The organism is Geofilum rhodophaeum, assembly GCF_002210225.1.
GTDB classification, from domain to species: domain Bacteria; phylum Bacteroidota; class Bacteroidia; order Bacteroidales; family Marinilabiliaceae; genus Geofilum; species Geofilum rhodophaeum.
Genome location: NZ_MWUJ01000018.1, coordinates 1 through 57,671, shown reverse-complemented (window position 1 = coordinate 57,671; position 57,671 = coordinate 1). Strand labels below are relative to the sequence as shown.

General features: G+C 45.0%; 53 protein-coding genes and 1 pseudogene (1 of these 54 running past the window's edge). 28 read left to right on the top strand and 26 right to left on the bottom strand.

Annotated features, from left to right (window positions below; all coding sequences use genetic code 11):
- Positions 1-402: the 5' portion of a plasmid pRiA4b ORF-3 family protein gene (locus B4W65_RS14185; RefSeq protein WP_088655827.1), read on the bottom strand. The gene continues 150 nt to the left of window position 1, outside the view; the window shows 402 of its 552 coding nt (coding positions 1-402); its start codon is at positions 400-402; its stop codon lies off the left edge, out of view.
- A gap of 583 nt (positions 403-985) precedes the next feature.
- On the opposite strand from B4W65_RS14185, the gene B4W65_RS14175 reads away from it, so the two are divergent.
- Both B4W65_RS14175 and B4W65_RS14170 read left to right on the top strand, forming a co-directional pair.
- Entirely contained in the window at positions 986-1,183 is a 198-nt protein-coding gene (locus B4W65_RS14175) for a hypothetical protein (RefSeq protein WP_088655825.1), read from the top strand.
- A gap of 160 nt (positions 1,184-1,343) precedes the next feature.
- Complete coding sequence (locus B4W65_RS14170; protein ID WP_088655824.1) at positions 1,344-2,249, top strand: SMP-30/gluconolactonase/LRE family protein; 906 nt, start codon at positions 1,344-1,346, stop codon at positions 2,247-2,249.
- Between the two features lie 92 nt (positions 2,250-2,341).
- Here the strand turns inward: B4W65_RS14170 and B4W65_RS14165 are convergent, their stop codons facing one another.
- Positions 2,342-3,292 (bottom strand): hypothetical protein, encoded by a 951-nt coding sequence (locus tag B4W65_RS14165; RefSeq protein WP_088655823.1) that lies wholly within the window; start codon positions 3,290-3,292, stop codon positions 2,342-2,344.
- Between the two features lie 269 nt (positions 3,293-3,561).
- Here B4W65_RS14165 and B4W65_RS14160 point away from each other — a divergent pair, with 269 nt between their 5' ends.
- From B4W65_RS14160 to B4W65_RS14065, 20 genes are all read left to right on the top strand, one after another.
- Positions 3,562-4,017 (top strand): DUF6884 domain-containing protein, encoded by a 456-nt coding sequence (locus B4W65_RS14160; RefSeq protein WP_088655822.1) that lies wholly within the window; start codon positions 3,562-3,564, stop codon positions 4,015-4,017.
- Entirely contained in the window at positions 4,014-4,652 is a 639-nt protein-coding gene (locus B4W65_RS14155; protein WP_088655821.1) for a hypothetical protein, read from the top strand. The genes B4W65_RS14160 and B4W65_RS14155 overlap by 4 nt, the downstream gene beginning before the upstream one ends.
- 107 nt (positions 4,653-4,759) lie before the next feature.
- Positions 4,760-6,121, top strand: a complete 1,362-nt coding sequence (locus B4W65_RS14150) for an exonuclease domain-containing protein (protein WP_088655820.1) — start codon at positions 4,760-4,762, stop codon at positions 6,119-6,121.
- Between the two features lie 574 nt (positions 6,122-6,695).
- Entirely contained in the window at positions 6,696-7,058 is a 363-nt protein-coding gene (locus B4W65_RS14145) for an EamA family transporter (RefSeq protein WP_088655819.1), read from the top strand.
- Positions 7,055-7,987 carry a glycosyltransferase family 2 protein gene (locus tag B4W65_RS14140; protein WP_088655818.1) on the top strand — a complete coding sequence of 311 codons (933 nt, stop codon included), beginning with the start codon at positions 7,055-7,057 and terminating at the stop codon, positions 7,985-7,987. The genes B4W65_RS14145 and B4W65_RS14140 overlap by 4 nt, the downstream gene beginning before the upstream one ends.
- Positions 7,984-8,697 (top strand): GNAT family N-acetyltransferase, encoded by a 714-nt coding sequence (locus B4W65_RS14135; RefSeq protein WP_088655817.1) that lies wholly within the window; start codon positions 7,984-7,986, stop codon positions 8,695-8,697. Before B4W65_RS14140 ends, B4W65_RS14135 begins: the two co-directional genes overlap by 4 nt.
- A 17-nt stretch (positions 8,698-8,714) precedes the next feature.
- Complete coding sequence (gene rffA, locus B4W65_RS14130; RefSeq protein ID WP_088655816.1) at positions 8,715-9,854, top strand: dTDP-4-amino-4,6-dideoxygalactose transaminase; 1,140 nt, start codon at positions 8,715-8,717, stop codon at positions 9,852-9,854.
- A 12-nt stretch (positions 9,855-9,866) separates the two neighbouring features.
- A complete protein-coding gene (locus tag B4W65_RS14125) occupies positions 9,867-11,645 on the top strand; it encodes an ABC transporter ATP-binding protein (RefSeq protein WP_088655815.1) in 1,779 nt (592 codons plus the stop codon).
- A 108-nt stretch (positions 11,646-11,753) separates the two neighbouring features.
- On the top strand, positions 11,754-12,869 hold the full coding sequence (locus B4W65_RS14120) for a hypothetical protein (protein ID WP_088655814.1): 1,116 nt from the start codon (positions 11,754-11,756) through the stop codon (positions 12,867-12,869).
- A 10-nt stretch (positions 12,870-12,879) separates the two neighbouring features.
- On the top strand, positions 12,880-14,760 hold the full coding sequence (locus B4W65_RS14115) for a hypothetical protein (RefSeq protein ID WP_088655813.1): 1,881 nt from the start codon (positions 12,880-12,882) through the stop codon (positions 14,758-14,760).
- A complete protein-coding gene (locus B4W65_RS14110) occupies positions 14,753-15,730 on the top strand; it encodes an O-fucosyltransferase family protein (RefSeq protein ID WP_088655812.1) in 978 nt (325 codons plus the stop codon). The genes B4W65_RS14115 and B4W65_RS14110 overlap by 8 nt, the downstream gene beginning before the upstream one ends.
- Positions 15,702-16,940 (top strand): glycosyltransferase, encoded by a 1,239-nt coding sequence (locus B4W65_RS14105; RefSeq protein WP_240509584.1) that lies wholly within the window; start codon positions 15,702-15,704, stop codon positions 16,938-16,940. Before B4W65_RS14110 ends, B4W65_RS14105 begins: the two co-directional genes overlap by 29 nt.
- Positions 16,925-17,551 (top strand): CatB-related O-acetyltransferase, encoded by a 627-nt coding sequence (locus B4W65_RS17675; protein ID WP_088655810.1) that lies wholly within the window; start codon positions 16,925-16,927, stop codon positions 17,549-17,551. Before B4W65_RS14105 ends, B4W65_RS17675 begins: the two co-directional genes overlap by 16 nt.
- A 16-nt stretch (positions 17,552-17,567) precedes the next feature.
- Complete coding sequence (locus B4W65_RS14095; protein WP_088655809.1) at positions 17,568-18,140, top strand: CatB-related O-acetyltransferase; 573 nt, start codon at positions 17,568-17,570, stop codon at positions 18,138-18,140.
- 89 nt (positions 18,141-18,229) lie between these two features.
- A complete protein-coding gene (locus B4W65_RS14090) occupies positions 18,230-19,054 on the top strand; it encodes a hypothetical protein (RefSeq protein WP_146697796.1) in 825 nt (274 codons plus the stop codon).
- 27 nt (positions 19,055-19,081) lie between these two features.
- On the top strand, positions 19,082-20,038 hold the full coding sequence (locus tag B4W65_RS14085; protein WP_088655807.1) for a glycosyltransferase family 2 protein: 957 nt from the start codon (positions 19,082-19,084) through the stop codon (positions 20,036-20,038).
- 21 nt (positions 20,039-20,059) lie between these two features.
- Entirely contained in the window at positions 20,060-21,067 is a 1,008-nt protein-coding gene (locus B4W65_RS14080) for a glycosyltransferase family 2 protein (RefSeq protein ID WP_088655806.1), read from the top strand.
- Between the two features lie 14 nt (positions 21,068-21,081).
- Complete coding sequence (locus B4W65_RS14075; protein WP_088655805.1) at positions 21,082-22,245, top strand: glycosyltransferase family 4 protein; 1,164 nt, start codon at positions 21,082-21,084, stop codon at positions 22,243-22,245.
- Positions 22,242-23,567, top strand: coding sequence for an O-antigen ligase family protein (locus tag B4W65_RS14070; RefSeq protein WP_240509583.1), 1,326 nt, complete (start codon positions 22,242-22,244; stop codon positions 23,565-23,567). The genes B4W65_RS14075 and B4W65_RS14070 overlap by 4 nt, the downstream gene beginning before the upstream one ends.
- A complete protein-coding gene (locus tag B4W65_RS14065) occupies positions 23,564-24,610 on the top strand; it encodes a glycosyltransferase family 4 protein (protein WP_088655804.1) in 1,047 nt (348 codons plus the stop codon). Before B4W65_RS14070 ends, B4W65_RS14065 begins: the two co-directional genes overlap by 4 nt.
- A 6-nt stretch (positions 24,611-24,616) precedes the next feature.
- Here the strand turns inward: B4W65_RS14065 and asnB are convergent, their stop codons facing one another.
- The 15 genes from asnB to B4W65_RS13985 form a co-directional block, all read right to left on the bottom strand.
- Positions 24,617-26,467, bottom strand: coding sequence for an asparagine synthase (glutamine-hydrolyzing) (gene asnB, locus B4W65_RS14060; RefSeq protein ID WP_088655803.1), 1,851 nt, complete (start codon positions 26,465-26,467; stop codon positions 24,617-24,619).
- A gap of 3 nt (positions 26,468-26,470) precedes the next feature.
- The gene (locus B4W65_RS14055; RefSeq protein ID WP_088655802.1) at positions 26,471-27,643 is read right to left on the bottom strand and encodes a glycosyltransferase family 4 protein; all 1,173 of its coding nucleotides are present in this window, start codon (positions 27,641-27,643) and stop codon (positions 26,471-26,473) included.
- Between the two features lie 114 nt (positions 27,644-27,757).
- Positions 27,758-28,234, bottom strand: coding sequence for a protein-export chaperone SecB (locus tag B4W65_RS14050; RefSeq protein WP_088655801.1), 477 nt, complete (start codon positions 28,232-28,234; stop codon positions 27,758-27,760).
- 18 nt (positions 28,235-28,252) lie between these two features.
- Positions 28,253-28,693 (bottom strand): helix-turn-helix domain-containing protein, encoded by a 441-nt coding sequence (locus tag B4W65_RS14045; protein WP_088655800.1) that lies wholly within the window; start codon positions 28,691-28,693, stop codon positions 28,253-28,255.
- A gap of 11 nt (positions 28,694-28,704) precedes the next feature.
- On the bottom strand, positions 28,705-28,902 hold the full coding sequence (locus B4W65_RS14040; protein ID WP_088655799.1) for a hypothetical protein: 198 nt from the start codon (positions 28,900-28,902) through the stop codon (positions 28,705-28,707).
- A 198-nt stretch (positions 28,903-29,100) separates the two neighbouring features.
- Positions 29,101-29,796 carry a hypothetical protein gene (locus B4W65_RS14035; RefSeq protein WP_088655798.1) on the bottom strand — a complete coding sequence of 232 codons (696 nt, stop codon included), beginning with the start codon at positions 29,794-29,796 and terminating at the stop codon, positions 29,101-29,103.
- 16 nt (positions 29,797-29,812) lie between these two features.
- Positions 29,813-30,445, bottom strand: coding sequence for an NADPH-dependent FMN reductase family protein (locus B4W65_RS14030; RefSeq protein WP_146697795.1), 633 nt, complete (start codon positions 30,443-30,445; stop codon positions 29,813-29,815).
- 400 nt (positions 30,446-30,845) lie between these two features.
- Complete coding sequence (locus tag B4W65_RS14025; protein WP_088655796.1) at positions 30,846-31,145, bottom strand: helix-turn-helix domain-containing protein; 300 nt, start codon at positions 31,143-31,145, stop codon at positions 30,846-30,848.
- A complete protein-coding gene (locus B4W65_RS14020) occupies positions 31,132-31,491 on the bottom strand; it encodes a type II toxin-antitoxin system RelE/ParE family toxin (RefSeq protein WP_088655841.1) in 360 nt (119 codons plus the stop codon). Before B4W65_RS14020 ends, B4W65_RS14025 begins: the two co-directional genes overlap by 14 nt.
- Before the next feature lie 120 nt (positions 31,492-31,611).
- On the bottom strand, positions 31,612-32,691 hold the full coding sequence (locus B4W65_RS14015; RefSeq protein WP_146697794.1) for a hypothetical protein: 1,080 nt from the start codon (positions 32,689-32,691) through the stop codon (positions 31,612-31,614).
- Between the two features lie 2 nt (positions 32,692-32,693).
- A complete protein-coding gene (locus B4W65_RS14010) occupies positions 32,694-35,978 on the bottom strand; it encodes a toxin VasX (protein WP_088655794.1) in 3,285 nt (1,094 codons plus the stop codon).
- Positions 35,971-36,759 carry a PAAR domain-containing protein gene (locus B4W65_RS14005; protein ID WP_088655793.1) on the bottom strand — a complete coding sequence of 263 codons (789 nt, stop codon included), beginning with the start codon at positions 36,757-36,759 and terminating at the stop codon, positions 35,971-35,973. The genes B4W65_RS14010 and B4W65_RS14005 overlap by 8 nt, the downstream gene beginning before the upstream one ends.
- Before the next feature lie 188 nt (positions 36,760-36,947).
- The gene (locus B4W65_RS14000) at positions 36,948-37,298 is read right to left on the bottom strand and encodes a helix-turn-helix domain-containing protein (RefSeq protein WP_088655792.1); all 351 of its coding nucleotides are present in this window, start codon (positions 37,296-37,298) and stop codon (positions 36,948-36,950) included.
- Positions 37,299-37,300: 2 nt separating this feature from the next.
- Positions 37,301-37,600, bottom strand: coding sequence for a type II toxin-antitoxin system HigB family toxin (locus B4W65_RS13995; RefSeq protein WP_088655840.1), 300 nt, complete (start codon positions 37,598-37,600; stop codon positions 37,301-37,303).
- 1,347 nt (positions 37,601-38,947) lie between these two features.
- Positions 38,948-39,565 (bottom strand): porin family protein, encoded by a 618-nt coding sequence (locus B4W65_RS13985; protein ID WP_088655790.1) that lies wholly within the window; start codon positions 39,563-39,565, stop codon positions 38,948-38,950.
- Between the two features lie 443 nt (positions 39,566-40,008).
- Here B4W65_RS13985 and B4W65_RS13980 point away from each other — a divergent pair, with 443 nt between their 5' ends.
- The 6 genes from B4W65_RS13980 to B4W65_RS13955 all read left to right on the top strand — a co-directional run bounded on the left by B4W65_RS13980 (position 40,009) and on the right by B4W65_RS13955 (position 49,257).
- Complete coding sequence (locus tag B4W65_RS13980) at positions 40,009-41,586, top strand: PKD domain-containing protein (protein WP_088655789.1); 1,578 nt, start codon at positions 40,009-40,011, stop codon at positions 41,584-41,586.
- Positions 41,587-42,558: 972 nt separating this feature from the next.
- Positions 42,559-43,119, top strand: a complete 561-nt coding sequence (locus tag B4W65_RS13975; protein ID WP_205741289.1) for a glutathione peroxidase — start codon at positions 42,559-42,561, stop codon at positions 43,117-43,119.
- A 211-nt stretch (positions 43,120-43,330) separates the two neighbouring features.
- Positions 43,331-46,144, top strand: coding sequence for an RICIN domain-containing protein (locus B4W65_RS13970; protein ID WP_088655788.1), 2,814 nt, complete (start codon positions 43,331-43,333; stop codon positions 46,142-46,144).
- An 876-nt stretch (positions 46,145-47,020) separates the two neighbouring features.
- Positions 47,021-48,229 carry an ATP-binding protein gene (locus tag B4W65_RS13960; protein WP_088655838.1) on the top strand — a complete coding sequence of 403 codons (1,209 nt, stop codon included), beginning with the start codon at positions 47,021-47,023 and terminating at the stop codon, positions 48,227-48,229.
- Between the two features lie 263 nt (positions 48,230-48,492).
- Positions 48,493-48,642, top strand: coding sequence for a hypothetical protein (locus B4W65_RS17400; RefSeq protein ID WP_169713480.1), 150 nt, complete (start codon positions 48,493-48,495; stop codon positions 48,640-48,642).
- A 9-nt stretch (positions 48,643-48,651) separates the two neighbouring features.
- Entirely contained in the window at positions 48,652-49,257 is a 606-nt protein-coding gene (locus B4W65_RS13955) for a GNAT family N-acetyltransferase (RefSeq protein ID WP_088655786.1), read from the top strand.
- Positions 49,258-49,677: 420 nt separating this feature from the next.
- On the opposite strand, the gene B4W65_RS13950 is transcribed toward B4W65_RS13955, so the two are convergent.
- The 9 genes and pseudogenes from B4W65_RS13950 to B4W65_RS13905 form a co-directional block, all read right to left on the bottom strand.
- Positions 49,678-50,793, bottom strand: a complete 1,116-nt coding sequence (locus B4W65_RS13950; protein WP_146697793.1) for a nucleotidyltransferase domain-containing protein — start codon at positions 50,791-50,793, stop codon at positions 49,678-49,680.
- A gap of 1 nt (position 50,794) precedes the next feature.
- The gene (locus tag B4W65_RS13945) at positions 50,795-52,006 is read right to left on the bottom strand and encodes a sodium ion-translocating decarboxylase subunit beta (RefSeq protein ID WP_088655784.1); all 1,212 of its coding nucleotides are present in this window, start codon (positions 52,004-52,006) and stop codon (positions 50,795-50,797) included.
- An 11-nt stretch (positions 52,007-52,017) separates the two neighbouring features.
- Positions 52,018-53,898, bottom strand: a complete 1,881-nt coding sequence (locus B4W65_RS13940; protein ID WP_088655783.1) for a biotin/lipoyl-containing protein — start codon at positions 53,896-53,898, stop codon at positions 52,018-52,020.
- A gap of 207 nt (positions 53,899-54,105) precedes the next feature.
- Entirely contained in the window at positions 54,106-54,366 is a 261-nt protein-coding gene (locus B4W65_RS13935; protein ID WP_088655782.1) for an OadG family transporter subunit, read from the bottom strand.
- Between the two features lie 445 nt (positions 54,367-54,811).
- Positions 54,812-55,174: a hypothetical protein gene (locus tag B4W65_RS13930; RefSeq protein WP_088655781.1), complete on the bottom strand. Its 363-nt coding sequence runs from the start codon at positions 55,172-55,174 to the stop codon at positions 54,812-54,814.
- A gap of 59 nt (positions 55,175-55,233) precedes the next feature.
- A complete protein-coding gene (locus tag B4W65_RS13925) occupies positions 55,234-55,716 on the bottom strand; it encodes a DUF3368 domain-containing protein (protein ID WP_088655780.1) in 483 nt (160 codons plus the stop codon).
- Positions 55,709-56,071: a UPF0175 family protein gene (locus B4W65_RS13920; protein WP_240509582.1), complete on the bottom strand. Its 363-nt coding sequence runs from the start codon at positions 56,069-56,071 to the stop codon at positions 55,709-55,711. Before B4W65_RS13920 ends, B4W65_RS13925 begins: the two co-directional genes overlap by 8 nt.
- Positions 56,072-56,821: 750 nt before the next feature.
- The gene (locus B4W65_RS13910) at positions 56,822-57,220 is read right to left on the bottom strand and encodes a helix-turn-helix domain-containing protein (RefSeq protein ID WP_088655836.1); all 399 of its coding nucleotides are present in this window, start codon (positions 57,218-57,220) and stop codon (positions 56,822-56,824) included.
- Between the two features lie 11 nt (positions 57,221-57,231).
- Positions 57,232-57,369, bottom strand: a pseudogene (locus B4W65_RS13905) (type II toxin-antitoxin system HicA family toxin); the annotation flags it as partial.
- Positions 57,370-57,671 lie beyond the last annotated feature (302 nt).

Here is a 57,671-nt window from a genome sequence, read left to right as displayed (position 1 = left end):
GCCACAATCTTCCGGCGGACAACTCATCCGGCCCGCAACACAAACAGGATACTGCAGCTTGTCATCAAACGGCAGAATCTTCTCCAAAACAACCGTATGCTCCCAATTATCACCGAAATCGTAATCATACTGCAACTTATCCTTTTCCTTTTTCAGAAAAGCATTCAGTTTAAGACCAGTATAGTCCTCCACCCCAAAATCATCCAAATCATCCTCCATTGGTGATCCGTACAACAACCCCTTAATATAAAACTGATGCAAGTGCGTATCGGTCCACCCCATCGACATCTGAATAATCCTATGAAAATCAGACAATAAAACATCCGACGGCACCAAAACCCGCCGCCACACCCTTGGCTTTACACCTTTCAAAGAAATCTGAATCTGAAACACCTTTTTCATAAAATTGAATTTTAGATTTCTACAAATATATAACAACTACTAACCATTGCCCTACTGTTGGCAGTAGGAAGCTTAAACGCACAAACACCCAACAACAAACAAATCCCTGAAGAGCTGCTACCCAGTCCTTCAGGGATTTTTAGTATCCCAAATACAGTCACCCCCATCATCACACCATCACAATCCCATGCAAATTCATTACATTTGAAGGAGCAAGCAGGCCCCAACAACAAAGCAGTCGCCCAGGCTCCTTCTTTAAAAATCCCCCCTCAGCAATTTGTAAGCCAGCGGTCCTTAGCCCTACCCCATCGAAGAATTGCGAATGGCAACCATTTTAGATAAATTTGGTGCAACAAAACGCAAGGCCATGTATTTAGAAAATTTCCAATATCAGAACATACTGATACACAATCGGCATCAACCCAAACCCGAATTGCTGGGGTATTCAAGCATAGAGATGCATAATATTCTATATCACCCCTTTGAACCCCACAAAACCACGTACTAAGAAAAGTAGAAACCGACAAACAAAGATGCAGCACAGCCTTCCATCGCAAAACATCTCGCTAAAAAAACAGGTCCATTGGCAAAACAAAAACATGGAAGAACTTATACCCAAAGAATTTTTGAAATACATCGTTCGCAACGGCTGCATTGGGTCAAATATCATATCGATGAAAAAACAAATAAAAAGATAGAAATATTCAGTACCGAAGAGCGCATAAACGGCAAAAAGAAAATGAAAAAGAAGATGAAAAGCAAACTCAAAGATATATTATAAACGCAGAGGACGGTGCATATCCAGATGCATCGTCCTCCGAAACTCCTTCTCCCTAAATAAGGAAAGATGAGCATCACAAAGATACACTAAACTGTATGCAAAACAATACTTTTGGTCCATTTTAACATTCGACTGTCAACCAACACCAAACAACCATACCATGAAAACACACATCTTCATCACCCTCCTAACCAGCCTCCTACTCACAAGCGCATGCGTACAATCCCCAAAAGACCAGCGCGTAGTAGCCGAAGGCGCACAGCCCATACTCCTCAGCAATGCCTTCACCTTTACCGAAGGCCCGGCAACCGACAAGCAAGGCAACGTCTATTTTACCGATCAACCCAACAACCAAATCATTAAATGGACCCAGGAAGACAACTCCTTCTCCGTGTTTACAGACAGCTCACATCGCTCCAACGGCATGTACTTCGACAGAGAAGGCAAGCTCATTAGTTGCGCTGATTTAAACAATCAGCTCATCTCCATCAACCCAAACGGCGAGCTAAGCATTTTAGCCGAAGGATACAACGGCCTACCCCTTAACGGACCCAACGATTTATGGATCGACAACAAAGGCGGCATCTACATCACCGACCCCTATTACCAACGCCCCTGGTGGAACCACCAACAAATGCCACAAGATGCCCAATGCGTTTACTATTTAAACCCCCAAGGCACACAACTCACACGCGTTGCCGACAAACTCCAGACCCCCAACGGAATAATTGGCACCCCCGACAACACCCTCCTCTACGTCTCAGATATAGCAGACGGCAAAACCTATTCGTATCAAATCCAGGCAGACGGCAGCCTCAGCAACCGAAAACTCCTGTTCGAAAAAGGTTCAGACGGCATGACCCTGGACCAGCGCGGCAACATCTACATCACCAATGCCGATGGCGTAAGCGTATTTAACAAAGAAGGACAACAAATTGATCAAATCCCCATCCCCGAAGACTGGACCGCAAACGTCACATTCGGTGGAAAAGAACGCAACAAACTGTTCATCACCGCCTCCAAATCAGTGTACCTCGTTGACATGAAAGTAAAAGGCGCCTACTAACACCGCAGCTCCTCAATTAGTGCAATTCGTGCAATTAGTGTAATTCGTGGACCAATTCGTGGACCCAATTCGCTCTAGTAAACCCCAGTCTGCTAGTCTTTCAAGATTGCCACTTCAAGCCTGGATAACCAAACAATCTGCGCCTCAGAACCTAAGCACTCTGCTACAACAGCTTGAATCTGCTGCTTTAAGGCCGGCAGATCCGACGCCATAATTTCGACCGAAGCAAATTTTGTGAGACGTGATGCGTCTGAAGTAGCCCCTGAATAAAAAAACTCATTCAAATAATGTAATGCGCTTTCGGTAACCCAAGGAGCAGCTCTGTAACCACCATGAATAAATAGATGAGTCCAATTATAAATTAATTCAATTATCTCAAAATCAAAACCTCGCGCATTAAAATAAGCCGAGTTCCTTCTAAGAAACTTAAAATAAAGCTTGGCAGCAGTTTGATGAGGCCTTCCTGAAATTGCTATAAAATCAATGCCAAGAATACGCTTAATTTTGTACTCAATACTTTGGCGAATAATAAATGGTGTTGCAGAGGATAAAGTTTGCTGCTCTTCCTGATTGCCTCCCGGTTTTCCATGGTAAAAAACATTACGGGCCAGACTATAATAGAAATTTGAAGTATGCGTATTGGTACTCCCAACTAACCAGTTGTAATTTTGCTCTTTGTCAAAAAAAACAACAAACGGCTTTAAATCACAGATAAAGTCAATAAGCACACGCTTTAAAACACTAGATATTGCTTGCTGCTGGACAATTGCTATAAGCCTAATTAAACTATCCTTCGCAGCAAAAACATTTGCCCTATAATAATCATCTATACCCCTTCCGCAGGGAGCGGTATTGAAAATAAATTGATGAATACGCTTAGGCTTAGGAGTCCTTTTGTAGATACTTTTAGAAAGACTTACCAAGTATTGACAAAAATCTTCAATAGAGCGGATTACCGCCAAGTTATCCAAATCACCATTAGATTTTAAAGCTTGATAAGCTAAATAGGCTTCGTTATTTTTTTCTGGTATGCTTTTGACCATAAGAGAAATTTTTCAGACTGCCTGATTCAGGGCCATAACGCTCGGATATTGAAACAGCTTAATCAAAGGTAGCTAAAAACCAGCGGCCGAATCCACTTCCATAGTGAAACAATTTTCCACACTTAAGAAAGATTCAAGAATTGATGTACATCCTTCGACATTTCATCCACTCTAAAGGCCCCCTAATGGAAAACCACCATATTACATATTGACATTCAGAAATATACATCCGAAACTTTGTGTGACGTTTCATCAAAGAATTGCCTCTTATGAAAAAAATTGTGTTAATCTCCTGCGTTTCGAGCAAGCTTAATCACAAAGCAAAAGCTAAGGACCTATACCTGGGCCCACTTTTCACCAGCAGCCTGGCATACGCCAGAAAATTACAACCAGACAAAATATACATTTTATCTGCCCTGCATCACGTAGTTGACCTCGAGCAAGAAATTGAGCCCTACGATGTAACTTTAAGTTATGTCTCTCCGCAAAAACGAGCTGAAAAACCTGGGCTTAAAGTTCTAAACAAACAAGAAGCAGCCCATTGGGGTCAAACAGTACTCCAGCAGCTCTCGCAAAAGACTGATTTGCAAAATGACGAATTCACAATTTTGGCTGGCAAATCCTATATAAACCCAATTAAACACAGTATAAAGCACTCAAAAGAACCACTTGAGGGACTAAAACAAGGTGAAAGAGTGAAATACCTAAAAACCCTTCTGTCATGAGCAGCATCACATTCCAACTCCACCAAATACTCAACCAACAAAGGCGTTTCAAGTACCCATTTGAAGAGCAGGAGCACTTAATTCCATCAAATGGGATTTATTGCATTTTTGAAAAAGGAGAGCGTTATGGAGATAATGACCGTATTGTCAGGGTTGGCTCTCATACAGGCAACAATAAATTACTCACCCGGCTTAAGGAGCATTTTATTAAAACAAACAAAGACCGAAGCATCTTCCGAAAAAATATAGGAAGAGCCCTACTCCATAAAGCAAACGACCCCTATTTAAGCATATGGGAAAAAGATTTCACACCCAAAGCAGTCAGAACGGAGCACCACCACCTCCTCGATCCGGTATATCAGGAAAATATTGAGCAAAAAGTCAGCTCCTACATTCAAGAAAACCTAAGCTTTGCTGTTGTGCCAATCTTAGAGCGGGAAGATCGGCTATATTGGGAAGCCAAATTGATTGCAACCCTGGCACAATCAAGCGAAACAAGCCCCTCCGCTAATTGGCTTGGGCATGATTCGCCTAAGGAGAAGATTAGGAACTCTGGCCTGTGGCAAGAACATCACCTCAACGACACTCCGATGGATCAAAAAGATTTTCTGCAATTTCTGGAAATCCTCTCCTGACCATCACCCCAGCCAGCACACCAATCAAGTAAATGTAACCCTCCACACAAACACCACGTATCCTTGGGTTAAGCAATACACCAACAACCACTTAAACCCAAAGGAGCATGAATTTTATTGCAGTTGATTTCGAAACCGCCAATTTCAAGCGACAAAGCATTTGTGCGGTAGGCCTCGCTGTTGTTGAAGACGCTAAAGTTGTAAAAACCATTCACAAGCTGATTAAACCAAGCCCCGATTATTATGAGTCCATCAACAGCTCAATTCACAGAATAACGGCAGAAGACACCAAGAACGCACCAACTTTTAAGGAGCTTTGGTCAGACCTAAGACCCTATTTTGAAAAGCAAAATATCGTAGCCCACAACGCAGCATTCGACTTCAGCGCCTTACGCTACGCGCTCGACGCTTATCAAATCGATTACCCCGAACTGGACTACTACTGCACCATGCTCCTGAGCAAAAAAGCCCTCCCCGGTTTAATCAACTACCAACTCCCTACACTTTGTAAGCATCTCGAGATAAACGACCTGAATCATCACAACGCCGAAAGCGACGCCTTGGCCTGTGCCAAGTTGATGATTGAACTTTTTAAAAAGCACAACACACAATCATTCAAAGAACTCGAAAAACAACTTAAATTCAACAAAGGCAAAATCTACCCCAACGACTATTTGCCTTTCTCCTGTTGCATCAAAAAGAAAGACCCACAAACCCTTTTCAAAGAACCAAAAACAGGCTACGAGCCCGACACCGAGCACCCCTTTTACAACAAAAGAGTGGCGTTTACCGGAGCTCTCAGCAATCTCTCACGAGAAGACGCGCAACGGATAGTCACCGACATCGGTGGCATAACCAAACCAATTAACGTAAGTCGCAAAACCAACTATTTGGTAGTAGGTTGCCTCGAATACACCAAATTTGGCGAAGGATTTAAGAGCAGCAAACTAAGACTGACCGAGGAACTTATTGCAGAAGGCCACGATCTCGAAATAATATCCGAGGTCGATTTCTTCAAAATGATTCATTTCGACACAGCCTCCTTTGAAATAACAATTTCTCAAATAGAAGCGGACAGTAAAGAATTGCTCAGAAGGAATAAATACAACGACTTCTCAAACAAAAACATATACTTCACCCCTGACCTCAAGTCCGAAAAAACAACTGTCTTTCAGGCTGCAGGCTACTGCGGAGGTTACGGACACGATTACGACACAGATGAAATAGAAGCCAGCGATTACTTCGTTATAGCAGACCAAATCGTGGAAGAGCTGAAAAACGGCATCAAAGTACAAGCCATACTCGACTTTGAACAAATTAGAAACAAAGCACGCAACAAAAGCGACCTTAAAGCAGTCAAGCTACTTTCCGAAACCACTTTTCACGAATACATTAACCGCCGCCAACAACACAACAATGGCGAAATACAAATGGCCATCCACCCCTGGGAAATCAAACAAAACAACTAAGACATGAACGAAACTACGGCAACGAACTCCAGTACCCCAAAGCTCCTAAAGATTTCAACAAATACGGGCTGATGCTTTACCGTTCTGTTAAAATCCCATCCGATTTCCCATTAAAAGACTTTCTTAACATTATCGAAAAGGACTTTCTGCTAATGATGCAAGCATGGCAATAAGATCCCCCTCAGACATAAACTGAAAAGAAAGTACCATCACCGCCTCCAAATCCGTCTACCTGGTTAACGTGAAAGTGAAGGGCGCCTACTAACACCACTAATCTTCGATTCGGGAAATTCGGGAAATTCGTGGACCAATTCGTGGACCCAATTCCCCACTCTCCCAATTCGTGAAAATTCGTGTAATTCGTGCCCCAATCCCTGTAACTTCGCCCCCCAATTCTTCGTTATTACCCCTAATTGCACTATTTTTGCAAAGCCTTGGTGAGTAACAGCTGTGACTCACGGGCCGGAGGCATACCCAGCCCCAAGCAGCGCCAAACCGTAAAACAAACACAACCAACCCCTTTCGCTTGTTGCGAGAGGTAAATATTTTAAACAAAAACAACTTCAAACACCCAATGGGGTATATCTACATCGCAGGCTGCATCCTGTTTACCGTTTACGGGCAATTGGTTTTAAAGTGGCGCATGAACCTAAAGGGACAACTGCCCGAAGCACTCAACGAAAAAGCACTATTTATGGTGAAGCTTTTTCTGGATCCGTGGCTTGTCAGCGGCTTTGCCGCCGCCTTTATAGCCAGCTTATTCTGGATGGCAGCCATGACCAAATTTGAAATATCCTTTGCCTATCCTTTCATGAGCGCTTCCTTCATCCTCGTCTTTTTACTCAGTATGTTTCTTTTTGGAGAAACCTTCACCTGGGGCAAAGTAATAGGCTTATTGCTCATTACAGCTGGCATCTTTGTAACGGTAAAACTATGAGCAACACCTGCATTTCCATCGTAGTACCTCTATACCGCTGCGACAAAGCAGTAGAGGAGTTAACGGACAGGATCTCCACTACCCTTGGAGCACAAAAACTCAGTTTCGAAATAATTTATGTAAATGATGCCAGTCCATCGGCCGACTGGGAGGCAGTTACCCAAATAGCCCAGGAAAACACGCGTGTAAAGGGACTCAGCCTTTCCAGAAACTTTGGACAACACTATGCCATAACAGCCGGGCTCAATTATGCAAGCGGCAATTGGGTGGTAGTAATGGACGGCGACCTACAAGACCAACCCGAAGACATACCCTTACTCTACAATAAAGCACAAGAAGGGTTCGACATTGTATTGGCAAGAAGAGTAGAAAGACAACACTCTTTTCTGAAAAGGATAGGGTCAAAATGGTTTTATAAAACCCTCGCCTACTTAACAGACACCGAGCAGAATGCCGAAATCGCCAACTTCGGCATCTATCGAAAAAATGTAATCGCAGCCATTTTATCCATGAAGGATAAAACACGCTACTTCCCCACTATGGTCCGTTGGGTTGGATTTAAAAGAACCGAAATTGGGGTAAACCATGCCGCCCGCAAAGAAGGAAAAAGCAGCTACAACCTTAAAGCCTTGCTAAATTTAGCACTAAACACCATTCTTTCCTTTTCCGACAAGCCACTACGACTAACCGTAAAGGCAGGCATTTTCATCTCATCTGCCGCTTTCATTTTCGCTGCCGTGACCTTTATTCGTGCTTTAACAGGACATATCGTGGTAAGTGGTTACAGCAGCATGATAATATCCATCTGGTTACTTTCGGGTGTAATAATAACACTCATCGGAATGCTAGGGCTATACATTGGAAAGATCTTCGACCAGGTTAAAGACAGACCCACCTACCTGGTGGCAGAAAAAATTAATTTTGAATGAATTCATTGCCAGCAATTGAATATCTGGATTGGGACAGTCGCTTTTTCAACCAGAAAATAGGCAAAATCACCCAAGCCCAAATCAACGTAAAAGATGCAGACTTTATAATAGCCAAGAAACAAAAAGAAGGATACAGCTTGATTTATATTAGCACAAAAAGCATAACTCATGAGGCCCATAAACTAATTGAGGAGCATCAAGGGATACTGGCCGACCACAAAGTCACCTACCAAAAGAACCTAAATGTAGCCCAGCCAAAAGAGACAGACAAAAACATCCAACCCTACAACGGACACTTATCCGATGAATTGCTCCAGCTGGCATTGTTGAGCGGACACAGCAGTAGGTTCAAGAAAGACCCTCGATTAAATCAAAAGTTCGACGAACTTTATCAAAACTGGATTCAAAAATCAATAGATCGCAGCCTAGCCGACATAACCGCTGTTTATAAGCAGAACGACGAAATACAGGGCTTCATAACCATAAAGAAGCAAAACGATTATACGCAAATAGGCCTGATTGCTGTTGCCCCAAAAGCCCAGGGGAATAACATCGGCGCTAAACTCCTAGCATTTGCAGAAAAGTGGACCCAAGTCAACGGCTATAAGCAGCTGAAAGTAGTAACGCAAGAAGACAATCTGCAAGCTTGTCGGTTTTACTCCAAGACAGGGTTTATTCCTGAAACGACAGAACTCATCTACCACTTGTAATACGAGTTAATCTACCCATGATCCCCTTCAACAAGCCCCATATCACCGGAAAAGAAGTGCACCACATTTATGGTGCAGTAGCTACCGGACACATCAGCGGCAACGGCAAATACACGAAACTTTGTCAAAACTATTTCGAAGAACGATGGGGCTTCAAAAAGACCCTCCTGACCACCAGCTGTACCGATGCACTGGAAATGTGTGCCCTCCTGGTCGACATACAACCCGGCGATGAAGTAATACTGCCCTCTTACACCTTTGTAAGTACAGCACTCGCCTTTGTGCGCCAGGGAGCAGTTCTGCGCTTTGTCGATAGTCGAAAAGACCACCCCGGGATGGACGAAGAACAGATTGAGGCACTCATCACGCCAAAAACCAAAGCCATTGTACCCGTCCATTATGCCGGCGTGGCCTGCGATATGGACAAAATCATGCAGCTTGCCGACAAATACAATCTCTTTGTAATTGAAGATGCCGCACAAGCCATAGACAGCTATTTCAAATCACCCAAAGAGCCCCCGCAAAAACCCAGAGCACTTGGATCCATTGGACACTTGGGATGTTTTTCGTTCCATGAAACCAAAAACATTCAATGCGGCGAAGGAGGCCTCTTGGCCATTAACGATCCGCGCTTTATAAAACGAGCCGAAATTCTTTGGGAAAAAGGCACCAACAGAGCCGAATTCTTCAGAGGAGAAGTCAACAAATACGGATGGGTAGATACCGGCAGCAGCTTCCTACCCGGAGAAATTACCGCCGCCTTTCTTTGGGCACAATTAGAAGAACTGGACCCGATACAGAACCAACGGAAGGCCATCTGGAATCAATACCAGGCCTCATTGCAAACCTGGGCAGCCAAAACAGGTGTAATCCTCCCCTACACACCCGATTATGCCACCCAAAATGCCCACATGTTTTACCTCGTCTGCCCCAGCCCCAAGTTCCGTTCCCAGTTAATCGAGCACCTCAAAAAAAATAACATACACGCAGTATTTCACTACCTGAGTTTACACAGCAGTCCCTATTACAAACCGAAATACACCGGCAACCAATTGCCTCAATCGGACTACTACTCCGATTGTTTGGTGCGTCTCCCCTTGTATTTTGACCTTACCGAGGCTGAAGATATTTGCGTTCGCATAACAGAATTCAGTTAAGAAAGATTTTCAATGAACCAAACCATCAAGCATATTATCAAGAACAACATAATCACAGGAACCCTGCTCAAGCTTAGGCGCGTGTTGCCACCCGCCTATCGCAAAAAATCCTTTAAAATGATTGTGCTGCTCTTTCTTAACTCCATGTTTGAGTTGGTCGGACTAGCAGCCTTTCTCCCACTATTTTCAGTCATTCTGCAACCCGGTGTTATTCAATCGCACCACACCATCAGCAAAATATACAACTTTGTAGGATTCACCTCTGAAAACCAGTTTGTACTAACGCTTGCAGGACTAATTGTCGTAGCCATAGTATTCAAAAACATAGCCAGCATCTACATCGTTCGTTCCCAGGCACGATTTTCATTATCATTATATCAATATTTCTCTAACAGATTACACCAACTGTATTACAGCAAAGGGTTTCCTTTTTTTAAGAAAACCAACTCTAATGTTATCCTAAGAAACATCAGCGCAGTCCCCAGTCAATTTGCCAACCAAATTGTGCTACCCACCTTTAACCTGCTCAACGAACTCTTAATCCTGGTTCTAATTCTCACAGGTCTTTTTCTATACGACCCCAAAGCCATACTCTTACTCACCATCACCATCCTACCGGTTTTCTTCCTGTTTTACAACTGGGTAAAGGGGCGTGCACTTAAACTCGAAAAAGAAGTCAACTCGATAGCCCCAGAATTAACCAAAAGTATTTTTCAGAGCGTACACGGCTTCCCCGATGTAGAAATCACCAACACCCAACCAGTCTTTCGCAAACGCATTTCTGATTTCATTGGCCGCCTGGTTGAATTAAACATCCGCCGAACCGTTTACAATGCTGCACCAACCAAAGTTCTGGAAACAGGCATGGTCATCACCGTTTTTGCTATAACCGCCTACGGACTTTGGTTCTTGCCCGATCGTGCCGGACTAGCCGCCCTCCTCGGAATGTACGCCCTGGCAGCCTACCGTATTCTGCCCTCAACCAACCGCATTATGTTGGCACTGATCAGCGTCAAAGGCTACCAATACACCTTCGACATTGTAAACGAAGTCAATGGATTCATCCCAGAGAACGAACAACACGAAGAAATTCAGTTTAACAGCGGCATTCATGTAAAGGACCTTTCCTTTCAGTTTCCCGATGCCAAAGAAAAGATGCTTAACAAAGTGAACCTAAGCATCAACAAAGGAGAGAGCCTGGGACTAATTGGCGTATCCGGTTCCGGCAAAACCACCCTCATGAATCTCCTACTCGGGTTTTGGGAGCCTACAGAAGGAGAAATCCTCATTGACGACAAGCCACTAAATAGAAACACACTAAAATCGTGGCGCGACAGCATCGGTTATGTGCAACAAGAGGTTTACATCATCGACAGCTCCGTAGCCGAAAACGTAGCTTTCGGATTGAAAGGTTCCGAAATTGACCACGATAAACTAGAACAAGCACTAAAGCAAGCAAGCCTCTGGGATTTTGTGCAAAAACTACCTAATACAGTACACACAAAAATTGGTGAAAGAGGCACCAAGCTATCTGGTGGCCAAAGACAAAGAGTTGGAATAGCACGTGCCCTTTATGCAGGAGCAGACGTATTGCTTTTCGATGAAGCCACCTCAGCCCTGGACACCAAAACAGAAGAAGAAATCACAGAATCAATCCGCTCATTGGCAGATGGCAACTTAACCCTTATCATCATTGCTCATCGAAAATCTACTTTGAAGTATTGCTCAAGAATTGTCAAGGTGGCAAATGGTGAATTGGTTGGAGAAGTAGAATATCAAAGCTTGGTTTAGAACAAATCAACTACCGCCAATTCAAGTACCCAAATACATCATTGTAATCCACAACATCAATCACAAATAAGATTCGATACTTATCGACTTTACCCCATATCACGACAGATGACTTTTAAATTTTTCATTACACCTGTATATCCCTATGGAAATGACCACTATTATCATGAGATAATTTGTCTTGCTGAAGGGCTAAAAGAGCTGGGATATAAAGTATTCAGCAACCACGATTATTGGTGGCAACCAGAGAAAAACGAATATCTACTAAATGGAGATTTATCCGAGGACTATGATGTCGGAATTTATGATTACCGATTTGTTAAGTCTTTTGAACATCTTTTAATGCGGCCCGGATATCCAAATTTCCCAAAAGGCAAAAAACATATACTTATTGACCGGAATGACTGGATTGCCCCTTTTTGGCTAAAAGAAAAATACAAGATTTTTCATTTTATCTTTGCCGGCAATCTATTCAAATCTCAAAAATATCCTGAAAATGTTCATCCATGGGCGATAGGCCTAACAACAAGGATAATTAATAATATTGATAAGGTTTATAAATCAGAAGAAAAGGCATATACGATTGGGTATAATTTCCGAGTTCCGCACAACATGCGTAAACATGTACTTGAAAATTTACAGAAATTAAAACAACCCTATCCCATCCAACCAGCATTTTCAAGCCCCGTAAAAATTGGGGAAGTGCAGCTAGAAACCCAAAGTGAGGATCAGCTATATTGGCAAACAACAACAAAAAGACATAACCCCGAATATTTTAAACTTCTTGAACGACATGCATTCTTCTTAAGTTTTGGAGGATATATGGAATATAAACCTATTCTTTATCAACCATATTCCATTACCGATAAGATAAAAAGGAAGCCTTGGTTTTTCTATGCGAACTATTTAAAACGATGCCGGAAAGACCTTTCAAACGCCATGTTTGTCTTCCAACATGACAACTTTAGGTTTTATGAAGTGCTATACTCCTCCTCAGTTCCTATTAATCTTGACCTAGAATCATGGGATTTTCTTTTGCCATACATGCCAAGAAATGGAGAACATTATTTAGGTATTAAAAAATTCAATTTCAACGATTTTGAAGCTGAATTAAACGCTTTGAATACCAATAAAATTCGTTCAATTGCAGAAGCTGGTCGTAACTGGGTCTTTGAACATTATTCCCCCATTGCCATGGCACATTATATGTTGAGTAAATTGTAAGCCTAAACAAATGATAATTCAAACCGTTTTCCTTACAATCATTGCATTTGTCATTGTTTTTTTGAGTGCTATTATCGGCAACCTTTTCATCAACATAATTGCTCGTGATAAAATATTCGCTCCCAAAGACACCCTTTTCAGCACCTACTGGGGCATAATGCTAATGGTAAGTGGCGCAGCTATGTTTGCCACAGAAATCTCAACAGTCTTCATTGTAATAATAATCCCAACAGCTTTCCTAACTTTCTATCACATTCCTTCTATCAAAGCTGTTTCCACTAAAAGTTGGTTAATAAACATAAGTCTAACATGTCCAATCTTTCTTCTCCTTTCATTAGTTTCCCAACTATTACCTTATTCATGGAGCATTGAGAATGATATAAATTTCTATTCTCAGGTTTCTCAAAGTCTTATTAATAGTGGAATAGAAAACACCTTTCACTATTTCAATGAATACATCAATGATTCAGCCGGCAATAATGCCTACCATTATTTTGAGTTATGGTTTAACGGGATTATCAGTTTACCACTTGAGGGGTACTTTTCCAACTTGCTACTTTTAAAACACTTTACATATCCATTTTTTATCACACTAATTGTAATAGGGTTATTTTCAATAATAACAAATTTGGCTTTATCAAGCCAAAACCTATTTTCACTTTTACTTATTGTAAGCCTGCTATTTGTAAACCTATCGACGTTAATAAATTTTGAAAATACCGCTTGGGATATTTTACATTCGGTTTTTGATAGACCAAACTTTATCTTTTATTTCTATGGTTTGATACCTGCTACTTATGTGTTCATGCAGGGTGAAAATTACTCTGCTTTTTTTGGCTATATTCTTATTTTACCAATATTGTCAATAACCACAGCTCCTTCAATATTTCTTTCTGCTATACTTTTCGCCTTTTATCTGCGAACCAACAAGCTATTAATGCCAAAACAATTTTTGAAAACTGTTGGGGTTATAAGTGCTGTGGCAGGCTCAATTGTTTGCTTTTACGGGATAACAGGATCATCTGTTGATAGCCAGTTAAGCCAAGGCACATCAATTAGCAACCTTTTTCAAACAGCAATCCAGCTATGGAAAGCAATTCTACACCAAATCGTAACGCTTTCGTTAAAATCTCTTTTGTTGCTGATCATCCCTTTGGGTCTTGGAATATTTCTTATTAAAAAAAACAATTCAAATTTCATACATTTAGCCGTATTTGCTTTGCTAACAAGCTTCTCAGGGATACTAGTGTTTCAAGTTTTCCCCACAACAACAAACACATATCAATTTGCCTACATGGGCTATGTAACATTATTCTTAGTTCTCATCCTTTCAATTCTACTTGTATCATCTTTCTTCTCAATCAGACAAAACATCCTGCTTTTAACAACAATTCTCACATTGGCGATAATCTTTAATGCAAACAATTTTAGACTTCCTGAATGGAGCAAATCCATCGAGGATAATTTTATGTCTTTGCGAGGTTATAAATCGAACACAATCCAAACATTAAAATCTGAGTTAACAAATTACGAAGAGAAAACGCCCCAAAACATCGGCTTCTTGATTAATAAAGAGAGTACCGTCTCCCCAAACCATAAGCATTCGCTTACATATCAGTATGGAAATGAGATCTTAATATACATGAACAACCTGCATTTTTTGCCCCTTACTCCACCTAAGCTTCTTTATCAAGACAGCAAGCAAATAAGCAAATACGAACGTGCAAAAGGATTTAACGATAAACTCACATTCTATCAGCACTTTGATTCATCCAATTCAACGGGATTTATAAATCGATTCATTAAAGAAAACAGCATTCTTTTCATCATCTCAGATTCTGTTGTTACCCACTTAGACCAAAAGCTAATTACTATTTCATCAAATGAGTAATAGATTCCTAATACTTAAAGGCACCGCAGGTATAGGGAACAGACTTATTACCTTGGCAAATGCCATTGCTTATGCAGATAAAACAAATCGCACCATCCTTGTTGATTGGAGCGATGGCCAGTTTGGCATTAAAGAGGAAAACGTATTTTACAGATATTTTGCGCTAAACAAAACACCACATATTCAAAGCATTAAGGATATAAAAAACTATTATAGCCTATCACACTACCCAAAACGCTGGGCCCTGCACCCTAACTCTGCTGTATATGATATCTACAAACAAAGCTCTTCATATTTCTTTACTAGGATTATCCCTTCAAAATTCCCAAAAAAAAGCGGATACTGGTGTTTAAAGGAAAAACAAAATAACACCTTGGCACAGCAGGCATTAAACCTACTCAACAAAAACAATCCACCTTTTGGCGGCAATTATAGCACGAAAATGAAAGAGGATGTAGTTTTCTTCGCAGACTTCTGTCCACCTTTCTCTCCAGATATCCTCAGAAACCATATTAAACTAAGCGACTGGCTTAACTCAGAAATCGAGCACTTAACTAAAAAACATCAATTAGAGAGAGATACGGTTGGCGTCCATATAAGAATGACAGATAAACAACCAGTTTCTGATTTAGATCAACTAATTAAAAAGATTAAAAACCTTGGCTTTGAAAAGAAACAAGTTTTCCTAGCAACCGACAATCCGGAAATTGAGGATTCTTTTCAGGGCATATTTTCAAATTTAATTTTTCTTCCTAAATGGAGGCCCGAGCACATAGGTAAGCAAATGGGGGTCCACCAGTACGCCATCAGGAATAAAGATTACGGAATGGCCGAACGCCAACTTAAAGAAAGCATAATTGACATGTGGCTGCTATCAAAGTGCGAATATTTGATTTATCAAAAAAATTCAAGCTTTTCACGAGTGTCCGCTGTACTAAAAAATGAACCAACCAAAACCGTTAGCTGGTAGCTCAATGCCCCCACTCTGCCTCTATACTGGTGGCTTCCCCTACGGCCTGGGCGAACAATTCCTGGAAACGGAAATCAAGTACCTGGCTGAGTACTTCGACACTATCCTTATCATCCCCAACAATCCCACGGGTACTATTAGGCCGATCCCGACCAATGTCAAAGTACTACGACAAAAACCAACACCCTACACAACACTTCGTGGCATAAAACAGTTAGGGAAATGGGTATTAGCAAGTTTAGAGGACCTTATAAAAGCACCAGACAAAAAGTACTTCCTCAGCAACCTCCTCAGAACTGCCCATCAAGCCAACGAACTGAAAAAGTTTTTAGAACAACATAACCTTTTAGAAAAGACCATTCATTACACCTACTGGTTTAATGAGCAAAGCACCTTGCTCTCCATCCTCAAAAGTCAAAACAAAATATCAGGATATATTTCAAGAGCACACGGGTTTGATCTGTACGAAGATCGCAACAAGAATGGCTATATCCCTTTTCGTTCTTTTCAGTTGCAACACGTCACCAAACTCTTTTTAATTTCCAAGCATGGCCTAAACTACATCAGCTCAAAATATCCGCAACACCAGCACAAATTTCACCTAGCATATCTTGGAGTTGAAAACCCCGCACTATTTTCATATCATCCACCCAAAGATGAGAGTTACCATATTGTAAGCTGTTCCCGGATGGTAGAAATAAAAAGGATACACCTTATTATAAAGGCACTTTCAAATATAAGGTCCAAAAAAATCTTGTGGACTCACATTGGTGACGGCCGTTTGTTCGAACAAATTAAACATCAAGCAAAAACAAGCCTACCCTCAAATATTCAATACAAATTTCTTGGCCATATTGACAACAGTGAAATATTTTCATTTTACCGGCAAGCTAATATAGATGTATTTATTAATGTATCTTCATCTGAAGGTCTGCCAGTAACCATTATGGAAGCAATTAGCTTTGGAATCCCTATTGTGGCAACCAACGTTGGAGGAACTAAGGAAATTGTAACTAAAAATACAGGTGCGATAATTGATGTTAACACTAAACCCGAAAGAATTGCCCAAATAATTATCGAAGTACTCAATGAAAAAAGCAGAAACGCAAGTGAGAGAAAAAGAATAATAGAATTCTGGAATCAAAATCTCAATGCTGCGACGAACTACGCAAACTTCTGTAAAAAACTTACCCAATGCTTTCAAAAATAATATCTCTTCCTCAACAGTTATTAAAACAAATAAGGGAAAGAATATTTGCTACAAGGAATATCAATACAAGCATCATCGAATCAAGCTTGATTGATCCCGAAGCTAAAATTGGGAAATACAACTATATCTACAACACAAAAATTGGGAAATACACCTATACAAGTAGAAATGTAAGTATAATGCAAACTTCAATTGGGAACTTTTGTTCGATAGCGAAAAATGCCTCAATAGGTATAGGAGACCATCCTACAAATTATATAAGCACCTCTCCTATATTCTATTCCCCAAACAATCCGTTTAGAATTAAACTGGTAAAGCAAAAAATTTTTAATGACATAAAACCAGTTGAGATAGGGCACGATGTATGGATAGGAGCTAATGCCGTTATCAAAAACGGAATTAAAATTGGGAATGGGGCTATTATCGGAGCAAATTCGGTTGTCACTAAAAATGTTCCAAATTATGCAATAGTGGTGGGAGCTCCGGCGAGGGTCTATAAATATCGATTTAGTAGTATCAATATTGCAGAAATAGAAGCATCAAAGTGGTGGGAAGAAAGCATTGAGCAACTAGCGAAAAGAATACAGGATTTTACCGAACCAATTAAATAGAAAGAAAATAGGGCTGATGTTCATAGAAAACCTAACAAAAACAGCAATGCAATTTATCAAAAATTGCTATTTCAAAATAAAAAGAAACAAAGCAACACGATATGTAAATGTTGTGATACAACCTAATTGCATTATTTCAGCGGATACCACAATAGGAGAAAACACTTATATCTCTTTCAACAGCAGTGTTACACGCTCCACAATTGGAAGATACTGTTCAATAGGAAGCAATGTCAGCATAGGAAATGGAGAACATAACATCAATGATATCTCAACTAACTGCGCTTTTCTAGAGTCTGCTTATCAAAAACTAACTGAAAAGGATGTGATAATAGGAAATGATGTTTGGATAGGAGTCGGCTCGATTATTAGAAGAGGTGTAACAATTGGTAATGGCGCAGTTATTGGGGCCAATTCCTTTGTTAATAAAGACGTACCGCCATATGCAGTTGCTGTTGGCTCACCTGCAAGAGTAATAAAATACCGCTTTAAAAAAGAAATGATTGAAAAAATCGAAGAATCATGCTGGTGGCAATATGAAAAAAAAGAAGCCTTGAAACGAATTACAGAACTACGCAAGTTACTATAAACATGAGTCCTAACAACCAGCCTCCTATTCGTATTTCCCTACGAATAAAATATTTTATACTGAACAGACTTTTAATCATTCTTTACCACATGAGTAAGAGTGTCAAGAATAACAGTTGTGCAGGAATCGTATTTTCTAAAGATAGACCGCTGCAATTAGATGGCCTACTTAACTCATACAACCAGTTCATTAAAAACAAAGAACCATTATACGTTCTTTTTACCGCAACAACATTAGAATTTGAGAATGCCTACAACGAAGTAAAACATAGACACCCCCATGTAGCATTTATCAGGGAAAATAACTTCAGAAATGACCTAATAAGGATTGTGAAAATGATAAACACCCATAAGCTTTTTTTTCTGGTTGACGATATTCTTATCACTAAAAATTTTGATCTAGGTGCAATAGTTAGAGTTAATACTGATTACTATATCCCCTCTTTAAGGTTGGGAAAAAACATCACCTACAGTTTTATGAAAAAGAGAACAATCCAGCAGCCAAAATTTTCCAATTATGATTATGATGATCAATTAATTCAATGGAAATGGATTGAGAATAACAGTTATTGGAGCTATCCTTTATCAGTTGACGGCCATATATTCACAAGGAAAGAAATTGAAATTGCTCTTAGACTAATTAATTTTACAGCACCAAATTCTTTAGAGTGGGCACTCCAAATATTTAACAACTATTTTTTTAAGAAACTTGGCTGTTCATTTAACAATAGTGTGTTAGTCAACTTCCCTTGGAATAAGGTCCAAACAGAGAACAACAATGAATCAGGGAATATAACAGTGGAGGAATTACTAGTCTTGTGGAATCAAGGAAAACGAATCGACATAGAGAAGTATTTAACTAGAAATTTCAGTAGCGCTCATGTCCATTCTACTCTAGCAACAAAGGAGGGTTAGTTTCATAGTCAAACTTATTCAATTGCTATGCTTGTATCTGTTGTTATTCCTTGTTATAATGTAGAAGATTACATCGAAGAATGCATCCATTCGGCCTTTGCACAAACCTACAAACCCATTGAAGTACTATGCATAGATAACAACAGCACCGACAATACCTGGCAAAAGCTTAAGCAACTGCAAGAAACCTACCCCAGCCTCATTATCGAAAAAGAACTAAAGCCCGGCGCCCCTGCTGCTCGCAACAAAGGTTTAGTGCTCAGCAAGGGAGAATGGATTCAATTCCTGGATGCTGATGATTTGTTGCTTCCCGAAAAAATTGAACATCAGGTGCACCTAATAAAAAACAAACCCGAGGTTTGTTTTTTAGCTGCTGCGTCCAGAAAAAAACACATCAATGGACAATCAACAATTTCAATTCCAAAGCAGGACCATCCCTTTAAAAGTCTGTTCACAACAAATTTAGGAATCACAAGTTCCAATTTATGGAACAAAACCTGTATAAATCAGATTAATGGCTGGGACGAAGGTCAGAAAAGCAGTCAGGAAGCCGACCTAATGTTCAGACTGTTACAAATCAACAGTCAGGTGATTTTTGATGCTGAACCCCTCACCATTATCCAAGAGCGGGAAACCGGACAAATCTCAACCAAGCACCCGCAGGATAATTGGGTTCGCTACTTCAATAAGCGTGTTGAAATCCTAAATTGGATCAAAGAAAACGAGACAAAACTATATGCCAACCACCAGGCGTTTTTTAACGACAGACTGTTTGGCATTCTTAAGATCATCAGTAACCAAAAGCCGGATGGACTAGACACAGCCATATACCTGTATAAAGCATACTTTCCTAATGGATATAAGCCATCACCAAAACAGGAACACTCAACACAAACTTACCTGTTCCTATTTAAGGCACTGGGCTTTAACTATACTGAAAGATTTAAGCAAGCCCTTGAACGATTTTCTGCACAATTACGCTAAGCACAAAAACAGAAAAGTCAAATGATTCCCCCTCCAGTCGTTTCAATAATAATTCCCAATTTCAATAAAGCCACGTTCATAGCAGAATCAATTCGTTCTGTTTTAGAACAAGATTTTGAAGATTGGGAAGCCATTATTGTTGATGATGGTTCTACAGATAATTCTGTTGAAATTATTAGCAACTTGGTCAGTAATGATCCAAGACTAAAGCTCTTCCAAAGAAATCGCCTCCCGAAAGGAGGATCAACTTGTCGCAACATCGGGATTGAAAATGCAAGAGGAGATTATTTGTTTTTCTTTGATTCCGACGACCTTATGACAAAGGATTGCATTGGAGAAAGAGTAAACCTAATGCAAGATAATACCACTTTGGACTTTGCAGTATTCCCGGTTGGCACTTTTTATAAAGCGATTGGTGATAGCACAATGGTATGGCGTACAAAAAAAGGAGACCATCTTAAACAATTCTTAAGACATGACCTGCCTTGGAATATAATGTCACCAATATGGCGAACCCCCTTTGTGAAAAACAAATTAAATGGTTTCGATGAATCGTTTCCGCGCTTACAAGATGTGGAGTTCCATACTCGGGCATTACTACAAAAGGGGCTGGAATATAAAATAGTCCACAACACCACCCCAAAGTGTTTCTATCGCATAGATAATGAAAGGACGAAGCAAAGTCAGGCTCAAGGACTACAAACAATGTATCAAGGGGTAAAACAATACATAAGTAGTTTTGACAAACAAATACGGAATCCAACAATTAAACGAAATCTAAGAGGAACTTTGTTTAGTTACCTGACACAAGTAAACTACTCATTATCAAACAAATCAATTCAAAAGAAAGAGTGCGATCAAATAATTGCATCTATCACGGAATTTACAGAGTCTTGCCCTATCTTCACCAAATCATCAAGGAAATTACTGAATTGGTACAATAATATGTATGCTCTGGGTTTTTATAACATTAAAGGCTTCAACTACTTATACAAAAAGATTTTTCAGTTAAAATTTAAATTCCATTAGAAGCCTGCTATTAAATGAATAAGAAGCTTATAATTGCTCTACTAACGGATGGAATTTACCCTCTCCAACTTGGAGGAATGCAGAAGCACAGCTATTTTCTATCAAAGTATCTTTCACAAAACAATGCAATAATACACCTATATATACCTCAAGTAACTACAATACAAGAGGTCGCAAACACTTCTAATCTAAATTTGGAGAACGATTGTATTAAAATAAACCTAGTCCCCCTCCCTAGTGTTAGAAAATTTCCGGGACATTACCTCTTTGAGTCATATTTATATTCAAAAAATGTTTATAACATTTTAAACAACAACACTCAACCTGACTTAATTTACATACAAGGATTTTCTGGATGGCATCTCCTTAACCGAGGTACAGAGCCTAATTGGAAAAGCATTCCGACAATAATAAACTTCCATGGCTATAACATGTTTCAGCTTGCCCCAAACATTAAGTCACACTTTTCTTATTACTTTTTTAGACAAGCTGTTTTACAAAACATCAAAAAGTCTGAATATGTTATATCATTGGGGGGCAAAATAACTTCAATTCTACAAGCTATTGGCGTTTCAAAGAAAATTAGAGAAATACCGATTGGGATTGAGAAGATATGGCTAAAGGATAGTGCATTATTACAACCAAATTTATCAATTTTAAATTTTGTCTTTATAGGCAGATATGAAAGACTCAAAGGAGTAGAGGAGCTTAATCAAGTTGTTTGCAACATAAAAGAAGATTTCCAACTACATTTTATCGGCCCGATACCAGAAAACAAGCAAATTAAGAACTTGCCTAATGTCAAGTATTTCGGAGCCATTAACGACGAAAATCGGATCAAGGAGATTTTGCGCAATTGTGACGTTCTGATATGCCCTTCATGGAGCGAGGGCATGCCTACCGTTATTTTGGAAGCAATGGCCAGTGGCTGTGCCATTATTGCCACGGATGTGGGGGCTGTAAGCGAACAAGTTGATGCAACTAATGGCATTCTTATCGAACCAGGCAATAAACCCGAACTAAAAGCAGCCATCGAACGAATGATTGCTTTGCCCGCTGAACAACTGCTCGAAATGAAAAAGGCTTCGATAAAAAGAGTGGAGGAAAAGTTCTTATGGGATAAGGTGGCAGAGTTGACCATTGCTGAAATCAAAAAGATTATCGAAAATCGCCCATGATTCAACTGCTGCGTACCGTCTTACTCGAGAAACAAAACTACCTCATCCTCCTTTTCTGGGTAGCTTTGGGCATTTTCACAGGTCCTGTGGCCTATCTGGCTGTACCCTTACACATGTTTCTACTGCAACGTAAGGGAGAGTGGCTTTGGCTGCTCTTGGGTTTTTGGTTGATCTTGACTTTAAGTGACAGCCGGCAGGCTGTTTTTGGTTTTGCGCAAAGCCTGAAATCGGTATTGATGTTGGCGCTGACGTTCTTCTACATAACCTTCCCGCAAAAAGAGGAAGGTTTTTCTTTTATTAAGCCCTTCATTGCTTTTTTTGTGCTGGCTTTCTATTCTTTATTGGAAAATCCGCTCATGTTCTATGGCTTCCAAAAGACTCTGTCCTACGTTCTTTTGCTGCTAATAGTCCCCGGGGTGGTTTTTCTGTTACTGAAATACGAGCGGGAACGCTTTCTTTTTCATTTGTGTTTGATGGGGGCAGGAATTTTGGCCCTGGGACTGGTCTTGCGTTTTGTAATGCCCGACTTTGTCATCTTTAAAGGCGAACGATTTTCCGGCATGTTGGGCAACCCCAATGGCTTGGGAATTTACAGTTTTGTGTTTTTAATGCTCTTTACTTTTGTATCTGCTTTTCACAAAAAACTGTTTACCAATTGGCAGAAGATTTTGGTCTATGTGCTGATTGGCTTATCTGCAGTGTTCGCGGGTTCACGGGGCGGTATTTTTTCTTCCTTACTGTTCATTTTGGGCTGGTTCCTGCTTAGGCGCGATGCCATATTGGGCTTTATTACCATGGCGGTGGTCTTTGCCTCCTACCAACTGGTAATGGCCAATTTTGTGGAGATTGTGACCTACCTTAACTTGGAGGACTACTTTCGCCTGGAGACTTTAGATACGGGGTCGGGACGCGTGGTGGTGGCTGAGGTGGCGTGGCGGCACATTCATGAAAACTACTGGTTCAGCAAAGGGTTTACCTACAACGAGACGGTGTTGGCACAATATCAGGATTACTTTGAACAACACGGGCACCAGGGCAATGTGCACAACAGTTGGCTCACGATGTGGCTGGATACGGGACTGGTGGGACTGGTACTTTTTTCGTTTGGGTGGCTGGTGAACTTTATTAAGGCAGCGAAATTCACCCCTATGGTATGGGCGGTTATGTTTGGTTTGTTGCTTTCTATTTCGGTAGAATCGTGGTTAACGGCCTCCCTGAATCCTTTTACCATTGTGTTGGTCATTATTCTCTCGATGCTGGCCAATCCTTATTTTTATCCTCAACTGTATCCGGCTGCGGATACCAGCCCTGTAACGCAATGACCATCCTCTTTTTATACACCGAGCTGGCCAGCTATTTTGTGGCGGGGGTCAGAGAACTTTGCCAGCGGGGTCACCGGGTGCACATTGTCCGCTGGCCGGTGAATAAGGAGGCGCCTTTTGAGTTTGCTTTTCCGGATGCGGCCAGGGTGTACGAGCGCAGCAATTACAAGTCTGCCGAGTTGTTGCAATTGGCCAGGGATTTGAACCCTGATGTGGTGGTGGCCAGTGGTTGGGTGGATAAGGCCTATCTGAGGGTATGCCGGCACTTTAAAGGGAAGGTGCCTACGGTAATGAGTATGGACAATCATTGGCTGGGGGGCCCCAAGCAGCAGTTGATGCGCGTTTTGGCGCCGTGGGTTTTGCATCGCAGCTTTTCACACGCCTGGGTACCTGGCAGTCCACAAAAAAACTATGCTTTAAAGTTGGGCTTTAAAGCGGAGCGCATTCAAACGGGTTTCTACTCGGCCGATGTGCCGCTGTTTGCTCCGGAGGCAGTTTACCGTACGCAGGCCGGGGACTATCCCAGGCGTTTTGTGTATGTGGGGCGCTACATTAAGGCGAAGGGTCTGGATTTGCTGTTCCGGGCTTGGCTGGAACTGGTTCAGGAGGAGCAGCACGCTTGGGAGTTGTGGTGCGTGGGCACGGGCGATTTGTTTGAGCAAAGGGTGCAGCACCCGAGCATTAAGCACCTGGGTTTTTTGCAACCGGAACGGTTAAAGGAGGTGTTGCGCGAGACGGGCGTGTTTGTCCTCCCCAGTCGCTTCGAGCCCTGGGGCGTGGTGGTCCACGAAATGGCTGCTGCGGGCTTCCCCATGGTGGTATCGGATGCGGTGGGTGCGGCTACGCAGTTTCTGGCGGACGGCAAAAATGGCTTTTTGTTCCGTAACAACGACTTCCGGGATTTAAAAAGCAAACTCCGCAAGATCATCCAAATGGACACGGACGAATTGAAAGCCATGGCGGAAAAAAGTCGGTCTGAGGGACTAAAACACAGTCCCGCTGCCTGGGCCGAGCGTTGCTTGTCGTTTGCACAGTTAAGCTGAAAGCAACTATTCCTTACTCCATTGGGCCAGCACGACCAATGGCCAAATGCGTGAAAAGGTGACCCTGGGGTCGCCTTTGAGGAAACTGTTCCACAGTTTTAATATTTCGCCTTTTCGGAAGGCCTCATTTTTATCAAGCAGTTTCAGTCGCTCATCGGCATAGCTGTGCAGCTCGTTTCTGAGCCAGTGTTCCCACGGAAATACAAAGCCCATTTTGGGGCGGTTTACAATGTAGTCGGGTAAGAGGTCGGGCAGACTGTCGACGAGCAGCTTTTTGGGGGTACTTGGATATTTGATCTGGTCGGGTAAGGCCAGCACGTATTCTATCAATTGATGGTCCATAAACGGAACGCGAAGTTCCAGTGCATGGGCCATACTCATTTGGTCGCTGTCGCGCAGCAAGACGTTTTGCATGTAGGTCTCCATTTCGGCAGCAGAGACTCTGCTAAGCAGGTGCTTGTCGCTTCCCTCCCATCCTTTTTGCTGTAACCAGTCTGCCGGCAAATGGTTGCCTGGCAGCGGCTGGGTGAGCAGATCGGCAATCTGGGCATCGCTGAGCACCTGGCGCGATTGCACGTAGGCGCTGTTGAAGTTGTACCGCTTCATTGCGAGGAGACTGGCCATTTTGGTACTGGCCACGCCGGGCTTTAGGGCCATGAGGGTTTTGCCTGCCAGTCGGCGCAAAGCCGGCGGCAGTTGCCAAAGGGCTTTCATTTTCTGCAGTTGGGCCATCCGCGTAAAAATAGCGTAGCCGCCAAATACCTCATCGCCTCCGAGTCCGCTCAGCGCCATATCTATACCTGCTTCTTTGGTGGCTTTGGATACCATCCAGGTGTTGGGACCGTCGCCGCTGGGGTGGTCCATGGCTTGGAGGGCTGCGGGTAGGTGCTCCAGGAAGTGAGCGGGCGACAGCTGTATCTCGTGGTGATCGGTTTGGTGCAGCTCTGCGATGTATCGGGCATAAGGAGCTTCGCTGTAGGCTTCTTCGGCAAAGCTGATGTTGAAGGTTTTAACGCGGCGACTGGCCAGTTGGGCCATGGCGCCGACTACGGCGCTGGAGTCGATGCCGCCGGATAAAAAGGCGCCAAAGGGCACATCGGCCACGAGTCTTTTTTCCACGGCTTTGAAAAAGAGTCGGCGGACTTCCTGTTTGATTTCTTCGTAGCTGCCTGTGGGCGCTGGCTTAAGCTTGCGCAGCGTCCAGTACTTTTCTTGCTTCAGCTCCTGGCGGTCGGGCCAATACTCAAGGATACCGGCGGGGGGCAGCATCTGTACTTTGTCGAGGATGGTTGCCGGGGTTTGCACGGTTTGGTAGCGCAGGTAATCGACCAGGGCAGTGGCCGACAACTTCTTTTCTGCCAGTCCCGATGCCAACAGGGCCCGGACTTCGGAGGAAAATACGAAGTGGCCGTTTTGGTGACTGTAATAGAGGGGCTTTACGCCCATACGATCGCGCACCAAGGTAAGCTTCCGTTCTTGCTTGTCCCACACCGCCAAGGCAAACATGCCTTCAAAAAGGGGTACTGCGGCTTTGCCCATCTGTGCCCATGCTGCCAACAGCACTTCGCTGTCGGTCTGCGATCGGTAGGGATAGGCAAACTGCTTGCGGAGTTCCTGAAAATTATACACTTCGCCGTTGTACACCATTACATAGCGCCCACAAGCCGAGGTCATGGGTTGGTGACCGGCAGCGGATAAATCGATGATGGAGAGGCGCTGATGGCCCAGGGCAAGGGTGTCGTCGACCCAGCTGCCTTTATCGTTGGGTCCGCGATGCGCCAGGCGCTCGTTCATGCAATGGATACGCGCCTCCTTTTCGGTGGCGGTGTGACTAACAATTCCGTTTATTCCGCACATAGGCTATCTTTCACTATTCCCTGTAAATAGAACTTTATATTGCGCCAATAAGGAGGAATCGTTGCTGCACGCTGCGCCCAGTGCCCAGGCCCCTTTGCACCATTGGTCGTATTCGTCCTGTGCCATGGCTGCCAGGCGTGTCAGCGTTTCAGCAAATGCAGCTTGATCAGCCAATGGCAAATCCCAACCTGCCTGCTTCTCAGTCAGGTTGCGCCAGGGGGTTTGGTCGCTTATAACAACGGGGCGACCGGCCATGAAACTCTCGAGAATTACGTGACCAAAGTTCTCTCCCCTGCTGGGTAAGAAAACAGCGTGATAATCTTTTAACAAGTCTGGGATCATTTCTGCATCCACAATGCCTTTGTGTGCCACCTGTATATGGGCCGGAAGTTGTTGAATCAGCGCCTGGCAGTCCCTCCAGTAATCCTGATTATATATTTGGCCGTAGAGGTCGAGTTGCAGCGCAATTTCCGTACCGACATGCTGCAAACATTCGATGGCAAACAAGGTGTTTTTCTCAGGTGCTATACGGGCTGGAATGCATACGCGAAGTTGCCCCTTCTCTTTGCTCAAAGCTTCAAAAGCAGCCTCAGTCTTCCGAGCCAGATTATTTGCAACAACAAGCTTAGCTTCATTTCCAAATCGCGCTTTTACCTGCTCCCCTTCTTGTGTATTCGTTACGTGCCATACCACCTTATTGTAGATTGGCAGCAATCTGGATATTCCCAAAAACAGCTTTTTTTTGCCTTGCTTTACGTTAATGGCGCTGTTGGCCAACATGCCCCGTGGTGCTACAATTACCCGCTTAAATTTCAGCAGCTTTGCTGCCAGCAAGGGCAACAGGGAAAACAGCGGGGAGTATATGCCGTTGATGTAAACCACTTCGCACCGGCTTTCTTTGATCAATCTTTTCCACAGGCCGACAGAGGGTGTTCCGGCACTGCAATACCAGACCTTCACGCCCTGGGCTAAGTCGGTCCACCTGTCGGGCTGTATGCCTTCATAAGGGGCGACTTCTCCGTACTCGGAGTTGCGTGTTACAATATAAAAATCGAGGGTGTCCGACAAATGGGCCGTCATATTGGCCATAGAGCGTACCGGTCCCCCCGCCTTATACCCGGGCAGGTACCAGTCAATAAAAACTAGAATACGCTTTTTGGTGGTGTTTGCTTTCACTCCTAATGTTTTTCCTAATCGCAATGGCTGTAAAAAAGACCCTTTGCATGCCGCTTATATGGCTACGCAAAGATAAGTATTTATGACACCAAACGCATATCCTGACGAAGGTCTTCACTTAGCGGAGGACGGTTGACCTTCGTCAGATGTGTTCTGTGACTTTCGTCTAAACAAATCCTGCATGTCAACTGGAGGCAACAGATAGGGGCCCATTGGCGCTGAAGCGGTCATTGTACTAATAGCAGCTCTTAAATAACCAACAACTATATTAACTGAAGAGAAAAACCTCAAGTTATTAATTACTTTTTCCTCGCCCTCTGTTTGCTTAGGTATTAAGAACCTTGCTCCTCCTTCAATAAATATTTTATATCCGGGTTTGGGCTTGCCTGAATTATTAACCTCAATTTTAGCAAACACGTAGAACTGCTCTTCATCTACAGCATTATTTGAAAAATCAATATCAATTTCATAATCCTTAAAGAAAGAATCAGGAGATTTTGCCATTGACTTCTTTGCAGGCGGGATGAATTTATACTCCATCCCAACAACCATAAAGTTCAAAAGTCTAATTGGCGATTCTTTTGCTTCCATATTCAATTTGTTCAAGTCTTATGCAACAATGTTAAAACACTCGCCAGCCTCGGGCAGCGTTTCCATTTTTTCATAATCAGGTTCAACGAATGGTTTATAAACCCATACTCCTTTACCATCTCCTTTGGGAATATAGTCTTTAAAATTTTCTTCCCTGATGGCTTCATTTTTAATCTCAAACTCGATGCCCAAAGCTTTCTGTAGTTTTGCCAAATGGACCAGATTAAGCAGCTTGTCCCCATTAAACAATTGCGAAACAAATGCAGGACTAACGCCCATACTTTCAGCCAAGTCTTTTCTACTAAAATTCTTTTGCTTACGCTCCTCTTCGACTATCTCCAAAAAGCGGAACATCAACACCTTGGCATCAATATCAGACCTATCCTTTTCAGAAATACTACTAAACAAGGAATTAAACTTTTCCTTGATATGATCTGATTTACTCAATTTTATACTCATAGCTGGCGACTTTATGTATCAAACTCTTCCCTACCATATAAATCCGCATTCTTTATGCCCCTAATAAGCAGCTCACATATCATTGCAAACTTTTTGGCCAGTTTTTTCTCTTCCAGGAATTCAAAAATAGATTCCCCATTCTCTTCATCAACAGCAATTTTCCGCTTGCCATCCTCTGAGCTTTGTATTATCTGGGCTTTTCTCTCCATGCGAAGTTAAGCTATAGGTTAACTACCTGCTATGCATTTAACTTTTTTAACATTTAACAATCACAGCATTTCACCAAATTCAATGATTGATATTAAAGGTTCTTGTGGCGGACCTTTCGTGACACGTGGCAGCTTTGAAACTTGTCGATATAATATACCCAAACCATTTGCACTTGCTCTATGCAAAGCATAATACAACTATTCCTCAAATACAATCTCAACTTGAATCCGGTTAGATTCAAGCCCCTTAAGCGTATAATAAATTTCATAAACACCCGGCTTAAAGGGCATGTCAACATATTGCATTAGGTTCAAATTCCGATACTCTCCCCCCGCTTGGCCTTCATCAAGTTCTTCCTCTGAATAGCTTTGTGCTTCTTCAATTCTTTTCTGCTTCTCTTCTTCCATCTCTTGCTGCCAGGGTGGTTGCACTATTGGAGTACCATCCTCTAGTGTTTCATCAAAAACTTTTCCTGAAAACCAGAAATCAGAATCTGCTCTACGAATAAAAAAAACTTCCTCTGACAAATCTGGGTATTTATAGGTCCGTCTCAGCGTAATAACGGATGCTAAACAAACCGGGATTACAGGCCTTACGGTATCACCAGACTTTTTCAAATTATAAATTATTCTTTTCGGTGCATTTATTCGAAGCTCATTTCTAAGCTGGCTAATTGCGCTTTCAGGATACATTGGGGAGCAAGGGTTAAAATCTGAGGAAAGAAATCCCAACTCTAAATCGTTAAATGTTTCGGGGATGAACTGAATGGTTGATACTGGTATAGCACTATCTTGTTTTAGGGTTTGACATGAAGTGGATGCGGTAAGCATCCAAAGGATTAAGGGCAATAATGATTTCATTTGTTGACAAAAAAGACCACTTACTATTTGCATAAGAATTAGAGCTTAGTTATAATCCATTTTTCAAGTCTGCTTTCTTCAAGGCATCAGAGCAGTGATCACAGAAAGAGGTGTGTCCGTTTACCGCACCTCCACGCATCCTGTCAACAATATTGACTTTCATTTCTATTTCCCCTTGTTTTCTGGGCAATGTACTAACATCAATTTCTACAGTGTCGTGTAAACCGGTAAAGCCAACTCGTTCATAAATTTTGCATTTTTCGATGCCAATAGGTATGGCCTTGCTACCATCTGCAGGTTTAAACTCACAGCTGACAAGCCAATCTGTACCATCTAAATTATGCCACAAAGCATACTGGTCACCACTGTGCAAATCAGCAATTTGAAGCTTTATCTTCCCATCAGCGCCTCCTCTTGTTATTCCTTCAACTTCAAACACTTTCTTCACCGCCAAATGATCGGTATAGGCAATGGTTACACAATGAGGGTTGTAGTTGACAGCCGGTGAGTTTACCAATGCAGTTTGTATGTTTTGAAGAAAAGTATTGACGTCGGCACGGGTGTCAATATTTTTTAGGTGCGGTATGTTAACCGTTGGCAGATCCTTTAGGATTACTCCATTTCGTTTGAACTCACGAACAAAAGGATTCAAATTGGAGGCAATGGACTTCAGATTATTCATTTTGACTTCTACATAGTGGAGTAGCCTTTCCGTTTGAATAAAGCCATTGCTCAGGAGCTTATTCCCGCTGTCATCGGTGGCAGCTACTGAAAAGATGGCCCCGCTACCGGGCCTGACAAACAAACGGCGGCCTTCTACAATTATTTCCCCATTGCTGTTGGTGCTGAGGTTCAGTTCCTGATCCTGGTGCTTAAAGTTGGCATTTCTCGATTTTTCGGATGCAGAATAAACACGCTATTACAACTTCAACGACCTTTTGTTACTCAACGATTCCCTCCATTTTACGACGCGCACCACCTGAATCAACTCGGCGTGGAGGCCTTCAACCGGGAGTTGATTAAATTATTGAAAGCGGAGCCGGAATGGCTTAAGTGATGAAATCAAACATCAGCTTTCAGCCCTAAAGCTCAATCTGAATTCTAATTTTCCCTCCAAGGCCTTTTTCAACTATATCATATAGTGTTTTAAGCGTCATATTACTGGAATCATTTTCAACCCGGGATATGTAACTTCTCTTCTTATCAATAATTTCCCCTAGTTGACCTTGTGTCATCTGTTTCTTTTCCCTTGCTTCTCTCAACAGAAGGCCGACTCTCAACGACTTGAAGTCACGCTCTATACGATCCCGTCGTTCTGTTCCAATCTTACCATATACATCATCCTTCAATTCGTCCCAGGTGGTCGTATCATTCTGTTTCATATCTATCCTCCTTTTTATAAAAATACTCGTTCATCAGCTTTTCAGCTCTTTCAATTTCACTTTTGGGGGTCTTTTGTGTTTTTTTTTGAAATCCATTTAAAAGGATGACCAATCTGTCTTTATCGAAAAAACAAAAAACCCTCCAAATATCAGAACTAAAAGAAATTCTTGCTTCATACAAGCCCTGTGCTCCTTTTATTTGTTTCAGGTACTTGCTAGGAATCCTTTCCTGAAATTCAATTATCTCAATAATTTTAAAGATCTTATCTTGAACCTTAGGTGTTTGCTCGAGTAGAAATTCTTTAAAGTAATTTCTATATGCAACAACTGTTCGGACTCGCTCCATTATAAAGGACATTTACAAAGTTAACTTATAAGTGGCATTTATGCAAGCATGCAGGTACCAGATCAGGATTTAAAACCATCCTGCCCAGAATTGGGATTTAATTGTGCAACCAAGAAAACCTTAATACACTTGCAACTCAGTGGCTCCTTCGGGGAGGTAGAGCAAAAAATTATGATTTACATCAAAGGGCTCTTCTTGGAAATTGGTATTGTACTCAACAGTCCTTAATGCCCCTTTCTTGTTTTCACGCCCTCGCAATTGCACCAATTTACCATCCTTATAAAGCGCCAGTTCATAATAAGATATAGGGTAAACAACCTTATCAGGGTGATTGGGCGCATAAATGGTTAAATCACGCTTAATATCGTTCAGCATAAGCGCTCCGGAAGCAATATAATTCGTTTCATACTCACGTTTTACCTTACCTGATGACTGCTTAACTATCTCGGTAACATCGCAATCGATAAAGTTCTGGCGCAACTGCTCGTACTTCTTCAACACTTGCTCCTCCAAATTGGGCAGGGTGCGCAAATCGGTGGCCCTGGCCAGCCGCTCGCTGTAATCCCAGGGCACCTGGGCCTGAAAGGTGATGGTGGTATCCCAATATACCGTGAGCCAATCCTGGGCATAGGCAGGCACTTTAATAGAGTCCGTTAAATACTGCGGCTGACTTTCACGCTGACGAATATCCGGGGCATAACCTACGCGCAGAAAAAAGTAGTCGCTGTCGTCCAGACCTGCATTTTCAAAAACTCTGATTTTCAACTTCTGCTCACCACTTTTTTCAATTAAAGGATTTATCAAATCAACACGAAATTCGTTATACCTGGTGGTATAAGCATACGAAAACGGAATTCCATTAAGCTCCAAAAGGGTACTTGCTAATCCTCCGCTGTGTATCTCCACCCAATACACGGGCTGGTCTTCATAAGAATCAACCTTCCTGGCCATTTCAGCGATCAGGCCATCAAGCTTTTTCAAGCTCGCCGCATACTGCTGTTGCTTTTCCGGCCCATCACCCACCACAACCACATTGGTATCGGGCAAGCCATCCACTCCCTTTAAAGGTACAACTTCAATAAAGTGATCTTCCACGTTTGGGCGCTCTCCCCAGTGAACCGCAGCTTTTTTTCTTGGCTGTTGGCACGCCATTAAAACAACCAAAATCATCCCTGCCCAAATAAGCTTCTTTGTTATCATATTCATTTTGATTTAAAAAAATTGGTGATAAACCGTTCGGTTTCCGGATTAACTTCGTCATTCAACCTTTTGATGGTGCTTATGCGCCCGGGTTGTAAGCCGGTTTCAGCCATAAACTCATCCACACTCCAAATGGTTAAGGTCTTTCTTTTTTGATAGTCCTCAAATGCTTCACGGGTGTTTTCTTTGTTTAAAAAATCTGTTGAGGACCTTGAATATTCTCTACCTACAGACGTTCTGTACAAATCATTTAGGTCGGCTTTCACCTCCCCACTTTCTTTTAACCTGGCCTTTACAACGTAGTATCTTGCTTGCTGATTATTCGCAGTAATGGGCCAATACTGGCCCTGTCCTTCATTAAGTATTAAGCGGATGAGAAACCAGGCATCGTCATAAAATCGCTCCTCCGAAACAGATCTGATATCATATCTAATAGAAAATCGAAGACTGTTCTTAAAAAACTCCACTCTTTCAAAGCCGGTGAAGAAGACTCCCACGCCATTACCACGCTGCTTATCGGGCCGTACAGAAAGCAGGCCATACTCCACCGCCATGTCTGACGAGAATTGCAAAAACTGTCCTTCAAATTTTATAACCTCTACCCTATTTTCAAACTGCTTATCCGCTCCCCGCCTGCCATCATATACCAAAACACCCTTTTGCTGATCCTCAGAATTGGCATTGATGACAAGCATGGGGTACAAACTTTCGAACTCCCGGATGGCCGCGTCAAAATCGCGAAAATGAGCAAAGGTCTTGGATATGATCTCGTTTTTGCTGGACTCAATTTCAGCCATAAGGGCCTCACAAGTCAGCTCGGCGTAGTTCAGCTTTAGGTCTTTTAGGCCATCCAGATTAAACAGGTAATTGGCATAAAAAAGGACCTGGGGCGAATAAGCTGTCGATGCAGTCAGCCAGGCAAAGAAAATGGTCAGCGCAGCTAAAACCAAAATGGGCCATATAGCCAGAAGGACGGTTCCGGCGACACTTGCTCCTGCTCCGCTGGCCATGATGGCACTCAGACTTATTGAAACGCCTTTTACGCTAAAGACCAGACTGGCGGCTGCGGCGGCAGCGGCGCCCATGTAAGCAAAAGCTTGCATCTCGTTTTTCTCTAAAAATGCCTGGCGCATATTAAAAATGGACTCCACTATGGTTAGGCAGTCGCCTACGTACCCGATCCGTGTCACCAGTTTTTTGCTTACTGCACGACCAATAAGCCGTTTCGACAGTTCTTTGCGGGCATAAAGGTAGCTGGCCAGACTGTGGGTGACGGCGAAGGAGGCTGCGCCAATGGCTACGGCTTTATGGCTTGCGCTGCGCCCATCATTTTCCTGGGTGGCTCTGATGCTGTTCACCAGGTTGAAAACGGCCAGTCCCATACCCACTTCTTCGAGCTTGGCTTTTTGCAGCAATTCATCGACTTTTCGGATGGCGGCTGTGGCTCGGGGCGCAATTCTTATGTAGGGGATGCTTTCTCCGGAATCGAGCACCTCCAAAATGGTTCTGGAAATGATATTTTTATCATTTGAACGCTGACCGGAAAGTACGCCAGCCAGTCCTATTTCCTCGGCATAGGCCAGAATGTCGTCGAGGGTGGCCAGGGCGGTTTTAAACTCAAAATCGCTAAGCTTAATGCTGTTCAGATACTTGGTAATGATTTTGATTTCCTTTTCGCCCTTGCAGTAGCTGATGTAAGTCTCGAGTATGCTCAGTATTTGCCGACCGCCTTCGGCGGTGCTGAGTATCTTTTCTCCCACATTTACTTCCTGCTCCATCAGCTTGCTGAATGGAGAATCCGCAGCCAGCTTTTGTTCAAAGTACTGGTCTAAATCGATGCGTTTCTGATAAAACAGCACGATGTCGGCATCGCGGGCCCGGGGCTCGCGTGCCAACATCGTATCGTGGGTAATCAATTCTCCTTTAAAGCCGTGCAGCCGGTCGGCATAGTCGTTAAACTCGGCCAGCAACAGGTGTTGATAGTAGTCACTTTGCAGTAAAGTCAACAAACTGCTGCGGGTGTTGTTGATGTTCACCCGCATGTGCTTGCGTGCTCTGATTTGTAAAATCTGCGTTATGGCCGCCCAATCGACTTTCGCTCTCTGTTTATTGAGTTCATCAATGGCTTCGGCACTGCCTGCCTGGGTGTATTGCAAACGTTCCAGCTCCAGCTGAATGGCGCTGAAGGTACTTGCGGCCAACAGATACTGCTTTTCGTAGCTTTCAAAATTGTGATGCCCCTGTTTTTTTGCCTGATACCGGGCTTTGGCTGTTTCCACTCCGGTTAAGGGATCTTCAAGCAAGGCGCTGAGCAGCTCACCAAGGGGTATTCCGGTTTTGGGGTTGTGGATAAGGGCTTCGTGCAGGGCTTCGAGTTGATACAGGTCGTGACAAATATCGTTGGCGGCTCCCAGGCGATCGTGCAGACATACAAATGGGTGATGCAGCGGGTTTACCTTGTCCTCGAGTCTTTCCTTGTACAGGTCCTTAAAACCCAGGGTGTCGCTGGTGTTGGGCAGGTAGTGTTCGGGGATGTCGTCGCGACTGAACACGCCGCTTTGTGTGCCTTCCTGGTTCACCCATTGCTGTACATCAAAAAGCTGAAAGCCCTCGATAAAATCTTGCTTTCGGCCCTGGAGTACTTTGGAAGATAAAGTCTCATCCCATCGGATTTCAAAAAACTCCATCCGGAGTTTTTTGGTTTCAGGATCCACTGGAATGCCCTTATAGGCCTTTTGTTGCCGCTCTGCTTCCTTGAATTGGGTCTCGCCTGCTTTGTTGTAGCGCATTAGCTTGCACTGAATCTGACCATTGCCCTGAATCACTTCGTACTCGCGCAGCACTTTATCCTCTTCGTTGAACACATAAATCCATCCGGGGCGAACGGGAGCAGCGGCAAACTGGTATTCGTAACGGCCTGCTGTCGCGGGTTCCTCCAAATCTCCCACCTCCAGTTTATCGGTTTCGGTCTCCTTCTGCAAGTGGGTATAGGGTCTGTGATAATACGTTGCTACACGGGTGCTGGAAGGCTGCTGAATGGTAGCCTGCAGTGCCTCCTGCTGTAATACGCCTTTAGAACTGTTGACTTCTTTAATTTGAGGTTGCCCGTCAAAGGCCAGCCCTGTAACCTCTCCATAAGCATCTGGAAAGGGAAAAAACCGATGGGCCATTCCCAGAAAAGGACTTTTCCGAAACAGGGTGTACCTCAGCGGATGAATGACAATGCTTTTACGCAATACGGTTACCTCGGGCCGTTCGGTATCGTTAATGGTGGCGGTGCTACTCATGGCGTACGGTAAAATAATAGTTTCCTAAATCCATTTCTTCGGAGAGGGTGTCGTGGTCCGCCTGGGCGGACAACTCTTCCGGCTTAAAGTCCCATTCGGCACTGGCTTTATGGTCGCTGACTTTGCCCTCCGCTTCGCCAAGGAGCAGATCTTCTTCGTCGGCCTTTTCTGCTTTTTGATATACAGCAAAAACAATGGTGGCTCCGTCGTCAATACCAGCTACTTCGGTGGTCATCACCAGCTTCTCTTCCAGCTGGGCATCGCGGGTTGACGCTTCTTCGTAGGTCCACTTAAGGTTAAACAGCCTGGGGCTTTGCGCTGCCTCTTCGCTGGCGGCTTCTTCTTTGAGCTGCTGTTGATTTTCTTTGGCTTGCCTGAGCTCGCCACTCTTGCCCTTAATGGCGGCGCCGACTCGATCGGCAAAACGGATTTTCGGAAAGGGGATTTGCTTAACGGGCATTATGGTGGTAGGCTTGGATGTGGTGCCGGAGCCTATAATTACATTGGGCTCGCCGGAGACTATGCTCCCGCCGTGTGCGGTCATACTGCCCATAGTGGCCACGGGTACGCCGTTGATCAAGACGGTGGGTTCGCCCTGTACTATGGTGTCGGGGGGACCTGAACACACGCAGATGTCGCCCACCAGGGCGGCTGGTTTTCCGTTAATAAGTACGTTGGGGGCTCCGGGACCGGCTACGGGTCCGCCTACATGTGGAACAAGGCCGGTGCACATGGGGCATACATGCATACTGCCCAGGGTGGCAATGGGTTTTCCTGCCATAACTAGTTGGGTTAAAGTGAACAGTTAAGGTTTTCAACATTTTCAGCTACCAAATATAGTGAAATATTTCACGAAAAAGCGCTGCAAAACGAACTTCAACACGCTGACATGCTGAGTTTTAAACAAGAACTATTAATTATTATGTTAGGATGGCGCAGATGGTATACATCAAGCCAGACTTAAGTCAATCAGGCTAATAAAATCTCTGCTGGTATCTTTAATCCCTTGTAAAGTGATTTTATCATACCCAAGGATAGACTTCTCTTTCTGTTAAGAACTTCACTTACCCGACTTTGACTACCAAGATATTTTACCATATCAGCATTAGTCATTCCCATTTGCTCCATACGGAATTTAATCGCATCAATAGGGTCTGGCGGTGCGATGGGATAATGCTTCATCTCATATGATTCAACTAAGGTCACTAATAAGTCTAATTCATCACCTTCAGGAGTATCTTTTTTTGCTCCCCACAATTCTTCAATTCTGCTTATGGCAGTATTGTAATCTTTTTCTGTTTTTATTGGTCGAATATTCATAGTTAAATCGTTTTAGAGTTAATTTTATCGTATTGTTTATGAGTTCCAATAAATCTTATAAAAATCACTTGAAATTCATAATCAATCGCAGCTACTAGTCTATAATCGTTGCCCTTTATATTGAAAACTACTCTTCCGTCTCCGACAATACTGGCATTTATATATTGCTTTTTCAACTCATTTGAGTTTTTCCATTCTGCTGATTTAGCATCATGATACCAAGCTCTCAAAGAGACTTCGGAATCAGAATACTCTGGTTTTTCAAAAAACTCTCTTAGCGTTCTAAATGCAATAATTCTCATGAAGTAAAGATACAAAAAAACGATCAACAAATCCCAGTTTGGGATATAGGTTTTATCGAGTTGCTTAAGTGTTTTTCTTCGATGTGCTACAACAAAAAATAATGAGGTTCTTCATCTAATTGGTTGGGCCAAAACACAGCCTGACTTTCACTCAAAACCAGTCGAACATAACAAGGAACCAATTCGCTTTTCTCTTTTTGTGAAATCCTTCCGGGACGTACGGGGGCAGCGGCCTTCAGAGAATTACTCGTCCGAGCGCAGATGTGTACCATCAAGCCTCAGGTTATTTCCGAATAAGAGTCTTTGTTAAGTGAACGTAAAAATCCGGGCTGTTTGAGCCGTAGGCGAGTTCCCGGATTTTAGTGAACGAAGCAAAGGCTCCGGAAATAAGCGAAAGCGCAGATGGTACACATCAAGCCAAACTCTGGAAGGGAAGTGGTGTATAACAGTGGCATTCAGAAAATTTCTCGTCCGAGCGCAGATGTGTACCATCAAGCCTCAGGTTATTTCCGAAAAAGAGCCTTTGTTAAGTGAACGTAAAAATCCGGGCTGTTTGAGCCGTAGGCGAGTTCCCGGATTTTAGTGAACGAAGCAAAGGCTCCGGAAATAAGCGAAAGCGCAGATGGTACACATCAAGCCAAACTCTGGAAGGGAAGTGGTGTATAACAGTGGCATTCAGAAAATTTCTCGTCCGAGCGCAGATGTGTACCATCAAGCCTCAGGTTATTTCCGAAAAAGAGCCTTTGTGAAGTGAACGTAAAAATCCGGGCTGTTTGAGCCGTAGGCGAGTTCCCGGATTTTAGTGAACGAAGCAAAGGCTCCGGAAATAAGCGAAAGCGCAGATGGTACACATCAAGCCAAACTCTGGAAGGGAAGTGGTGTATAACAGTGGCATTCAGAAAGTTTCTCGTCCAAGCGCAGATGTGTACCATCAAGCCTCAGGTTATTTCCGAAAAAGAGCATTTGTTAAGTGAACGTAAAAATCCGGGCTGTTTGAGCCATAGGCGAGTTCCCGGATTTTAGTGAACGAAGCAAAGGCTCCGGAAATAAGCGAAAGCGCAGATGGTACACATCAAGCCAAACTCTGGAAGGGAAGGAGTGTATTCCTGGGGCATTCAGAAAACTTCTCGTCCGAGCGCAGATGTGTACCATCAAGCCTCAGGTTATTTCCGAAAAAGAGCCTTTGTGAAGTGAACGTAAAAATCCGGGCTGTTTGAGCCGTAGGCGAGTTCCCGGATTTTAGTGAACGAAGCAAAGGCTCCGGAAATAAGCGAAAGCGCAGATGGTACACGTCAAGCGTAAGGAACAGAAATTTTGTGTCAGCCCCCGGAATACACCACGACCACCCTAGAACCGCAACGCCACATACAGCTGCCCGTACGAGTGCTTACTGTCCCCCAGCAAAGCACGACTCGCATCACTGTCGGCCAGCTCCTGCAGTCCCACATAATAACGCGCACCCGCCTGCACGCCCCCAAAATTCAGCGCAACACCACCGGCCACACCATAATCCAGCGTATTAAAATGATCCCGGTCCAGCTCCTCCTCCCCTTCAATCGCTCCCGAGTACTTAATGTTGCTGTTCAGCATAAAACCAAGGTAGGGACCCGCATAAACTTCCAGCACCTCCACCGGACGAAGCACCGCAAACACCGGAATATCAATGTAACTCATATTAAAATTCACCGTCTGGTCCACAAAACCATCGTACTCACCCTCCGTCCCCTTCGTCGTAAACAAAAACTCCGACTGAAACCCAAAAGTCTCCGCAAACATCGCCTGACTAAAAAAACCCGCATGGAAACCCATCCGCGCATTTTCATCATCCAGCTCATCCCGGTCGATGTACAAATTACTCAAGGTAAAACCACCCTTAATACCATGACTCATCTCCTGCGCCAAAACCCCGGTCGCACCCACCATTAACGCCGCACTCAGCAGCATCCATTGCTTCACATTTTTCATAGCTCAATCATTTAAGTTCAACTTTACTTGTGTCGATAGGAGGTACAAAACCGTGCCAAAATCACGGCGGGCACCCGCCCGCCTTGCGACAAAACCCTCTCCTTCAACAAGCTACCAACACGCCACCTCCCTCCTTTCTTTATCCAATCCAAATAAAAATTGTGGAGCAGGCTCCACAATTCCCCCTGCCCTTCCACAATAAACAATGCTGATCTGAACCATCATCACATCACCAACCACAAACTGATCTGGTCACGTTTATTAACGCCATAGTACCTGGCATTCCCTTATAACACCTCCGCCCATCCCATCCCAATTATGTGTGAGGCCAGCTCCACTACGGAAGGAAAGTAATGCCAGACAGCGGCCTGCAAATACGCTTATAAATGAACAGAATTTCGCTATTTTAGCACCCAACTCATTATTAACAAAAACTTAACACTATGCGATTAAAACTACCCCTAATCCTTGCGCTGTTCTTGTGCGTATCCGGCACCTGGGCACGAAAAGTTGTGGTAACTTCTACCGGCGATGATGCATCAAACCCAGTTGAGGGCATGCTGCGCTACCACATCAACAATGCCCAAACAGGCGACACCATTGTTTTTAATGTTAACCAGGTAACCCTGCAAGGAGAAATATCCATTGCAAGCAAAACCCTCGTTATTGACGGGGAAGCAGGCGTAACCATCGATGCAAACGAAAGCGGAAGGATTTTCAACATCACCTCCTATTCAAGAAACGCCCTACTGGTAATTAAAAACCTGAAACATATCAACGGAAAATTATCCAGTTCCCTGGCAATGGGCGGCGCCATGCGTGTGCACCTTGCCAGCGGCGAGGTGCTGGTAGAAAACTGTATTTTTGAGAGCAACACGGTGGAGTCGTCCGGAGATGGCCAGGGAGGTGCACTCAGAACCAATGGCGGCACTTTCATCAACTGCGCTTTCATAAACAACCGGGTTACCGGCTCTACTTCGATACTGGGCGGTGGCGGAGTTTTTGCCATTGGCAATTCGCGTTTCGTCAACTGTGTGGTGGCCGGCAACACGGCCAGTTATGCTGGGGGCATCAGCAGCAGCGATGGGGTGGAATTCATTAATTGCACCATTGCCTTCAACACTACACCGGAGGCCGACAAAGGGGGCGGCATCAGTAATGAGGGCGGCATCCTTACCAATTGCATCCTATGGGGAAATACTGCCGGTGGACTTTCGAACAACGTTAAGCATTACAGTGGCAGCTATACCCACTGCGCCATGGAAACAGGCGATGCTTTGGCTACCGGCAGCAACTTTGGCTTGTCCGACTCGCCCTTTGTGTCGGACTCGGAGCCCTACGATCTGAGTCTGTTGACAGACTCAGAATGTGTGGATGCGGGTACGGTGGATGGACTAACGCCTACTGATTACGATATTGCAGGCAAGGACCGCATCAGGGGCAACACCATTGACATCGGTGCCTACGAGTACCCTTTACCGCCGCTTGCTGTACCTGTAGCAGCTGATTTTTCATCTGATGTCACAAGTGGACATGCCCCATTGACCATTTTGTTTACAGATGCCTCAACGGGTGATGCAACTTCATGGGCATGGGATTTTAACAACGATGGCGTAGTGGATGCAGTAACGCAAAATCCGGAATACACGTTTAACGAACCGGGGGAGTACACCGTGACCTTGACTGCCTCTAATGACTTTTCGAGCGACCAGGTGGTGAAAACCGACTTCGTTATGGTAGATGACCCTGCCACCGGACTGGCAGACAGGAGCCCAACAGCCTTCGGTATGTACCCCAACCCCACCTCCGGCAGGCTCCACATTGTAGCTCCCGAAGGCGCTGCTCCTATCCAGAGCATTGAAGTGGTTAACCTCTCCGGAGCACTGGTGATGGTCATCGATGGCAAAAACTTCAAGGGGCAGGCAATTGATGTATCGCACCTACACGAGGGCGCTGTCTTTGTCCGTATTGTTTGCCAGGATCGCGTCATTACACAAAAGCTCCTCATCAGCAAACCCTAACGCCACCCCTCCCCTTCAACCCAAAGAGCGTTCAGCCGACCTTCTCGTCTGCCGAACGCTCTTTCCTTTTTAAGGCACGGCCCAACTCTGGAAGGGAAGCAGCGCATAATAGTGGCATTCAGAAAAACTCGTCCAAGCGCAGATGTATACCATCAAGCCTCAGGTTATTTCCGAAAAAGAGCATTTGTGAAGTGAACGTAAAAATCATGGCTCCACTCTGGAAGGGAAGTACTGCAAGATAACGACATTCAGAAAAACTCGTCCAAGCGCAGATGCAGCTGTTCAAGCCTCTGAATGTTTCCGTAAGTGAACAAAGGAGTGCAACGTAACAAGCACTCCATAACTCTGGAAGGGAAGTGGCGTATAACAGTGGCATTCAGAAAAACTCGTCAGAGCGCAGATGCAGCTGTTCAAGCCAGACTCTGGAAGGGAAGTGGCGTATAACAGTGGCATTCAGAAAATTTCGTAATGAACAAGGATGCGTAACGCTACAAACACTGCTCCACGCTGGAAGGGAAGTGGTGCCAGACAACGGCCTACAAAAAAGACCGTAAATGAACAATGGAACGCAGCGTAACAAGCACAACCCCACTCTGGAAGGGAAGTGGTGCAAGATAGCGGCCTACATAAAATTTTGTTATGAACAAGGATGCGTAACGTAGCAAGCACGGCTGTCTGAGCCGCAGGCGAGTTCCGTGCTTGTAGTGAAGTATCCGTATGTGAATAGAAATTTTATGTCAGACGCAAGATTGCACCACGACCACCCGAGTTCGATGCTTGTAGCGGAGTGACTGAAGTGAATAGGTCTTTTTTGTCAGACGTAGTATGGCACCACGACCACCCGAGTTCGATGCTTGTAGCAAAGTGACTGAAGTGAATCGGTCTTTTTTGTCAGACGTAGTATGGCACCACGACCACCCGGAACAAAACCCTCCCCTCCCTTGTTCTACTCCCACAACTAAAACACCCGCTATGAACCAACAATCAGCAAATAAAAAATGGCTCGCAGTCGCCACCTTAATGCTCCTTATGGCCTCCCTCGCCACCATGGCACAAAGTAGCTTCTACGATTTTAAAGTAAAAACCCTGCAAGGCCAGGACTTCGACTTTGATCAACTGCGCGGCAAAAAAGTAATGATCGTCAATACCGCCAGCAAATGCGGACTCACCGGCCAGTACGAACAATTACAGGAGCTCTGGGAGACCTACGGCGGCGACGACTTCGTAATCATCGGCTTCCCCGCCAACAACTTCATGAACCAAGAGCCAGGCACCGCCGACGAAATCGCCGAATTTTGCCAACTCAACTACGGCGTCAGCTTTCCTCTGATGGAAAAAATATCGGTAAAGGGCGACGACCAGCACCCCCTTTATGAGTGGCTCACCTCCAAGGAACTCAACGGCGTGGAGGACAGCAAGGTGCAATGGAATTTCCAGAAGTACCTCATCAGTGCAGAAGGGCAGCTCGTGAAAGTCATAGCACCACGCACGCTGCCCAACGCGCCCGAAGTCATCGACTTTCTCACCGAATAACGGCCCCGCCCGCTGAGCCGGTCAACCAGAAAATTGAAGGCGCCCACCTCATCAGTCTCCATTCCGCTGTTTACGGAAGGTTCGACTTGCTGCTAAAAATCAGTTGTCAAATAATTGATATGGAAACACCAAAAAAGTAAACAACTCCGACGGCACTTTTTTCTACATTTGTTCAGCTGCTCCCTAACAAACAGCTGCAAATAACTTTAATATGAAAAAAAATCTACCTGCCGGCACCTTCAAACGGATCCTGAAACGGACTCTTTTCCTGACTCTTTTTCTGAGTCCCACTTTAACCATGTTGCATGCGGCCGACCCTTCAGCCTCAACGGCCGATCACCTGAGCGCACAGGCGGTGAGTGACCGCAACCTGTTTTTTTCGGTGACGGAGCAGGGACAGGCATTTCCCATCATTTGGGGACTGGATTTGGCTTGGCTGAGTGAGGGCAATATTCGTCGGGGACTGGCTTTTATGGGGCCCGAGCGGGTGGACTTGGTGCGCTCGTCGTTTACGCCGACTGCGCCCTTGGTAGATGGGCAATTGCAGTCCGCCGAAATGGCGACCCTTAACGAGCGCCTGCGCATCATACGCATGCTGCCGGCCCATACGCAGGTGGTACTGAACTGCGACCACCCCACGGTGGATCCCTGGTTCGATAAAAATCCCGCTGGCTGGGCCCAGCTGATCGACATAACTACCCGCCATCATCAGAATGAGGGACGTACGGTGGTGACCGTATCCCCCTTCAACGAACCCGACTACGGTTGGGGACAGGGTACTGTGAGCGACTTTTACGACATTGCCGGTGAGTTGCGCAACAATCCGCTGTTCGACAACATTCGCATATCGGGGGGAAACACCCTGAACACCGATGCGGCCCTGAGCTGGTACAATCAGCTGTCCGACCGCCTCGATGAGGGCAACACGCACCAGCTGGCGGGGAGTTTCGACAACTATGCACTCTTTCACCAGACCGTTAAGGCCAATGGGCACCACGGCACCAACGACGAATTGCACAATGTAATGGAGGCCATGGTGGGCGTGGAATATGGTATGCAGACGGGCATCTGGTGGGGTACCGCGGAATATGCGCGGGGCGAATTTGTGAAGGCCAGCGACGGAGAGCGCCTGGCCTATGCCGAGCATAGGCCCAACTGGACCGCAGCTTCGGTATACCGCGCCCCCGACGGCAAGGTGCAGGCCTTTGCCGGCACCTCCGAGCGTCAGGCCGTCACCACCACCTACAACTTCGTTTCCAAAGATCGGGAAGTATTTTTCGACGGACACGGGCCCCAACGGGTCTTTGCCCTCACTCTGCCGGGCGGCACGGGTTACCAAACGGGACAGACCAACGCCGAGCGGGTGGTCAACATCAGCTGGGGCGACGACATTCAGCCGCTTGTTAACGGTACTTACTTACTCATCAACCGCCACAGCGGAAAAGCGCTGCAGGTCACCGCAGGCTCCTCTACCCCCGGCACCCTACTGCGCCAGTACAGCCCATCGACTGCTGCATCCCAAACCTGGGAGGTGAAGCCTGTTGATCCGCGCATTGGCGAAGACTTCAGCTATTTTATCATCAAAAATGCGGCGAGTGGACTGGTGCCCGATGTGCTCAACTGGTCGCTCGACGACAATACCGACATCATTGCCTGGGACGATACCAAAGGAAAAAACCAGCAGTGGTACCTCGAATATGCCGAAGACGGGTGGTTTTACATCCGCAGCAGGCACAGCGCCTACTGCTTACAACCCGCCGGCGGAAGCACTTCCAACGGCATCAAAATTACCCAGGGCATCCCCAACGGTGCCCACCACCAACAATGGCGCTTTATTCCGGCCGGCACAAATATCGAATTCGATGCGCCTGCGGCTCCTGAAAACCTAAGCGCCCAGGGGCGTGAACTCAGCATTCAGCTGCAATGGTCGCCCCTCGAAGAAGCCGACCTCAGTCACACCATTTTCCGCTCCACCACTCCGGGTGGCCCCTACCAAACCATTGGTCGCGATGTTACGACCACCTCTTTTACCGATCATACCATTGAGTCCGGAAAGACCTACTACTATGCGGTTAAAGCGGTAGACGGCGCCCTCAACCGCTCGGCCTACTCCAATGAGGCTTCGGCCCAGGCCAGTGGTGCAGAGGCCCTGGTGGCACGACTGACCTTCGATGGCGACACCCGCGACCAGTCGCCCAACCTCTACCATGGCGCCGGCTACGGCGGCATTACTTATGTGGTGGGACAGACCAACGCCCAGGCCTTACGCCTGAACGGAAGCACAGGCTTCGTTCAGCTTCCGCCCACCATCGTGCACCACGACAAACTTACGGTAGCCACCTGGATTCGACTCAATCGCAACGCCATGTGGCAACGCATTTTCGACTTTGGCAACGGCACCGACCAGTACCTCTTCCTCACCACCCAGTCGAACAACAACAAACTCCGCTTTGCCATAAAAAATGGCGGAGCAGAAGAAACCCTTGAAGCTCCTGCCCTCACCCTGGGCAAGTGGACCCACCTGGCGGTCACACTTAACGGCAACACAGTACAAATCCTCCTAGATGGCGAAGTGGCTGCCGAAAGCGACCAATTCAGCATAACACCCAAGGACATTAAACCCCTGCTGAACTACATAGGTCGCAGTCAATTCCCCGATCCCATGCTGGGAGCAACCCTGGCCGATTTCCGCCTGTACAACTACCCGCTGGCACCAGAGGAAGTCCAGAGCATTGCTGCCGACCTGCCCACCCACCTGGAACCCAAGGCAGGTCTCCACAAGCCGCAGCTTTCCGTTTGGCCCAATCCGGCCAGCGACCTGCTTTACCTCAATTGGAACGACACCGCTGCCAACCCCCTGCAAACCGCCACCCTCTATACCATGAGTGGGCAGATGGTACGCTCACACGACTTGAGTACCCACCCCGGCCCCATCAGCATTGCTCAGGTGCCCCCAGGCATTTACCTCCTAAGGGTAAGTCACACCAACGGCACCCTCACCCAAATAATAACCATTCAACGCTAATCAAAGAACTGTAGCCTCCTCGTCCAGGCGCTGATGTGTACCATCAAGCCCAACTCCGGAAGGGAAGTAGTGCCAGATAGCGACCTACAGCAAACAACTCGTCCAAGCGCAGATGCCTGTTGTTAAGCCTCTGATTATTTCCGGTAAAGAACCATTGAGAAAGACGCGTAAAAATTCTTGCTGTTTGAGCCGAAGGCGAGTTCAAGAATTTTAGCGTCTTGAGCCATGGTTCCGGAAATAAGCAGTAGCGCCAACAACAGGCATCAAGCGAAATGAACAAGGATGCGTAACGTAGCAAGCACTCCATTACTCCGGAAGGGAAGTAGTGCCAGACAACGGCCTACAAAAAAGGCCGTAAATGAACAAAGGCACGAAGCGTAACAAGCACAACCCCACTCTGGAAGGGAAGTGGTGCAAAATAGCGACCTTCAGCAAACAACTCGTCCAAGCGCAGATGTGTACCATCAAGCCTCAGATTATTTCCGAAAAAGAGCATTTGTGGAGTGAACGTAAAAATCCGGGCTGTTTGAGCCGAAGGCGAGTTCCTGGATTTTAGTGAACGAAGCAAAGGCTCCGGAAATAAGCGAAAGCGCAGATGGTACACATCAAGCGTAGTGAATAGAGATTTTATGTCAGACGCAAGATTGCACCACGACCACCCGAGTTCGATGCTTGTAGCGAAGTGACTGCAGTGAATAGGTCGTTTTTGTCAGACGTAGTATGGCACTACGACCACCCGAGTTCGATGCTTGTAGTGAAGGAACCGTAAGTGAATAGAAATTTTGTGTCAGACGCAAGTTCCAGACCACAAACAAAGTTTGACATACAAGTAAAACTTTTGTATATTTGAACAAAGTTTTACCTATACACCAAGCAGTGAGCAAAACACGCCCATACATCCCTCGCAACAGTTACTTTAAACAGGTAGAGCCCTATATCGGCTCCAACCTGATAAAAGTGCTTGTAGGCCAGCGTCGCGTAGGCAAGAGCTACATCCTCTTTCAACTGATGGATGAAATAGAAAAACGTGATCCATCGGTCCAGGTCCTCTATATCAACAAAGAAGATTACGCCTTTGATTCCATTAAAACCTATAGCGACCTCATAGAATATGTGCAGGAACAAAAACAAGAAAATAAAGACATTGCCCTTTTTATCGACGAAATTCAGGACATAGAAGAATTTGAAAGAGCGCTGCGCCATTTTCAGAACAAAGAAGAATATGACCTATACTGCACCGGAAGCAATGCCCAACTTTTATCGGGCGAACTGGCCACATATTTAGCAGGCCGCCACATACAAATCAGAGTTTTCTCTTTAAGCTATACTGAATTCCTTGACTTCCATCTACTGGCCGACAGCAACGACAGCCTACTGAAGTACATCAAATATGGCGGGATGCCCCATTTGATTAACCTGAAGAATGAAGAGCGGGTTTATTACGAATACCTTAACAACGTATTCAACACCATTGTCCTAAAGGACATCGTTATGCGATTCAATGTAAGAAACCTCAGCTTTCTGAACGATTTAATTTACTTTCTGGCCGACAACACCGGTAGTATTGTATCGGCCAAACGCATCAGCGACTATCTTAAATCACAAAAGATAAACCTGTCCCCCAAATTGGTCCTGGAGTACTTATCCCACCTCGAATCCGTGTTTTTCATTGATCGTGTAAAACGAGCAGATGTTGTTGGTCGAAAGATTTTTGAGATTGGAGATAAGTTTTTCTTCGAAGATTTGGGTTTACGCCATTCACTGGTGGCCTATCAGCAAAAAGACATCCACAAGATCATCGAAAATTTGATCTACCACCATCTGAAATACAGACAATACAAGGTGTACGTTGGTAAGCTGGACGACAAGGAAATAGACTTTATTGCCGAGAAAGATGGGTCAAGAACTTACATACAGGCAGCCTATCTGATAAAGGACGAAGCCACGCACCAAAGAGAATTTGGCAACCTTTTAAAAATAGCCGACAACTTCCGCAAACTCGTCGTATCCATGGACGAAGTTGCCGAAGGCCATCACTTAGGCATAGAACATTGGAGTCTGCGAAAATTTCTGACTGCATTTTAACCCACCGTCCTAAAAAACTCCGGAACGGAAGTGGTGCCAGATAGCGACCTCCAGCAAACAACTCGTCCAAGCGCAGATGTGTGCTGTTTAAGCCTCTGAATGTTTCCGTTAGTGAACGAAGCAAAGGCTCCGGAAATAAGTGAAGGCGCAGTTGGTACACATCAAGCCAGGATAATAACAATTGTACTACGTCAGGCTTAAAAATAATGATGCCCGCCATTTAAGGATTAATTATATCTTTGCAATAAGAAAACTTTAGGAATATGGCATTAGAAATAAAATCAACCCCAGTTTTAAAAGGCGAGAGTGCAACTCGATTTTTAAAAAAGGTGAAGAAAGTAGAGCAAAGCCCTAAAAAAGACTTCTCCAAACAGGTTGAGATTGCACGAAAAATTCTTAAAAAACCCTTGTAACCCAAAAACATGTCTATCAGTCTATTTGATGATTGTTCTTTTGGTTCTTTATCTGATAATATAGATCAGATAGATTTAAACGGGTTTGATTGCAACAATAATGACTTAAATGAGTTCTTCAAACAAGATGCAATAAAGTATTCTATAGACTTACTGGGTAAAACTTATGCTTTTGTCCTTGATGAGGATAAAAAAAATATAGTTTGCATGTTCACTGTTTCAAACGATAGTTTAAAAGCAGATGATCTCCCTAATAGCCGTAAAAAGAAAGTTAATAAAGAAATCCCTCGCAATAAGCAACGAAAAAGTTATCCGGCAGTATTAATCGGACGACTTGGAGTCGATTCACGGTTCAGCTGTGGAGGTGTTGGTTCACAATTAATGGATTTCATAAAAGCCTGGTTTATTGACCCATTAAACAAAACGGGCTGTAGATTTATTGTCGTTGATGCCTATAATAATTCTCGAGCAATAAAATACTACAAAAAAAACGACTTTGAATTCTTATTCTCCTCTGAAAACCAAGAGAAGGAATATATTGGCAAAGAGTATGCAGAAGAACTAAAGACGAGAATGATGTATTTTGATTTATTAAGTCTCTCTGTTGAAAGATAAAGGCAATCCTATTACCCTGTAAAACAAAGCATTCTCCCACCTCAAACCGCCCCTCAGCTCTGGAGGGGAAGTGGTGCCAGATAGAGACCTTCAGCAAACAACTCGTCCAAGCGCAGATGTGCACCATCAAGCCAAACTCTGGAAGGGAAGTAGTGTAGAACAGCTGCCTTCAGAAAAGTGGCGGCACCCGGTGTTGATGCCAGGCACAGCGAAGTGTTAATGGGTCAAGCCTTAGATTTTTTTTGAAAAAAGCGAAAAGGAGAGCAGCGTAAAAAATTCTTGCTGTCTGAGCCGAAGGCGAGTTCAAGAATTTTAGCGGAACGACTGAGAGCGCAAAAAAAAGCGACAGCGCAGAACCATTAACACGAGCGCACCCAATAAACACCGCAAAGCTGCTTTTATGTCAGCCACAGTTCTGCACTACGACCACCCCCACCGCTTTAAATGCCGCCTCCACCACGGCCCCTCCCCAAAATAATGCCGCATATACGCCGCAGAAGGAAACAGCTGATACCACACACCCAGCAGCTTGTTCTTCAAACCCGGCGTATGCCACAAATTCCGCAACACAATAAGCCGGTGCAAATCCTCCTCCCCCTTCGCCGACATAAAAATGCCTAAGGACGGAAAATCAACAAACTCAACGCGCCAGGCTTCCAAAGCCATCTGCACCCCGGTGCTCGTTAAAGGCTGCACCCAACCCAGGGTGCGGACCAGCGCCTTGCGGGCCGATTTGTGCAAAGCCAGCGTCTCCTCCACCAACGCTGCAGCATCCTCCGCCTGCTCCAACACGCGCGCCACATCAACCAGCCAGCCCAGACGAAGACCGCCCATCTGATAGCCATAATACAAATGCGTGCACAAATGGTACAGCAGCCAGGCCTCCCGCAGTACCGGGAAGGTACCCATACTCCCCTGTTTCTCCGTTGCCAGTTCCTGCCAGCGACGCTCTTTGGGCAAGTAGGGACTGCCCGTGGCGTAGAGCTTCGAATGGATTTCAATCAGGTATTTAAAGGGCGGCAACACCATGGCCCGCACATGCGCATTGTGCAGTTCATGCCAGTCGCTCATGGGCACATGTGAACTGCGCGCCCCCTCCTGCAAAAGCAAATCGCGGGCACGCAACACATCCTTTGGCGGCACCAGCAAGTCCAGGTCGCCCATCGGCCGCAAAGCCTCATCGGGGTAGACCGTAAAGGCCAGTGCCATGCCTTTCAGCAGCACAAAGGGAATGTCGTGTGCGTCGAAAAGCTGTTTCAGGTGATGGTAGAGCCGCAAGCGCTGTTGGTTGTCGATGAGAATGGCCATGTAGCGCTTCTTCATCCTTTCGGCCAGGAGCGGCAGCTCCTGCGCCAGTCCCTCCTGCTGCAACAGCCGGTGAAAGCACCAGGCCACCACCCCGCTCCGCTCGGCCATCTCCACCAAACGGTCCATCTCCGCCGCATCGTCCCAGGCCAGCGGATGGGCACGAAGCACAAATGGCTGTTCGGCCGAAAGAGCCATCAGGGTCTGAAAATATTTAAGCGTCGACTCCAAACTACTGCAGCATGGATATCAGCACGCCCGCAGCAACGGCCGAGCCAATTACTCCCGAAATGTTGGAGGCCATACAATACTGCAAAACGTGGTTGCTGCTGTCGTATTTCAGCGCCAGCTCATTGGCCACCCGCGAGGCCATGGGCACCGCACTCAGTCCCGTAGCCCCAATCAGGGGATTAATTTTCTTTTTACTGAACAGGTTGTACGCCTTCACAGCCAAAATACCACCGGCTATGCTTATGGCAAAGGCCAGGAAACCACCGACAATAATGCCCAGGGTTTGTCCCTTCAGAAACACATCGTGGGTCATGGTGGCCCCAACGGCCAGCCCCAAAAAGATGGTGGCGGTGTTCATGATGGGACCGGTAGCGGCATCGGCCAGGCGACTGGTGATGCTGCCCAGCTCTTTAATGAGGTTTCCGAACAAGAGCATACCCAAAAGCGGCACCGAAGAAGGCACAAAGAAGGCCACCACCACACCCAGTATAATGGGAAACAAAATCTTAGCCAGTTTCAGGTTTTTGATTTTGTGCTTGGGCGGATACAGCTTATCCTGCTGCTTCATATTGATTTTAAACTCCTTTTTGGTCATTAAGGCCTTAGCCACCAAGGGAATAATCACCGGCACCAGCGCCATGTACGAATAGGCCGCAATGGCAATGGGGCCCAGCAAATGCGGAGCCAACATAATGGTGGTGTAGATGGCGGTGGGACCGTCGGCACCGCCGATGATGCCCAGCGAACCGGCTTCCTGAGGGGTAAAACCCATAGCAATGGCACCCAGCAAAACCGTAAAAATTCCAATTTGCGCAGCGGCCCCGAAAAAGGCCAGGCGCAGGTTACGCAGCATGGGACCAAAATCGGTCAGGGCTCCTACCCCCATAAAAATAATGGGCGGCAAAAACCCGGTCTTAATCAGCGCATAATACAGGTAGTTCATGATCCCGTATTCACTGCCAATCTCAAACAGGTTCATATACCTGTCGTTCGGCAAATGAATCAGGTCCGCAGACACCACGCCCATGCCCCCACCCGGCAGGTTGGCCAAAATTACGCCAAAGCCTATGGGTACAAGCAACAAGGGCTCGTACTTTTTAGCAATCCCCAAATACAGCAACACAAAGCCCACCAACAACATCAGCAGGACCCCGGGCTGCTGACCAAGGGAGCTAAAAGCAGTCATTTCATATAATTCTTCCAGTATGTGCATATCTCTTGGGTTTAGGAAAGCATAACCAATACATCGTCCTCGTCCACATCGGCCCCATTGCTCACGACAATTTTCTGAACCGTTCCGGCCTTGTCAAACTTAACGGCATTGTAGGTCTTCATCGCCTCCACATAGCCCACAACATCGCCCTCCTGCACCCGATCGCCTTCCTTAATGGGCGTTTCGCTGCTGTCTTTGGTAAAGTAAAATTTACCTTCGAGGGGCGAAACCACGGGTTCACCGGTACCTGAAGCGGAATTGGGACTGGAAGCTGCGGCAGGTGCCGCAGCACTTTCCGGAGCATCTCCGGCTCCGACCTCGTCGCCGTAGCTCACACGCACCCGGTATTTCTGTCCGTCCACCTCAATATGCATGGTAGAAGGCTGAGCCACAGGGGCAGCAGCACCGGCACCGGCTCCTTCCGAAGCAGCCTCGGCCTTGGCAGCCGCCAAATCCTTCTCAAAATCACCCTTAGCAGCACCCGACTTGTAGCGACGGTACTGCTCGGGGTGCATGGCCAGCTCCAGCAACTCCTCGTCATCCTGACCGTAATCCCAGCCGTTTTCGTCCATTTCCTTGCGGAAGGTATCCAGCGCATCGGGATAAGGGTCCTGAGGATGGCCCTCGTAAAACTCTCGTCCCTCCTTCTTAGCCAAAGCCAGAATCTCCTCGCCCAGCTTACCGGGGAGGCGACCGCTCTTGCCCAATACCATGTCCCAGATGTTGTCGGCAATCATACTCCAACGCTCGCCGCCCTTCTCCATCTGAATCACATTCATCAGGGCCACGTTTTTCACGTACTGACTGAAAGGGGTAACCAGCGGCGGATAGCCCAACTTGGGCCAGGCGTATTCCACCTCATCGAAGAGCTTCACCAACAGCTCGTCCTCACTCAGCTCAGGCTGATTGTTCTTGCGCTTCCACTTATTGAGACTGGCCAGATTGTTTTGCAGGTCGGCCATGAGCGAGCCCATCATGCCGCCGGGCAAACCGGGACCAATCAAGAGGGAGTTCATCAGGCGGTTTTTGGGACTGATGAAATAGCCCAGAAAATCGTCCATGAACGACTGGGTCAAGCTCCGCACCTTCATGTAAGCCTTCATATTGATGTCGGGCACCTCAAAGCCCGCATCCTTAAGCATGGCCTGTATGGTCAGCAGGTCGGCATGCCCCGTACCCCACGACAGGGGCTCCATGGCGACGTCGATGTAATCGACCCCGGCGCGACACACCTCCAAAATGGTGGCCACCTGAAAACCCGGTCCCGCATGTCCGTGATAAGTCAAAGGAATGTCGGTATGCTTGCTCCGTATTTGTTTCACAATCTCGCCCAACCAGGCGGGGCGCGCCACACCAGCCATGTCCTTGAGACAAATCTCATCGGCACCGGCAGCAACCAGCTCATCGGCCAGTTGGGTGTAATATTTCACCGTATGCACCTTGGAGTACGAAATACTCATGGCCGCCTGGGCAATCATGCCGCCCTCTTTGGCGTATTTGATGGAATCGATAATGTTGCGCGGATCGTTGAGTCCACAAAAAGAACGGGCAATGTCGGTGCCCTGCAATTTCTTCACCTTAAACATGAGCCGGCGGACGTCCGCCGGCACGGGCGACATACGAATCCCGTTGAGGGCACGTTCCAGCATGTGCGTCTGTATGCCCGCATCCTTAAAAGGCTTCGTCCAGGCCCTTACCGCCTTGTTCGGATTCTCCCCAAACAACAAATTAATCTGCTCAAAACCTCCGCCATTGGTTTCAACCCGGGCAAAACAACCCATGTCCACAATGTGCGGAGCCACTTGCTCCAACTGATCGAGACGGGGTACGTACTTGCCCGACGATTGCCACATATCTCTGTACAACAGAGAGAATTTTATTTTTCTTCCCATAATGGTAAAACTTAGTAAATTATATGCATATAATCTGTCCCCCGGGGGGACAAACGCCACAATTCAAATTCCGATAAAAGCAACAGGAATACCAGCTGAATTAAACGCGCCTTAAGAGGCTGCTTCCTTCCCCTTTTCTATCTCTTGGTTCTCCGAAGGTCCTTAGTAACTAAGAATCGCTCCTGCAAACCACAACGAAGATGCGGTTCAGCCCTCCTTTTCAACCTTAAGCACACGCCCACGCCCGCCGGTAACCACCGATACCGCAGCGGCAATAACCGCCAGGTGCTTGCGATCAACCTGCCCGGGCGGAGAAGTATTACTTAACTTACTTTCCGTTTCCGGAAAAAATCGGTTGACAAACATAATTATGGCATTCCCCAGGACTACCACCAAAAGAAGTATTACGAACACGGTCAGCATACCAACCGCCATGAGGGTAAGTGCTTCCTGAAAATTTTCGCTCATAGCTAATAATTAAAGAAGTACACAATATTAGCAAATATAGTTCAGGTTATCAAGCAAAAAGCCGCTTATACATACCAAACCACACAAACACCCCACCAAAACCGATAATTTATTACCCCAAATCCATCCGATTTCACACTGTACCATCCTTCACCTAAGGGCATAAAAAAACATAAAGGCAAACGTCCTTCAACGACCTGCCTTTATGCCATCCAAAACCAAAACTTAATAAGTACAAAAACAACTTCAAAGCAATGTCAAACTTGCTTTTCGAATTATTTGTTCCAAAAGTATAAAACAAGAATTGAACCACCAAATTACCCACAAGCTTTTTTCACCATTTTCCCAACTTCCTTTAATCCCCTGCCTCACACCTGACCCCACTCAAAGAAAAAACAGCGGACCGTATAATGGCCCGCTGTTTTTACAATCCCGAGAAATTGCTTTATTCCTTAAATCTTCGGTGAAGCGTAAGCTCGGAGTAAAAATATTCCTCAGGATTACTGTCGTCTTCAAACACCCAAGATATAATACTCTCATCATACTTAACATTATCACGCTCCCAGGTATAATCATCAGTTTGAGCATTCGGATAATCAGGAACTTTATAACTGAATGTACTTTCAGTTTTATTTGAAAGCTTAAACCCATAGCTCCACATATACTCAATACTGTGGGGATTGGTCTCATCCCAAATCCCGTAGAAATATAAATCGTTCTGCAAAACCATAACTTCTTTCAGAATACGATCGGGACTTTCACGATTTGCCTTATAATACTCTTTGGTGTCCCCACTATAAACCTTCACCGGTTCTTTTGCGGTGTGGCACCACAACCACCCGGGTTTACTTCACATCCGGAAACAAATTAATTTTCCCCTACAATCTTCAAAATTTCGTTCTTGAGCTTTTCACTTATCCAGACATCCTTATCTGTCAACTCATTAAGGAGCGGCTTTAATTCAGATATTAGGCCTACAGTTTTAGCTTTAATCAAAACCCCTATTGTTCCAGTGACTCTTAGGTCAGCATTCCTGGCATAATAACGCCCAAGTTTTTCATCAAGAATTATCAAGTCTGCGTTTATTTCAGACGCCAAAATAATGGCCTCTGCCTCCCCTGCATCAAGGTCAAGCAAATACTTCACCGCTTGCTTGTCTTTAATTTCAACAATTTCTATCCAATTTACAGCAGATAAGTCTTTGTAAAACCCTTTTGCTTTTCCAGCTTCCACTTCATGATAAACAGCATACGGAATCTGGATCTGTTGATAAAGACGCCTCAACAAATCCAGCTGATTCAATTTAAGCAAAGAAATAATCGGAGTAGTATTGGAAACAACTTTAGGCATTTGCGATGTCTTCCTTTAAATCATCCAAATCATACGCTCCCAAAACAGAGACTTTGTATTTTGAGAGCAACTCTAAAAATTCCAACCGCGATAATCCTAAAACACTTGCCGCTACTCCAGATGAAACTTTCCCTAATTCATAAAGCTTAACCAAGGAACTGGTTTTAACCTCAAGCCCAAACTCCTCCTCACTCATTCTCAACGAATTGGCAAGCGACTCTGGAAATGCTATGTTTATTGTTCCTTTCATAACGCCATTTTTACCAAATATACACAATCTGTCCTTCAATAGTAAAATTCCGCTTTGCTTTTTATCTTTCCTAAGCGTAAGCAAACCAATATCAATTACCATCATAACAATTCCATTCTGCCAATACCCCTCACTTGTACAAAACGCAGGCCACATAAAACAACTCACCCAAGCGCAGATGCAGCTGTTCAAGCCAGACTCTGGAGCGGAAGTGGTGCCAGACAACGGCCTACAAAAATGGNTGCAGCTGTTCAAGCCAGACTCTGGAGCGGAAGTGGTGCCAGACAACGGCCTACAAAAATGGCCGTAAATGAACAAAGGAACGCAGCGTAACAAGCACAACCCTACTCTGGAAGGGAAGTGGTGCAAGATAGCGGCCTTCAGAGAACAACTCGTCCAAGCGCAGATGCCTGTTGTTAAGCCTCTGATTATTTCCGGTAAAGAACCATTGAGAAAGACGCGTAAAAATTCTTGCTGTTTGAGCCGAAGGCGAGTTCAAGAATTTTAGCGTCTTGAGCCATGGTTCCGGAAATAAGCAGTAGCGCCAACAACAGGCATCAAGCGAAATGAACAAGGATGCGTAACGCAGCAAGCACTCCATTACTCTGGAAGGGAAGTAGTACCAGACAACGGCCTACAAAAAAGGCCGTAAATGAACAAAGAAACGAAGCGTAACAAGCATCGCTGTTTGAGCCGCAGGCGAGTTCGATCCTTGTAGCGGAGTGACTGCAGTGAATAGGTCTTTTTTGTCAGACGTAGTATGGCACTACGACCACCCGAGTTCCTTGCTTGTAGTGGAGCATCCGTAGTGAATAGAAATTTTATGTCAGCAGCAGGAATACACTACGACCACCATTATTTTTGATAAATCAAATTGATTTCAGAAAGTTCCCGCCCAATCTGATGAATCCCCTTCAAAATCTTCTCAGTCTGCACTCCGGAAGGCTTCTTATGCCCCTGCACATATTGAGACAACAACGACGGATTCATCCCAATCTTTTCAGCCAGAACATTGGCATTAAGCACTTTGTAGTATTGGAAAAACTGTTGGAAATCAATTTCAAATTTAAGATTCTGAGGAGCAAATACCAGCCCCTCCTCCTCCCAGGCAAGATTGGCAGCCTCCAGGGCATTTGCCATCAACTCCACAATGGTTCTTCCTGTTGTAAAAATGGGATAATCCTCAGCAAACGCTGAGTAACCGGTGTCGGTTTTTTCAATTACCATAACAAGCTTCCCTTTTTGCTTTTCCATACCCTCCAATTTCACTTATTTGATTCTGAAATACCTGCATCCTTCAGTATCCTTTTCTCCAAGCCCTTTCCGAGCTCCTGACTTCCATGATTGGGAAAAATAATAACCCCCACTTTTACCCCATGCTTCAACTTAACATGTGACCCCTTCTGAGATACTGGATATCAGCCATCTCGAGTCAGTATTCGATATAGTTCAGAACATTTCATCCGGGTTAAGAGTCAAAGTCAACCGTAAAGGTAAATAATAATTTACCTTTTATCAAATACTCTAACACTTAAAAGGAAGTGGTATAAAACAGCGACCTACAGAAAACAGCTGCATCAAGCCAGACTCTGGAAGGGAAGTGGTGCAAGATGGCGACCTACAGAAAACACCGTAAGTGAACAAAGGAGTGAAACGTCAAAAACATCGCTCCACTCCGACAGGGAAGTAGTGTAGACCACCTGCC

Coding starts and splice junctions, on each gene's coding strand:
- B4W65_RS14170 (WP_088655824.1), top strand. CDS start 1,344: ATGAAAACACACATCTTCATCACCCTCCTAACCAGCCTCCTACTCACA.
- B4W65_RS14165 (WP_088655823.1), bottom strand. CDS start 3,292: ATGGTCAAAAGCATACCAGAAAAAAATAACGAAGCCTATTTAGCTTAT.
- B4W65_RS14160 (WP_088655822.1), top strand. CDS start 3,562: ATGAAAAAAATTGTGTTAATCTCCTGCGTTTCGAGCAAGCTTAATCAC.
- B4W65_RS14155 (WP_088655821.1), top strand. CDS start 4,014: ATGAGCAGCATCACATTCCAACTCCACCAAATACTCAACCAACAAAGG.
- B4W65_RS14150 (WP_088655820.1), top strand. CDS start 4,760: ATGAATTTTATTGCAGTTGATTTCGAAACCGCCAATTTCAAGCGACAA.
- B4W65_RS14145 (WP_088655819.1), top strand. CDS start 6,696: ATGGGGTATATCTACATCGCAGGCTGCATCCTGTTTACCGTTTACGGG.
- B4W65_RS14140 (WP_088655818.1), top strand. CDS start 7,055: ATGAGCAACACCTGCATTTCCATCGTAGTACCTCTATACCGCTGCGAC.
- B4W65_RS14135 (WP_088655817.1), top strand. CDS start 7,984: ATGAATTCATTGCCAGCAATTGAATATCTGGATTGGGACAGTCGCTTT.
- rffA (WP_088655816.1), top strand. CDS start 8,715: ATGATCCCCTTCAACAAGCCCCATATCACCGGAAAAGAAGTGCACCAC.
- B4W65_RS14125 (WP_088655815.1), top strand. CDS start 9,867: ATGAACCAAACCATCAAGCATATTATCAAGAACAACATAATCACAGGA.
- B4W65_RS14120 (WP_088655814.1), top strand. CDS start 11,754: ATGACTTTTAAATTTTTCATTACACCTGTATATCCCTATGGAAATGAC.
- B4W65_RS14115 (WP_088655813.1), top strand. CDS start 12,880: ATGATAATTCAAACCGTTTTCCTTACAATCATTGCATTTGTCATTGTT.
- B4W65_RS14110 (WP_088655812.1), top strand. CDS start 14,753: ATGAGTAATAGATTCCTAATACTTAAAGGCACCGCAGGTATAGGGAAC.
- B4W65_RS14105 (WP_240509584.1), top strand. CDS start 15,702: ATGAACCAACCAAAACCGTTAGCTGGTAGCTCAATGCCCCCACTCTGC.
- B4W65_RS17675 (WP_088655810.1), top strand. CDS start 16,925: ATGCTTTCAAAAATAATATCTCTTCCTCAACAGTTATTAAAACAAATA.
- B4W65_RS14095 (WP_088655809.1), top strand. CDS start 17,568: ATGTTCATAGAAAACCTAACAAAAACAGCAATGCAATTTATCAAAAAT.
- B4W65_RS14090 (WP_146697796.1), top strand. CDS start 18,230: ATGAGTAAGAGTGTCAAGAATAACAGTTGTGCAGGAATCGTATTTTCT.
- B4W65_RS14085 (WP_088655807.1), top strand. CDS start 19,082: ATGCTTGTATCTGTTGTTATTCCTTGTTATAATGTAGAAGATTACATC.
- B4W65_RS14080 (WP_088655806.1), top strand. CDS start 20,060: ATGATTCCCCCTCCAGTCGTTTCAATAATAATTCCCAATTTCAATAAA.
- B4W65_RS14075 (WP_088655805.1), top strand. CDS start 21,082: ATGAATAAGAAGCTTATAATTGCTCTACTAACGGATGGAATTTACCCT.
- B4W65_RS14070 (WP_240509583.1), top strand. CDS start 22,242: ATGATTCAACTGCTGCGTACCGTCTTACTCGAGAAACAAAACTACCTC.
- B4W65_RS14065 (WP_088655804.1), top strand. CDS start 23,564: ATGACCATCCTCTTTTTATACACCGAGCTGGCCAGCTATTTTGTGGCG.
- asnB (WP_088655803.1), bottom strand. CDS start 26,467: ATGTGCGGAATAAACGGAATTGTTAGTCACACCGCCACCGAAAAGGAG.
- B4W65_RS14050 (WP_088655801.1), bottom strand. CDS start 28,234: ATGGAAGCAAAAGAATCGCCAATTAGACTTTTGAACTTTATGGTTGTT.
- B4W65_RS14045 (WP_088655800.1), bottom strand. CDS start 28,693: ATGAGTATAAAATTGAGTAAATCAGATCATATCAAGGAAAAGTTTAAT.
- B4W65_RS14040 (WP_088655799.1), bottom strand. CDS start 28,902: ATGGAGAGAAAAGCCCAGATAATACAAAGCTCAGAGGATGGCAAGCGG.
- B4W65_RS14035 (WP_088655798.1), bottom strand. CDS start 29,796: ATGCAAATAGTAAGTGGTCTTTTTTGTCAACAAATGAAATCATTATTG.
- B4W65_RS14030 (WP_146697795.1), bottom strand. CDS start 30,445: ATGAATAATCTGAAGTCCATTGCCTCCAATTTGAATCCTTTTGTTCGT.
- B4W65_RS14025 (WP_088655796.1), bottom strand. CDS start 31,145: ATGAAACAGAATGATACGACCACCTGGGACGAATTGAAGGATGATGTA.
- B4W65_RS14020 (WP_088655841.1), bottom strand. CDS start 31,491: ATGGAGCGAGTCCGAACAGTTGTTGCATATAGAAATTACTTTAAAGAA.
- B4W65_RS14015 (WP_146697794.1), bottom strand. CDS start 32,691: ATGATAACAAAGAAGCTTATTTGGGCAGGGATGATTTTGGTTGTTTTA.
- B4W65_RS14010 (WP_088655794.1), bottom strand. CDS start 35,978: ATGAGTAGCACCGCCACCATTAACGATACCGAACGGCCCGAGGTAACC.
- B4W65_RS14005 (WP_088655793.1), bottom strand. CDS start 36,759: ATGGCAGGAAAACCCATTGCCACCCTGGGCAGTATGCATGTATGCCCC.
- B4W65_RS14000 (WP_088655792.1), bottom strand. CDS start 37,298: ATGAATATTCGACCAATAAAAACAGAAAAAGATTACAATACTGCCATA.
- B4W65_RS13995 (WP_088655840.1), bottom strand. CDS start 37,600: ATGAGAATTATTGCATTTAGAACGCTAAGAGAGTTTTTTGAAAAACCA.
- B4W65_RS13985 (WP_088655790.1), bottom strand. CDS start 39,565: ATGAAAAATGTGAAGCAATGGATGCTGCTGAGTGCGGCGTTAATGGTG.
- B4W65_RS13980 (WP_088655789.1), top strand. CDS start 40,009: ATGCGATTAAAACTACCCCTAATCCTTGCGCTGTTCTTGTGCGTATCC.
- B4W65_RS13975 (WP_205741289.1), top strand. CDS start 42,559: ATGAACCAACAATCAGCAAATAAAAAATGGCTCGCAGTCGCCACCTTA.
- B4W65_RS13970 (WP_088655788.1), top strand. CDS start 43,331: ATGAAAAAAAATCTACCTGCCGGCACCTTCAAACGGATCCTGAAACGG.
- B4W65_RS17400 (WP_169713480.1), top strand. CDS start 48,493: ATGGCATTAGAAATAAAATCAACCCCAGTTTTAAAAGGCGAGAGTGCA.
- B4W65_RS13955 (WP_088655786.1), top strand. CDS start 48,652: ATGTCTATCAGTCTATTTGATGATTGTTCTTTTGGTTCTTTATCTGAT.
- B4W65_RS13945 (WP_088655784.1), bottom strand. CDS start 52,006: ATGCACATACTGGAAGAATTATATGAAATGACTGCTTTTAGCTCCCTT.
- B4W65_RS13940 (WP_088655783.1), bottom strand. CDS start 53,898: ATGGGAAGAAAAATAAAATTCTCTCTGTTGTACAGAGATATGTGGCAA.
- B4W65_RS13935 (WP_088655782.1), bottom strand. CDS start 54,366: ATGAGCGAAAATTTTCAGGAAGCACTTACCCTCATGGCGGTTGGTATG.
- B4W65_RS13925 (WP_088655780.1), bottom strand. CDS start 55,716: ATGCCTAAAGTTGTTTCCAATACTACTCCGATTATTTCTTTGCTTAAA.
- B4W65_RS13920 (WP_240509582.1), bottom strand. CDS start 56,071: ATGATGGTAATTGATATTGGTTTGCTTACGCTTAGGAAAGATAAAAAG.
- B4W65_RS13910 (WP_088655836.1), bottom strand. CDS start 57,220: ATGGAAAAGCAAAAAGGGAAGCTTGTTATGGTAATTGAAAAAACCGAC.